This window comes from Streptomyces sp. NPDC002467 (assembly GCF_042889825.1).
GTDB lineage: Bacteria > Actinomycetota > Actinomycetes > Streptomycetales > Streptomycetaceae > Streptomyces.
Map to the genome: position 1 here is coordinate 1 of NZ_JBIARJ010000030.1, position 54217 is coordinate 54217.

General features: G+C 71.3%; 59 protein-coding genes. 33 read left to right on the top strand and 26 right to left on the bottom strand.

Going from position 1 to position 54217, the window contains the following annotated elements; genetic code table 11:
• Window positions 1-170 precede the first annotated feature (170 nt).
• Window positions 171-737 carry a GNAT family N-acetyltransferase gene (locus ACFYYJ_RS38295; protein ID WP_389139197.1) on the top strand — a complete coding sequence of 189 codons (567 nt, stop codon included), beginning with the start codon at window positions 171-173 and terminating at the stop codon, window positions 735-737.
• On the opposite strand, the gene ACFYYJ_RS38300 is transcribed toward ACFYYJ_RS38295, so the two are convergent.
• The 6 genes from ACFYYJ_RS38300 to ACFYYJ_RS38325 all read right to left on the bottom strand — a co-directional run bounded on the left by ACFYYJ_RS38300 (window position 734) and on the right by ACFYYJ_RS38325 (window position 7767).
• Window positions 734-2212, bottom strand: a complete 1479-nt coding sequence (locus ACFYYJ_RS38300) for a type VI secretion protein (RefSeq protein WP_389139199.1) — start codon at window positions 2210-2212, stop codon at window positions 734-736. The two genes, ACFYYJ_RS38295 and ACFYYJ_RS38300, sit on opposite strands and share 4 nt — an antisense overlap.
• Before the next feature lie 2 nt (window positions 2213-2214).
• Window positions 2215-3627 (bottom strand): ATP-binding protein, encoded by a 1413-nt coding sequence (locus tag ACFYYJ_RS38305; protein ID WP_385128375.1) that lies wholly within the window; start codon window positions 3625-3627, stop codon window positions 2215-2217.
• 19 nt (window positions 3628-3646) lie between these two features.
• Window positions 3647-5206: an SCO6880 family protein gene (locus tag ACFYYJ_RS38310; protein ID WP_385128376.1), complete on the bottom strand. Its 1560-nt coding sequence runs from the start codon at window positions 5204-5206 to the stop codon at window positions 3647-3649.
• On the bottom strand, window positions 5203-6531 hold the full coding sequence (locus tag ACFYYJ_RS38315) for a hypothetical protein (protein ID WP_385364662.1): 1329 nt from the start codon (window positions 6529-6531) through the stop codon (window positions 5203-5205). Before ACFYYJ_RS38315 ends, ACFYYJ_RS38310 begins: the two co-directional genes overlap by 4 nt.
• A complete protein-coding gene (locus tag ACFYYJ_RS38320) occupies window positions 6521-7354 on the bottom strand; it encodes a hypothetical protein (protein ID WP_389139202.1) in 834 nt (277 codons plus the stop codon). The genes ACFYYJ_RS38315 and ACFYYJ_RS38320 overlap by 11 nt, the downstream gene beginning before the upstream one ends.
• Before the next feature lie 104 nt (window positions 7355-7458).
• Complete coding sequence (locus ACFYYJ_RS38325; protein ID WP_008742356.1) at window positions 7459-7767, bottom strand: hypothetical protein; 309 nt, start codon at window positions 7765-7767, stop codon at window positions 7459-7461.
• Between the two features lie 404 nt (window positions 7768-8171).
• On the opposite strand from ACFYYJ_RS38325, the gene ACFYYJ_RS38330 reads away from it, so the two are divergent.
• Complete coding sequence (locus ACFYYJ_RS38330; RefSeq protein ID WP_385128379.1) at window positions 8172-8828, top strand: hypothetical protein; 657 nt, start codon at window positions 8172-8174, stop codon at window positions 8826-8828.
• An 86-nt stretch (window positions 8829-8914) separates the two neighbouring features.
• Here ACFYYJ_RS38330 and ACFYYJ_RS38335 read toward each other — a convergent pair whose 3' ends face one another.
• Together ACFYYJ_RS38335 and ACFYYJ_RS38340 are read right to left on the bottom strand one after the other, a co-directional pair.
• On the bottom strand, window positions 8915-9736 hold the full coding sequence (locus ACFYYJ_RS38335; RefSeq protein ID WP_385364667.1) for a pentapeptide repeat-containing protein: 822 nt from the start codon (window positions 9734-9736) through the stop codon (window positions 8915-8917).
• A gap of 4 nt (window positions 9737-9740) precedes the next feature.
• Window positions 9741-10241, bottom strand: coding sequence for a GNAT family N-acetyltransferase (locus ACFYYJ_RS38340; protein WP_385364669.1), 501 nt, complete (start codon window positions 10239-10241; stop codon window positions 9741-9743).
• A gap of 66 nt (window positions 10242-10307) precedes the next feature.
• Here ACFYYJ_RS38340 and ACFYYJ_RS38345 point away from each other — a divergent pair, with 66 nt between their 5' ends.
• The 4 genes from ACFYYJ_RS38345 to ACFYYJ_RS38360 all read left to right on the top strand — a co-directional run bounded on the left by ACFYYJ_RS38345 (window position 10308) and on the right by ACFYYJ_RS38360 (window position 13865).
• Window positions 10308-10916 (top strand): LysE family translocator, encoded by a 609-nt coding sequence (locus ACFYYJ_RS38345; protein ID WP_385128382.1) that lies wholly within the window; start codon window positions 10308-10310, stop codon window positions 10914-10916.
• A 52-nt stretch (window positions 10917-10968) separates the two neighbouring features.
• Complete coding sequence (locus ACFYYJ_RS38350; protein WP_384590800.1) at window positions 10969-11763, top strand: thioesterase family protein; 795 nt, start codon at window positions 10969-10971, stop codon at window positions 11761-11763.
• Window positions 11764-11913: 150 nt separating this feature from the next.
• Window positions 11914-12933 carry an NlpC/P60 family protein gene (locus ACFYYJ_RS38355; RefSeq protein WP_385364673.1) on the top strand — a complete coding sequence of 340 codons (1020 nt, stop codon included), beginning with the start codon at window positions 11914-11916 and terminating at the stop codon, window positions 12931-12933.
• Between the two features lie 191 nt (window positions 12934-13124).
• The gene (locus ACFYYJ_RS38360; RefSeq protein WP_389139208.1) at window positions 13125-13865 is read left to right on the top strand and encodes a phosphatase PAP2 family protein; all 741 of its coding nucleotides are present in this window, start codon (window positions 13125-13127) and stop codon (window positions 13863-13865) included.
• A 131-nt stretch (window positions 13866-13996) separates the two neighbouring features.
• Here the strand turns inward: ACFYYJ_RS38360 and ACFYYJ_RS38365 are convergent, their stop codons facing one another.
• Both ACFYYJ_RS38365 and ACFYYJ_RS38370 read right to left on the bottom strand, forming a co-directional pair.
• A complete protein-coding gene (locus ACFYYJ_RS38365) occupies window positions 13997-14218 on the bottom strand; it encodes a hypothetical protein (RefSeq protein WP_385128384.1) in 222 nt (73 codons plus the stop codon).
• Window positions 14219-14272: 54 nt separating this feature from the next.
• Complete coding sequence (locus ACFYYJ_RS38370) at window positions 14273-14488, bottom strand: hypothetical protein (protein WP_385128385.1); 216 nt, start codon at window positions 14486-14488, stop codon at window positions 14273-14275.
• Window positions 14489-14620: 132 nt separating this feature from the next.
• On the opposite strand from ACFYYJ_RS38370, the gene ACFYYJ_RS38375 reads away from it, so the two are divergent.
• Both ACFYYJ_RS38375 and ACFYYJ_RS38380 read left to right on the top strand, forming a co-directional pair.
• Window positions 14621-15454 (top strand): hypothetical protein, encoded by an 834-nt coding sequence (locus tag ACFYYJ_RS38375; protein WP_385128386.1) that lies wholly within the window; start codon window positions 14621-14623, stop codon window positions 15452-15454.
• A 177-nt stretch (window positions 15455-15631) separates the two neighbouring features.
• The gene (locus ACFYYJ_RS38380; RefSeq protein WP_384590815.1) at window positions 15632-15826 is read left to right on the top strand and encodes a hypothetical protein; all 195 of its coding nucleotides are present in this window, start codon (window positions 15632-15634) and stop codon (window positions 15824-15826) included.
• 204 nt (window positions 15827-16030) lie between these two features.
• Here the strand turns inward: ACFYYJ_RS38380 and ACFYYJ_RS38385 are convergent, their stop codons facing one another.
• On the bottom strand, window positions 16031-16345 hold the full coding sequence (locus ACFYYJ_RS38385) for a metal-sensitive transcriptional regulator (RefSeq protein ID WP_384590818.1): 315 nt from the start codon (window positions 16343-16345) through the stop codon (window positions 16031-16033).
• Window positions 16346-16531: 186 nt separating this feature from the next.
• On the opposite strand from ACFYYJ_RS38385, the gene ACFYYJ_RS38390 reads away from it, so the two are divergent.
• Window positions 16532-17152: a DUF47 domain-containing protein gene (locus ACFYYJ_RS38390; RefSeq protein ID WP_384590821.1), complete on the top strand. Its 621-nt coding sequence runs from the start codon at window positions 16532-16534 to the stop codon at window positions 17150-17152.
• A 5-nt stretch (window positions 17153-17157) separates the two neighbouring features.
• Window positions 17158-18156 carry an anion permease gene (locus tag ACFYYJ_RS38395; protein ID WP_389139212.1) on the top strand — a complete coding sequence of 333 codons (999 nt, stop codon included), beginning with the start codon at window positions 17158-17160 and terminating at the stop codon, window positions 18154-18156.
• 288 nt (window positions 18157-18444) lie between these two features.
• Here ACFYYJ_RS38395 and pstB read toward each other — a convergent pair whose 3' ends face one another.
• The 7 genes from pstB to mshD all read right to left on the bottom strand — a co-directional run bounded on the left by pstB (window position 18445) and on the right by mshD (window position 27306).
• On the bottom strand, window positions 18445-19221 hold the full coding sequence (pstB, locus tag ACFYYJ_RS38400; protein WP_384590827.1) for a phosphate ABC transporter ATP-binding protein PstB: 777 nt from the start codon (window positions 19219-19221) through the stop codon (window positions 18445-18447).
• 30 nt (window positions 19222-19251) lie between these two features.
• Window positions 19252-20334 carry a phosphate ABC transporter permease PstA gene (pstA, locus tag ACFYYJ_RS38405; RefSeq protein WP_385128388.1) on the bottom strand — a complete coding sequence of 361 codons (1083 nt, stop codon included), beginning with the start codon at window positions 20332-20334 and terminating at the stop codon, window positions 19252-19254.
• On the bottom strand, window positions 20334-21320 hold the full coding sequence (gene pstC, locus ACFYYJ_RS38410) for a phosphate ABC transporter permease subunit PstC (protein WP_384590833.1): 987 nt from the start codon (window positions 21318-21320) through the stop codon (window positions 20334-20336). Before pstC ends, pstA begins: the two co-directional genes overlap by 1 nt.
• A gap of 129 nt (window positions 21321-21449) precedes the next feature.
• Entirely contained in the window at window positions 21450-22586 is a 1137-nt protein-coding gene (gene pstS / locus ACFYYJ_RS38415; RefSeq protein ID WP_385128389.1) for a phosphate ABC transporter substrate-binding protein PstS, read from the bottom strand.
• A 246-nt stretch (window positions 22587-22832) separates the two neighbouring features.
• Window positions 22833-23792 carry a CHAD domain-containing protein gene (locus ACFYYJ_RS38420; RefSeq protein ID WP_389139216.1) on the bottom strand — a complete coding sequence of 320 codons (960 nt, stop codon included), beginning with the start codon at window positions 23790-23792 and terminating at the stop codon, window positions 22833-22835.
• Complete coding sequence (locus ACFYYJ_RS38425; protein ID WP_385128391.1) at window positions 23773-26037, bottom strand: RNA degradosome polyphosphate kinase; 2265 nt, start codon at window positions 26035-26037, stop codon at window positions 23773-23775. Before ACFYYJ_RS38425 ends, ACFYYJ_RS38420 begins: the two co-directional genes overlap by 20 nt.
• A 342-nt stretch (window positions 26038-26379) precedes the next feature.
• Complete coding sequence (mshD, locus tag ACFYYJ_RS38430; protein WP_385365883.1) at window positions 26380-27306, bottom strand: mycothiol synthase; 927 nt, start codon at window positions 27304-27306, stop codon at window positions 26380-26382.
• A gap of 192 nt (window positions 27307-27498) precedes the next feature.
• On the opposite strand from mshD, the gene ACFYYJ_RS38435 reads away from it, so the two are divergent.
• Window positions 27499-29316, top strand: a complete 1818-nt coding sequence (locus tag ACFYYJ_RS38435; RefSeq protein WP_385365882.1) for a bifunctional metallophosphatase/5'-nucleotidase — start codon at window positions 27499-27501, stop codon at window positions 29314-29316.
• A gap of 80 nt (window positions 29317-29396) precedes the next feature.
• On the opposite strand, the gene ACFYYJ_RS38440 is transcribed toward ACFYYJ_RS38435, so the two are convergent.
• Together ACFYYJ_RS38440 and ACFYYJ_RS38445 are read right to left on the bottom strand one after the other, a co-directional pair.
• Entirely contained in the window at window positions 29397-30047 is a 651-nt protein-coding gene (locus tag ACFYYJ_RS38440) for a dihydrofolate reductase family protein (RefSeq protein ID WP_385128394.1), read from the bottom strand.
• A 107-nt stretch (window positions 30048-30154) separates the two neighbouring features.
• Window positions 30155-30940 carry an alpha/beta fold hydrolase gene (locus ACFYYJ_RS38445; protein WP_389139219.1) on the bottom strand — a complete coding sequence of 262 codons (786 nt, stop codon included), beginning with the start codon at window positions 30938-30940 and terminating at the stop codon, window positions 30155-30157.
• 127 nt (window positions 30941-31067) lie between these two features.
• On the opposite strand from ACFYYJ_RS38445, the gene ACFYYJ_RS38450 reads away from it, so the two are divergent.
• Both ACFYYJ_RS38450 and ACFYYJ_RS38455 read left to right on the top strand, forming a co-directional pair.
• On the top strand, window positions 31068-31637 hold the full coding sequence (locus ACFYYJ_RS38450) for a TetR/AcrR family transcriptional regulator (RefSeq protein ID WP_389139221.1): 570 nt from the start codon (window positions 31068-31070) through the stop codon (window positions 31635-31637).
• Window positions 31638-31736: 99 nt separating this feature from the next.
• Entirely contained in the window at window positions 31737-32609 is an 873-nt protein-coding gene (locus ACFYYJ_RS38455; protein WP_389139223.1) for a phosphatidylinositol-specific phospholipase C, read from the top strand.
• On the opposite strand, the gene ACFYYJ_RS38460 is transcribed toward ACFYYJ_RS38455, so the two are convergent.
• The 3 genes from ACFYYJ_RS38460 to ACFYYJ_RS38470 all read right to left on the bottom strand — a co-directional run bounded on the left by ACFYYJ_RS38460 (window position 32589) and on the right by ACFYYJ_RS38470 (window position 36081).
• Window positions 32589-34034, bottom strand: a complete 1446-nt coding sequence (locus tag ACFYYJ_RS38460) for a sensor histidine kinase (protein WP_385365921.1) — start codon at window positions 34032-34034, stop codon at window positions 32589-32591. The genes ACFYYJ_RS38455 and ACFYYJ_RS38460 overlap by 21 nt on opposite strands.
• Window positions 34031-34762 (bottom strand): response regulator transcription factor, encoded by a 732-nt coding sequence (locus tag ACFYYJ_RS38465; RefSeq protein ID WP_385128400.1) that lies wholly within the window; start codon window positions 34760-34762, stop codon window positions 34031-34033. The genes ACFYYJ_RS38460 and ACFYYJ_RS38465 overlap by 4 nt, the downstream gene beginning before the upstream one ends.
• A gap of 77 nt (window positions 34763-34839) precedes the next feature.
• Window positions 34840-36081, bottom strand: a complete 1242-nt coding sequence (locus tag ACFYYJ_RS38470) for a S1C family serine protease (RefSeq protein ID WP_389139226.1) — start codon at window positions 36079-36081, stop codon at window positions 34840-34842.
• Window positions 36082-36239: 158 nt separating this feature from the next.
• Here ACFYYJ_RS38470 and ACFYYJ_RS38475 point away from each other — a divergent pair, with 158 nt between their 5' ends.
• On the top strand, window positions 36240-36683 hold the full coding sequence (locus ACFYYJ_RS38475) for a hypothetical protein (RefSeq protein WP_389139228.1): 444 nt from the start codon (window positions 36240-36242) through the stop codon (window positions 36681-36683).
• A gap of 26 nt (window positions 36684-36709) precedes the next feature.
• On the opposite strand, the gene ACFYYJ_RS38480 is transcribed toward ACFYYJ_RS38475, so the two are convergent.
• Window positions 36710-37732: a LacI family DNA-binding transcriptional regulator gene (locus ACFYYJ_RS38480; protein WP_385128403.1), complete on the bottom strand. Its 1023-nt coding sequence runs from the start codon at window positions 37730-37732 to the stop codon at window positions 36710-36712.
• A 91-nt stretch (window positions 37733-37823) separates the two neighbouring features.
• Window positions 37824-38597, bottom strand: a complete 774-nt coding sequence (locus tag ACFYYJ_RS38485) for a response regulator transcription factor (RefSeq protein WP_385128404.1) — start codon at window positions 38595-38597, stop codon at window positions 37824-37826.
• A 472-nt stretch (window positions 38598-39069) separates the two neighbouring features.
• Here ACFYYJ_RS38485 and ACFYYJ_RS38490 point away from each other — a divergent pair, with 472 nt between their 5' ends.
• From ACFYYJ_RS38490 to ACFYYJ_RS38550, 13 genes are all read left to right on the top strand, one after another.
• The gene (locus ACFYYJ_RS38490) at window positions 39070-39324 is read left to right on the top strand and encodes a MoaD/ThiS family protein (protein WP_356881980.1); all 255 of its coding nucleotides are present in this window, start codon (window positions 39070-39072) and stop codon (window positions 39322-39324) included.
• A 10-nt stretch (window positions 39325-39334) separates the two neighbouring features.
• Window positions 39335-41272, top strand: coding sequence for a hypothetical protein (locus ACFYYJ_RS38495; protein WP_389139231.1), 1938 nt, complete (start codon window positions 39335-39337; stop codon window positions 41270-41272).
• Window positions 41273-41336: 64 nt separating this feature from the next.
• Window positions 41337-42053 (top strand): DUF2993 domain-containing protein, encoded by a 717-nt coding sequence (locus ACFYYJ_RS38500; RefSeq protein ID WP_385128406.1) that lies wholly within the window; start codon window positions 41337-41339, stop codon window positions 42051-42053.
• A 161-nt stretch (window positions 42054-42214) separates the two neighbouring features.
• Entirely contained in the window at window positions 42215-42298 is an 84-nt protein-coding gene (locus tag ACFYYJ_RS38505) for a putative leader peptide (protein ID WP_350206375.1), read from the top strand.
• A 184-nt stretch (window positions 42299-42482) separates the two neighbouring features.
• Window positions 42483-43328 (top strand): sulfurtransferase, encoded by an 846-nt coding sequence (locus tag ACFYYJ_RS38510; RefSeq protein WP_384589020.1) that lies wholly within the window; start codon window positions 42483-42485, stop codon window positions 43326-43328.
• Window positions 43329-43397: 69 nt separating this feature from the next.
• Window positions 43398-43688 (top strand): DUF1416 domain-containing protein, encoded by a 291-nt coding sequence (locus ACFYYJ_RS38515; RefSeq protein WP_384745469.1) that lies wholly within the window; start codon window positions 43398-43400, stop codon window positions 43686-43688.
• A gap of 58 nt (window positions 43689-43746) precedes the next feature.
• Window positions 43747-44094 (top strand): DUF3099 domain-containing protein, encoded by a 348-nt coding sequence (locus ACFYYJ_RS38520; RefSeq protein ID WP_385128407.1) that lies wholly within the window; start codon window positions 43747-43749, stop codon window positions 44092-44094.
• 132 nt (window positions 44095-44226) lie between these two features.
• A complete protein-coding gene (locus tag ACFYYJ_RS38525) occupies window positions 44227-45108 on the top strand; it encodes a hypothetical protein (protein WP_389139235.1) in 882 nt (293 codons plus the stop codon).
• Window positions 45105-45947, top strand: coding sequence for a hypothetical protein (locus tag ACFYYJ_RS38530; RefSeq protein WP_389139237.1), 843 nt, complete (start codon window positions 45105-45107; stop codon window positions 45945-45947). Before ACFYYJ_RS38525 ends, ACFYYJ_RS38530 begins: the two co-directional genes overlap by 4 nt.
• Window positions 45944-46855 carry a hypothetical protein gene (locus tag ACFYYJ_RS38535; RefSeq protein WP_389139239.1) on the top strand — a complete coding sequence of 304 codons (912 nt, stop codon included), beginning with the start codon at window positions 45944-45946 and terminating at the stop codon, window positions 46853-46855. Before ACFYYJ_RS38530 ends, ACFYYJ_RS38535 begins: the two co-directional genes overlap by 4 nt.
• A 273-nt stretch (window positions 46856-47128) precedes the next feature.
• Window positions 47129-47701, top strand: coding sequence for an FABP family protein (locus tag ACFYYJ_RS38540; protein WP_385128411.1), 573 nt, complete (start codon window positions 47129-47131; stop codon window positions 47699-47701).
• Between the two features lie 88 nt (window positions 47702-47789).
• Window positions 47790-48245, top strand: coding sequence for a Fur family transcriptional regulator (locus ACFYYJ_RS38545; protein ID WP_384589000.1), 456 nt, complete (start codon window positions 47790-47792; stop codon window positions 48243-48245).
• A gap of 21 nt (window positions 48246-48266) precedes the next feature.
• On the top strand, window positions 48267-49235 hold the full coding sequence (locus ACFYYJ_RS38550) for a YgfZ/GcvT domain-containing protein (protein WP_376659490.1): 969 nt from the start codon (window positions 48267-48269) through the stop codon (window positions 49233-49235).
• Window positions 49236-49242: 7 nt separating this feature from the next.
• Here ACFYYJ_RS38550 and dtd read toward each other — a convergent pair whose 3' ends face one another.
• Window positions 49243-49668 (bottom strand): D-aminoacyl-tRNA deacylase, encoded by a 426-nt coding sequence (gene dtd, locus ACFYYJ_RS38555; RefSeq protein ID WP_376659489.1) that lies wholly within the window; start codon window positions 49666-49668, stop codon window positions 49243-49245.
• A 135-nt stretch (window positions 49669-49803) separates the two neighbouring features.
• Between dtd and ACFYYJ_RS38560 the strand changes: the two genes are divergently transcribed.
• The 6 genes from ACFYYJ_RS38560 to ACFYYJ_RS38585 all read left to right on the top strand — a co-directional run bounded on the left by ACFYYJ_RS38560 (window position 49804) and on the right by ACFYYJ_RS38585 (window position 54117).
• The gene (locus ACFYYJ_RS38560) at window positions 49804-50379 is read left to right on the top strand and encodes an AmfC protein (RefSeq protein WP_384588994.1); all 576 of its coding nucleotides are present in this window, start codon (window positions 49804-49806) and stop codon (window positions 50377-50379) included.
• A gap of 79 nt (window positions 50380-50458) precedes the next feature.
• Window positions 50459-51703, top strand: coding sequence for a GNAT family N-acetyltransferase (locus tag ACFYYJ_RS38565; RefSeq protein ID WP_389139243.1), 1245 nt, complete (start codon window positions 50459-50461; stop codon window positions 51701-51703).
• A 79-nt stretch (window positions 51704-51782) separates the two neighbouring features.
• On the top strand, window positions 51783-52541 hold the full coding sequence (locus tag ACFYYJ_RS38570) for a putative protein N(5)-glutamine methyltransferase (RefSeq protein ID WP_389139270.1): 759 nt from the start codon (window positions 51783-51785) through the stop codon (window positions 52539-52541).
• Between the two features lie 128 nt (window positions 52542-52669).
• Window positions 52670-53017 carry a DoxX family protein gene (locus ACFYYJ_RS38575; protein ID WP_389139245.1) on the top strand — a complete coding sequence of 116 codons (348 nt, stop codon included), beginning with the start codon at window positions 52670-52672 and terminating at the stop codon, window positions 53015-53017.
• Window positions 53018-53133: 116 nt separating this feature from the next.
• Entirely contained in the window at window positions 53134-53541 is a 408-nt protein-coding gene (locus ACFYYJ_RS38580; RefSeq protein WP_385128415.1) for a helix-turn-helix domain-containing protein, read from the top strand.
• An 18-nt stretch (window positions 53542-53559) separates the two neighbouring features.
• Window positions 53560-54117, top strand: coding sequence for a hypothetical protein (locus ACFYYJ_RS38585; RefSeq protein ID WP_385365012.1), 558 nt, complete (start codon window positions 53560-53562; stop codon window positions 54115-54117).
• Window positions 54118-54217: the final 100 nt, after the last annotated feature.

Consider the following 54217-nt stretch of genomic DNA (forward strand, 5'->3'; position numbering starts at 1 on the left):
GGTACTGCAGGGGGGACCCTGTGGGAGAGTAGGACGCCGCCGAACAATCATTGTGGGAAAGCCCCGCACCTTCTGGTGCGGGGCTTTTCTGCGTTTACGGGCAGTTGCGGGCGTTTGCGGGTTCGGAAATGGGAGTGAGTCGGTCGGGTGGGCGTGGTTAGGATCCGGGCATGACCGATGACTGCGTGATCAGGGCCGTACGGGGTGACGAGTGGGAGAAGGTCAAGGAGCTGCGGTTGGCCGCGCTTCGGGATCCGGCTGCGGCCGTGGCCTTTCTGGAGACCGAGGAGAACGCGCTGTCCCAGGAGGACGCGTACTGGCAGCAGCGGGCCGCGGGGGCTGCCGAGGGGCGGGGCGCCAGGCAGTTCATAGCCGAGGCCGGCGACGGGAGTTGGGTCGGGTCGGTGACCGTGCTCATCGAGGCGAAGGGCGGGACCGACTTCTTCGGGGAGGTCATCGAGCAGCAGCAGGGCCACGTGGTCGGCGTGTTCGTACGACCCGAGCAGCGCGGTAGCGGGCTCGTGGAGCGGCTGTTCGACGCCGCACTGGAGTGGTCGTGGTCGCTGGAGGCGCCGGTGACCGAGCGGGTGCGGCTGTTCGTGCACGAGGAGAACGCCCGCGCCGAGGCCTTCTACCGGCGTTACGGGTTCGGGGCGAGCGGTGTGGTGGTACCGCTGGAGACCGGGGCCAAGGACCGGGAGTACGTGGTCGTGAGGCCGGCCGGGGGAGTTGCCTAGCTAAGGGGCGCTTCGGGCCAGTGGGAGCGGGCCTGTTCGCGGCTCCGGCACAGGGCGACGAGGGGGAGTGCGTCGTCCGTCAGGAGTTCCGGGAGCTGGGGGATCGGAGCGACGGCCGCCACGTCCTCCAGGACCAGGGTGAGTGGTGGGTCGAGCCGACCGTGGGATGACCGTGCGGCCATGCGGCGGCCGTGCTCGACCACGTGAGCGGCGAGTGCGGTGAGCAAAGGCATCGCACCCGGGTGGGCGCGGGGGTCTTCCAGGGATTCGCCCACCACGTAGAGGGTGCCCCCCTCGGCCACGAATGAAGCCAGGGTCAGGGAATCGGTTCGGTTCGGGTTGCAGGCCTCGCGGATGTGGATCGAGGTCAGGGAGCTCAGGGCGCGGGCCGTGAGGTTGAGGGCCTGTTCTCGGCGTTCCGGGTGGGCCGTGAGGGCGCTCTCCAGTTCACCGGCCGCACCCGGGGCCGCCTGGGGGTGGGTGCGGAGGATGCGGACCGGGTCCTGGACGCTGCTGCCCTGGCTCCAGCGGTGGAGCTGTTTGAAGGGGCGGTCGTCGAGGGCGGCTGCCTGGAGCCAGCTGCGCAGGAGCGTTTCCGCCGTGTGGGTGAGGGCGGCGTCGATACGGGCCTGCGGGCGGACGGGGGCCAGGAGGGCGATCGCGCGGGCGGCGGCGGTGTCGCGGTCGGCGCAGCCGTCGGCCGGGTTCCAGTGCATGCGGGCCGGGGTGTCGCACAGGTGGGAGGGGTCGTAGAGGAGGACCGGGCCCATCTTGGCGCGGGCGTCCTTGGTCTGCGACCAGAGCGCGGGGGACGAGGTGACGACCAGGGCCGCGCCTTCGGCTGCCGCGATGGCCTGGAGGGCGATGTGCTGCCGCTCGGCGGGGGCGCCGTATGCCAGTCGGGCGTAGGGGGTGGAGCTCTGTGCGTACCCGGGAGTGCCGGGGCCGGGTACCGGTGTCGCGAACGGCTGCGGGGTGGCCTGGTGCGGGGCGACGGGTGCTGCGGTCGTGGGTCGTGGGGTCGGGGAGTGGTGCGGGACGGGTGCGGCGGCCTCGGACCCGCCGGGGGCTCCGGCCTCGTGTGCCGGTGCGGCGGCCGACTGCCTGGCCAGGGTGCGGCGGGCCTTCGTACGGGCGATGACGCCCATCGTGAAGATCGTCAGGACCAGCAGGACCAGGAGCTGGCTGATGAACAGGCCCCAGAAGAGGCCCCAGCCGGACAGGGCCTCCGGGGCGGTGTCCGGCCAGGCGGCCGGGATGTCGTGGGGCTGCGCTATCAGGGCGCGGACGGCTCCCGGGGTGCGCGTGAAGGTGACCGTGGCCGGCCAGCCGCCCTTGGCGAAGAGGGCCGCGAAGCCGGTGGCCGACCAGACCAGGACGGCCAGGCCGAGGAGGAAGGCCAGGAGGCCGACGAGGACCCCGTCGGGGATTCCGCCGGCCCGGGTCGTGGGCTCCGTACCTCTGGCGTTGGACATGGTCAGGCCACCGTGGTCGCCGAGCCGGGGCCGTTGCGGTGGCGTTCCATCGACAGGGCCCTTTCCTCCGCTTCGAGTTCCGCCGCGAGCATGTCGGCGGGGAGCGCGGGGGCCGAGGACTCCGTCATCGCGCGGTCGGTGTAGACGAGGGGGCGTTCGGCCTCGGTGATCAGGTGTTTGACCACCTGGACGTTGCCGTTGACGTCCCAGACGGCGATGCCCGGGGTGAGGGTGGGGATGATCTCGACCGCCCAGCGGGGCAGGCCCAGGACGCGGCCCGTGGCGCGGGCCTCGTCCGCCTTCTGGGCGTAGATGGTGCGGGTCGAGGCCATCTTGAGGATGGCCGCGGCCTCGCGGGCGGCGGCGCCGTCGACCACGTCCGAGAGGTGGTGGACGACGGCGACGAAGGACAGGCCGAGGCGGCGGCCGAACTTGAGGAGGCGCTGGAACAGCTGGGCCACGAAGGGGCTGTTGATGATGTGCCAGGCCTCTTCGACGAGGAAGATGCGCTTCTTGCGGTCGGGGCGGATCCAGGTGTGTTCGAGCCAGACGCCGACGATCGCCATGAGGATGGGCATGGCGATGGAGTTGCGGTCGATGTGGGACAGGTCGAAGACGATGAGGGGTGCGTCGAGGTCGATGCCGACGGTGGTGGGGCCGTCGAACATGCCGCGGAGGTCGCCGTCGACGAGGCGGTCGAGGACGAGCGCGACGTCGAGGCCCCAGGCGCGGACATCGTCTATGTCGACGTTCATCGCGAGGGCCGATTCGGCTTCGGGGTGGCGCAGTTGTTCCACGATGTCGGTGAGGACGGGCTGGCGGTCCCGGATGCTGTCGACGACGTAGGCGTGGGCGACCTTCAGGGCGAAGCCGGAGCGTTCGTCGAGGCCGTGGCCCATGGCGACTTCGATGATGGTGCGGAGCAGGGCGAGCTGGCCGGTCGTGGTGATCGCCGGGTCGAGGGGGTTGAGGCGGATGCCCGAGTCGTTGGCGGCGATCGGGTCCAGGCGGATGGGGGTTATTCCCAGCTGCTGGGCGATCAGGTTCCACTCGCCGACGCCGTCTTCGCCCTGGGCGTCGAGGACGACGACCTGGCGGTCGCGGAAGCGGAGCTGGCGCAGGACGTAGGTCTTCTCCAGCGCGGATTTGCCGTTGCCGGATTCGCCGAGGACGAGCCAGTGGGGGGCGGGCAGTTGTTGGCCGTACAGCTGGAAGGGGTCGTAGATGTAGCCCTTGCCGCTGTAGACCTCGCGGCCGATGATGACGCCGGAGTCGCCGAGTCCGGGGGCGGCGGTGGGCAGGTACACGGCCTGCGCCTGCCCGGTGGAGGTGCGTACGGGCAGGCGCGTGGTTTCGACCTTGCCGAACAGGAAGCTGGTGAAGGCGTCCGTCAGCGCGGACATGGGATCTCGCATGTGCGGAACTTCCCTCCAGCTAGCGTCGGATGCCGGTGGCGAACGGCAAGGTGTTGACGAAGGCGCGGTGGTGCTCGCGGTCGCACCATTCGAGTTTCAGGTAGGACTTGCCGGCGGAGGCGCGGATGGTGCGCTTGTCGCGGGCGAGGGCTTCGGGTGATCGCGAGGACACCGTGATGTACCCGACCAGGTTGACTCCCGCAGCGCCGCTGGCGAGATCTTCACCCCTCTGGTCGAGCCGTCCGTGGGCGGCGATGTCGCGGGGGTCGACGGTGCGGTTCATCTTCGCGGCGCGGCTGGCGTCTGCCTCGTCGTTCGTCTTCTCCGTGAGCATGCGCTCGATGGCGATCTCGGTGGGTTCCAGGTCCATGGTGACGGCCACGGTGCGGATCACGTCGGGGGTGTGGACGAGGAGCGGGGCGAGGAAGTTGACGCCGACCGGGGTCATCGGCCATTCCTTCACCCAGGCGGTGGCGTGGCACCAGGGGGCGCGCGTGGAGGACTCGCGGGTCTTGGCCTGGAGGTAGGTGGGTTCGACCGCGTCGAGTTCGGCTGGCCAGGCGTTGCGCTTGGTCATGGCCTGGATGTGGTCGATGGGGTGGTCCGGGTCGTACATGGAGTGCACGAGGGAGGCGAGGCGGCCCTGGCCGAGCGGCTGGCGGACGCGGATGTCGGCTTCGGCGAGGCGGGCGCAGATGTCGGTGAGTTCGCGTGCCATGACGATGGCGAGGCCGGCGTCGCGGTCGAGCTTGCGGCCCTTGGGGCTGCCGGCGCGGGCGATGGTGTGGGCCTCGGCCGCGAGTTCGCGCGAGTAGTGCATGCAGGCGACGAGGTAGGCGCGGTGCTGCTCGGAGGAGGTGGAGACCATCGACTGGAGCTGGTCGTACGAGTCGCGCAGCCAGCCGGGGGCGTTGGTGTCGCCGCGCTGGAGGACGTCCTTGGCGTGGGCGTCGGGGTCCGCGGGGAGGGTTCGGGCGAGCATCTGGAGGCGGGTGACGAAGCCGTCGCCGTTGGCGACGTGCTTGAGGAGGGTGCCGAAGCGGTCGACGAGGGCTTCCTGGTCCTCGCTGTCGCGCAGGCCGACGCCGGGGCCCTCGATCTCGATGGCGGCGGTGACGGTGCGGCGGTCGGCGTGGAGGAGTACGGCGATCTCGTCGGGGCCGAAGGGGGCGGCGAGCCAGCTGATGCGGCCGATGCCGGGGGGCGGGCCGATCTCGACCTCGCGGCCGTCGGCGGCGCGGGTGCCCGCTTCCATGGCGGTGGAGCGGTAGGTGGTGCCGCGGCGCAGGGTGCGCTTGTAGCTGCGGTTGATCTCGAACCACTTGTAGAAGGTGCGGCCGCGGTAGGGGACGTACACGGCGGCGAGCGCGAGCATGGGGAACCCGGCGAGGCTGACGATGCGCAGGGTGAGGTCGGGGACGAGCAGTCCGCTCATCATGCCGAGGAACGCCCCCGCGATGATCAGGGCGATCTCGCCGGTCTCGCGGTTCTTGCCGACGATCGCGTTCGGCCGGGCGCGGCCGATGAGATACGTGCGGCGGGGCGCGACCGGGTGCAGCTGGTGGGACTGGGTCGTCAACGCCCGTCACCTCCTGTGTTCCTCGTGCTCGAACCTGTGCGGGGCGGGGGTGCGGCGGAGGGGACGGATCCGCCGCCGGCTCCGCTGCCGGTGGGGCGGCTGCTGTGGGCGGCCACGCCTCCGGAGATGGGGTTGGCGGGGCGGGCGGTGTTGCCCGTGCCGCCGTCGCCGCCGCGGTGGGCGCCGCGGCTGCTGTGGGTCTTGATGCCCTGGGAGACGAGGGAGGCCGGGGAGCTGATGACGGCGGCGGCCTGGGCTCCGTCGGTGGCCTTGCTGCGGCCGGCGCGGGCGGAGGCGATCTCGTCGCCGAAGCCGGGGACGAAGCGGTAGATCATCGCGGAGGCGAAGATCGCCAGGAGGATGATGGCGAGGCCGGTGACGACGGCGGAGAAGGCGTTGGGGCCCTTTTCGCCGGTCAGGGCGCCTGCGAGGCCGAGGACGATGACGATGACCGGCTTCACGAGGATGACGGCGATCATGATGCCGGCCCAGCGGCGGACGTGGCCCCAGAGGTTGCGGTCGACGAGGCCGGCGTAGACGACGACGCCGAGGAGGGCGCCCACGTAGAGGAGGGCGGCCCGGATGAAGAGCTCCAGGAACAGGATGCCGGCGGCGAGGACGGTGACGAGGGAGACGACGATCAGCATGATCGGGCCGCCGCCGATGTCGTCGCCCTTCTTGAGGGCTTCGGAGAAGGAGCCGAAGAAGACGTCGGTCTGGCCGCCGGTGGCGGAGGCGATGACCTCGGTGACGCCGTCGGTGGCGGAGACGACGGTGTAGAGGATGAGGGGGGTGAAGGCGGAGGCGAGGACCGTGAGCCAGAGGAAGCCGATGGCTTCGGAGAGGGCGGTGGTCAGGGGGACGCCGCGGACGGCTCGTTTGGCGACGGCGAAGAGCCAGAGGACGAGCGTGAGGATGGAGGAGGCGGCGAAGACGACGGCGTACTGCTTGAGGAAGGCGGGGTTGGTGAAGTCGACGTTGGCGCTGCCCTTTACCGCTTCGCTGAGTTTGGCGACGATCCAGGAGGCGGCGTCGGCGCAGCCCTTGGCGAGGGAGGCGAGGGGGTTGAGGGCGTCTGCGCCGTCGCTGGGGGCCAGACCCGTCTTGGGTGCGCCGCCGGATGCGCCCGCGCCGTTCTGGCAGTACTGCTTGGAGGGTCCGTCGAGCAGGGCGCAGGGGTCGTTGGTCGGCTGCGGGGTGGCCGCAGGGGTGGCTGTCGGGGTCGGTGTCGGGGCCGCGTAGGCGCGGGTGGCCAGGGTGGTGAGGGCCAGGTGGGCAGAGGCGATCACGCCCAGCCGGGCGGGGAGCCGTCGGCTAGCGGGCATAGGTGAATCCTCCGAATTCCTTGATGGCCTTGCTCATGTCGTCGGACGTCGACACGGGGACATCGCCGGGAACCGGGGCGGGCCCGTCCTGTTGGGTGTCGTCGACGACCTTCCAGTCCTCGCCGATCCAGCTCAGTTCGAAGGTCCAGGTCTTCCAGAGGGTGCGGACCGGGTCGGTGGACTTGGTGCCGGACATGCCGATCAGGCCCGTGTACCAGACCGCGATCTTGGCGCCGGTGGGGGTGTAGCTCTCGACGCGGGTGCCGATGGGGACGGTCCGGGTGACGAAGGTGCTGCCCTGCGGGGGGTTCCCGTTCGCGTCGAGTCCGAGCTTGGCGAGGAACTCGGTCGAGTAGGCCTCGTCCTGAGGGGCCTTCAGGCGGGCCGCCGTCTCGGGTGCGTAGATCCCGTCGACGAGGGCGTGCCGGGTGTTCTTCTTGAACATGCCGTCGGAGCCCAGTGCCACCGCGTAGTTGGCGGCTGCGGACTGGGCGCCCTGTTCGTCGTGGGCGAAGCCGCGGGGGATGCCGGCGGTCTTGCCGGTGACGGGGTTGGCGCCCGTGGCCGCGGTGGAGGAGGTGGCCGGGGCGTTGTCCGCGGGTTTGTCCTCGGTGCCGTCCGGGGCCTGGTTCGCGAACGCGATGGCGGCGATCAGGAGGACCACGACACCGACCACCGTGATCAGGCTGCGGGAGGCGCGGGGGGCGCGGCGGGTCGGACCGTACGGGTCGGCGGGGGCGTCCGGGAGGCGGGTGCGGGTCTGGCCCGTGCCGCCGACCTCGCCGTAGCCGCCGCCGCCGCCGTAGTGGTCGTCGTTGCTCATTCCGTGTCGGCCCCCTCCGCGTCGTACGACGGTCGCGCTGGTTCCCGCGTAGGCGCGGTGTGGTGATTCCTCATCAGGTGCTGCCGCCGTGCTTCACGGCGGGGTCAGACGGCCATCCCGTAGACGATCGTGAAGAGCGTCCCGAGGGAGCCGATGATGAAGACTCCGGTCAGGCCGGCCACGATGAGGCCCTTGCCCTGTTCCGCGCTGAACGTGTCGCGCAGCGCGGTCGCGCCGATGCGCTGCTTGGCCGCGCCCCAGATGGCGATGCCGAGGCAGAGGAGGATCGCCACGGCCATGACCACTTCGATCATGACCTTCGCTTCGTTGCCGAGACTGCCGAACGGCCCCCAGTTCGGGGCGATTCCGCCGATGATGGTGGTGATGTCGCCCTTTTCGGCTGCCAGGATCATGTAACTCACCGCCCCTGTATGGGTAGTTCCGGTCGCCCGTGCCCGACGGCAGGGGTCACTCACTATCTTCGCTGATGAAACCGCCGCCGTCGTCGACTTGACGGCTCTCTTTACCCGATGTCCCAGCCTGTGACCCGACCGTGCGCTCTGACCTGGGCACGGGTGGTGGGTATGCGAATGTGCGTGTGGTCACTGTGTGTATCACGGGGGGTGACGTCGGGCAATGATCGCGGTCTCGCCGTGCGGGGGGTGGGGTGAGGGGCCGCCGTTCGGCGGAGTGCGGGGGCGTGTCGTTGGGCCGTCTCGCTGACATATGTCCGACATTCCGTCAGTCATTCCATCCGTACGCGCTGGTGCGGGTGATGCTCCGGTCGTCCGGTAGGGCGAATGCGAGGAGTGGACGGATGGGTTCACGGATGGGTTCGGCGATCGGGGCCGGTCGACGTCGCGCGTGGCTGGCCTGTGGTCTGGCGGTGCCGTTGGCGCTCGGGCTGACGGGTGTTCCGGCGTCGGCGTCGAGTTCCGCCGCTGCCGCGGCGGCGGAGGCCTTCGACGGCTGGGAGTGTGACGACGGCGCGAGAGCGAGCGGGAAGGAGGAGGTGAGGGCCACGCCGGAGGTCGGCGCCGACGGCTGTGCGGGGACGCGGGGGTCACGGGGTCCGAAGGGGCCGCCGGGTCCGAAGGGGCCCAAGGGCGACCGGGGTCCGGCCGGGCCTCCCGGGCGGCCCGGAACGCCCGGTGCGCCGGGGCCGTGCTCGGACATCGACACGGTCCGGGGTACGGCGAACCTGGAGTTCACCGCTGCCCTGGACCGCGGGCGGACCTTCATCGGGCGGCGGACGGTGAACCCCGTCCCGGGGCCCTACTCCTGGAAGAACCTCACCACGCCGGCGAACCCGGGCCACCCGCGCAACGCCTGCAGCGTGTCCATCGCCAGCGAGGGCAACACCGTCCGGATCAAGGTGCTCACGACCGCGGGTGACATCTACGAGAACTTCTGCACGCACACGGCGGGCGTCGTGACGTGTCCTTCGGGGTGGACGGCCATCGTCCGGCCCTGAGACCTCGCCGTACGGGCTCCGCCGGTCGTTCCGCGGGTGCGTGCCGGGGCACCGCATCCGCGGAACGGCGGGGTGGGGTGTGGTACTCAGGCCCAGTGGGCGGGGCGGGTGAGGGTGTCGGGGATGCGGGTCCCGGCGTTGCCGCGGGCGGCGTTCAGCTGGGCCTGGGTGAGGAAGACGGCCCCGCGCAGGTCCGCGTCGCGCAGGTCGGCGTCCCGGAGGTCGGCGCCGATCATGTCCGCGGTGCGGAGGTCGGCGCGGCCGAGGTCGGCGGCGATCAGGTAGGCACCACGCAGGTTCGCGCCGCGCAGGTCGGCGCCGGAGAGGCGGGCTCCCATCAGGTCGGCGCCGCGGTGGTTCTTCCTGCGGCCCGGCACCTTCGCCCGTACGAGTTCGCTGGCCTTGAGCAGCAGGGTGTTCGCGTCCTGGCGGAGGGCGGACACGTCCAGGGCCGCGAGGGCGGCCGCGTCGGCGCGCGTCCACTCCTCGGTGGTGGCGAGGACGCGGCGCACGTCCGGGTGGACCGGGGCGGCGGCGGGGAGGGTGAGGGCCTCGGAGAGGTAGAAGAGCAGCTCGTGCAGCTGCCGCATCACCGGGAAGACCTCGAACATCGGGCGGGCCGTGTCGGGGCCGGTGCGCCAGTCGCGACCGCCGAAGGTGACCTGGGAGACCTGCTGGCCCGCGCCGAAGCAGTCGAAGACCGTGCAGCCCTGGAACCCCTCGTCGCGCAGCCGGGTGTGGATGCCGCAGCGGAAGTCCTGCCGGAGGTTCTTGCAGGGGGTTCCGGCGGCCTTGTTCACGGCGAAGTCGTTCGACTTGGCGAAGGGCAGGGCGACGCAGCAGAGCGCGAAGCACTTCGAGCAGTCGGCTTGCAGGACGGGGAGGGGAGGGAGGGGAGTGTGGGCCACCCGTTCATTGTGACCGGTGGGGGGCGGGCAGCCGCATCTGGACGGCCGACCAGGGGGTGCCGTCGACCCGCTCCACGTCCTCGATCACCTGCTGCGTGCGGAATCCGAGCCTCTCGTAGATCCGCAGCGCCGCCGTGTTGTGGGCCCAGACGCCCAGGGTGATCTCCGGGAGGTCCAGCTCGTCGAAGCAGAGCTCCACGGCCCGGGAGACCAGGGCCGTGCCCAGGCCGTGGGCCCGGGCCCCGGGCGCGATCAGTACCCGGCCGAGGCGGGTCCCGGAGAGGGAGACGTGCCCCACGGGTTCGCCGGTCGGGGACAGGGCGGTCCAGGTGCGGCGGCCGGGCTCGGCGGCGTAGGCGGCGAGCTGGGCCTCGTCCAGGGGCCAGGAGAAGCTGGGGCCGGCCCAGGTCATCAGCTCGGCGCGGGTGGTCACCCACGTGCGGAGCAGGGGGCCGTCGGTGGCGGGACGGTACGGGATGAGGGAGAGCGGCGGCTGCGTGGGCATGGCGTCAAGTATGCGTACGGGAAAAGGGGGTTGAGCGGGAGCGGGGTGGGGGCCGAGCATCGGCGCATGACAGAAGTGATCGCAGTCGCAGTCATCACCCTCCTCGCCGTGATCAGTCCCGGCGCCGATTTCGCCATGGTGGTCCGCAACAGCTACCTCTACGGGCGGCCCACCGGGTTGTTCGCCGCCGCCGGTGTCGCCGCCGGTGTGCTGGTCCACGTCACGTACACGATGCTCGGGGTCGGGCTGCTGATCGCGTCCTCGACCGCGCTGTTCACGGCGATCAAGCTGGCGGGCGCGGCGTATCTGGTGTGGATCGGGATCCGGACCTTCCGCGCGCGGGACGGGGTGACCGTGGACCTGGAGACGAAGCCGGAGCTGACGCGGGCCGGGGCGTTGCGGTCGGGGTTCCTGACCAATGTGCTGAACCCGAAGACGACGCTGTTCGTGGTGTCCACGTTCACGCAGGTGGTGGGGCCTGAGACGCCGGTGTGGCAGCAGGCGGGGTACGGGCTGTTCATGTCGGCGGCGCACCTGATGTGGTTCGGGGCGGTGGCGTTGTTCTTCTCCGACTCCCGGCTGCGCGAGCGGATGCTGAAGGCGCAGAAGACGCTGAACCGGGCCATCGGGTCGGTGCTGGTGGGGCTGGGGGTGGGGCTGGGGTTCGCCCGCTGAGCCCGCCGAGCGGGGCTGGTGCCGGTGGTTACCAGTCGGTAGCGTGAAGCGCATGGGCGCTGTCGAGGGGTTCTACGAACGGGTCGGCACCGGACGGTTCGCCGCAACCGAGTACACGAGGGGCCCCTGGGACCCCGGGTCGCAGCACGCCGGGCCGCCCGCCGCCCTGCTCGGGCGGGCGGTCGAGGAGCGGCCGGGCGCGCGGACGGACATGCGGATCGCGCGGATCACGTACGAGATCCTGCGCCCGGTGCCGATCGGCGCCCTGGAGATCACCACGAGCGTGCTCCGGGCCGGCCGCAGCACCGAGGTGGTCGAGGCGGCCCTCACCCCGGAGGGTGCCCCGGCTCCGGTGATGCTCGCGCGGGCCCTGCGGATCAGGGTCGCCGAGGAGGTCGTGCCGGCGGTGGTTCCGGGGCCGGTGCTGCCTTCGCCGGGGGAGGTGGCGCGGACCCCGTTCTTCCCGGTGCCGTGGGACGTCGGCTACCACACGGCGATGGAGAGCCGGTTCGCCGAGGGCGCGTTCGTCGAGCCGGGGCCGGGCACCTGCTGGATGCGGATGAGGGTGCCGCTGCTGGCGGGGGAGGAGCCCAGGGCGCTGGACCGGGTGCTGGTCGCCGCCGATTCGGGCAGCGGCATCAGCTCGGTGATGGACTTCCGTCGGTTCGTCTTCGTCAACGGCGATCTGACCGTCCACCTGCACCGGCATCCGGTGGGCGAGTGGGTCTGCGTGGAGGCCGCCACCAGCGTCGACGGCGCGGGGATCGGGCTGGCCGACGCGCGGCTGCACGACGAGAAGGGGCCGGTCGGGCGGAGCGCGCAGAGCCTCTTCGTCGCCCCCAGGTAGCCGTGCGCCCCGTCCGTGCCCCGAGAGGGACTGGACGACCGTCCGCTGTCCGTCAAAGATGGCAAGTGGGGTAGTAGGACAGGCGACACGGTCGAATCGCGTCCGAAAGGGGCGGCGATGGGGGAGGGTTGACGGGTGCGCAGATTCTGGATGGCCGGTGGGATCGGGATCGGGCTGTGCCTGGGCTTCCTCGTGCTGATCGTCGTCGGCACCTACTCCGCCGCGGCGGGACTGGGGCGCGCGGGCGCGGCCGGCGGCACCGTGGGCCTGGCCAAGGGGGCCGTGCCCGCGAAGTACCAGGCGCTGGTGGAGAAGTGGGGCAACCTCTGCCCGGCGGTCAACCCGGCGCTGCTCGCGGCGCAGCTGTACTCGGAGAGCGGCTGGAACCCCAGTGCGGTCAGCCCGGCGGACGCGCGGGGCATCGCGCAGTTCATCCCCGGCACCTGGGCGGGTCACGGCATCGACGGGGACGGCGACGGGGACCGGGACATCTGGGACCCGAACGACGCGATCCCGTCGGCGGCCTCGTACGACTGCGAGCTGGCCAAGGACGTGGCGAGCGTGCCCGGTGACCCGGCCTCGAACATGCTCGCCGCCTACAACGCCGGGGCGTACGCGGTCATCAAGTACGGCGGGGTGCCCCCGTACAAGGAGACCCAGGGGTACGTGAAGGCGATCACCAGCCTGGCGAAGAGCTTCGCCCGGCCCGTCGGCCGGGTCGCGCCCTCGCAACAGGCCGCCGGGGCGATCTACTTCGCGCAGAAGCAGCTCGGCACCCCGTACCTGTGGGGTGGCAACGGAACGCCCGACCAGAACGGGCGGTTCGACTGCTCGGGGCTGACCAAGGCCGCGTACGAGACGGTGGGGATCCAGCTGCCGCGCGTGGCGAACGACCAGTACAACGCCGGTGCGCACCCTTCGCGGGATCAACTGCTTCCCGGGGACCTCGTGTTCTTCTCCGATGATCTGACGAATTCTCGGGACATTCGGCACGTCGGCATCTACGTGGGTGGCGGCTATATGATCAACGCCCCTTATACGGGCGCCGTCATCCGCTTCGACAAGATCGACACACCCGACTACTTCGGCGCCACCCGCGTGACGAAGGACGGCGCGGAGGCGCTTCCGGAGCGGGTCGGGGCGAGCGCGGCCCCTGGCAACTCTCCGTGAACCAAAGGCCCTGAGCTGCGACGATGAGTCACTCTTCGATAACGTTGGAGTGATCATTCGGTGGAGAGTGGAACGTACTCGCCAGAACGGGCGTTCCATGGTCACGGGGCTTGATCAAAACGGGGGCGAAGGGGCGCACACCGGCGTGCGTCCGCAGGGGAACCACGGCAAGAGCAAGGGGCCGCATCACCATGGCTGGACTCACGAGCAGTGGGCCGAACGTGGATGTCAGCCTGCTGTACCGGATCAACGGCGCGGCCCGGCACGCCCCGAGCTGGCTGGACCGGATCGTCGCCGTCGTCGGTGAGTACGGGATCCTGCTGGCCCTCGTGCTCCTGGTCCTGTGGTGCTGGCGCGGTGCCCGCCGCCAGGACGAGGCCACGGCCGTCGAGTCCTTCACCGCGCTGGTCTGGGCGCCGCTGGCCGCGGGGCTGGCCCTGCTCGTGAACGTGCCGCTGCGCGAATTCGTCGGGCGGCCGCGGCCGTTCGCCCAGCACGAGGGGCTCCAGGTGCTCGACCCCGGTCTCGGGGCGCGCCTCGGCGCCGAGTTCGGAGACGCCCGGTTCTCCTTCGTCAGCGATCACGCCGCCCTCGCGATGGCCCTGGGCATCGGCCTGTTCGTGGCCAACCGGCGGCTCGGCCTGATCGGGATCGCGCTGGCCCTCGCCGAGGGCGCGTGCCGCGTGTACATGGGCGTCCACTATCCGACGGACGTCATCGGCGGGTTCGCGCTCGGCGCCGCCGTCGTCCTCGTCCTCGCTCCGCTCGCGATGGCGCTGCTGAACCCGGTCGTGCGGGCCGTCGCCCGCTCCCCGCGCCTGGGACGGCTCGTACGGGCCAAGGAGCGGATGCTGCCGAAGCCGGTCGGGCTGGCGCAGCCGCAGAACCCCGCGGCGGGGCGGCGCACGCAGGAGAAGGACCTCGCGGCCTGAGCGGAGGCCGGCCGCGGTGCCGGCGGTGTACTAGGCGTACAGCTTCCATACGCCCAGCAGTACGGCCGCCAGCAGGCACAGTCCCGCCGCGCCGAAGCACATCCGTACCGCCGTCGGGCGGGGGCGTGGGGTCATGGGTCGCCGCCGCCCTCGGCATCGCCGTCGCGGCGGTAGCGGGAGCGCAGCCACAGCCCGGTCGCCACGGCCGCCAGGACGGTGAGCCCCACGGCCAGGGCCACGTCGCCCGGCCCCTCCGCCGAGCCGACGGGTCTGGCCCGGGCCGGGGCTGCCGGGCCGTACACGATGAGCAGGGCCCAGAGGAGGGCGGCGAGGCGGGCTGCGGGTCCTGGCATGAGTCCAGGGCATCGGCTGCGGTGCGACCCGGCCAGCCGAGTCGTCCGAACGGGTTACTCCTCGCTGTGTCGGGAGGCGTCCTTGCGGGCCAGGTCGCGGGAGCGGCGGGCCGGGCCGGTCCAGCCGCAGCTGCACACCGCGAGACAGAACGAGCCCCGCTCGGCGGTGGAGGTGGTGTGCCGGGCCGGCGGCTGCGACCGCAACTGCGGGCGCTGGGGCGGCAGGGAGACAAGCGGAGGGACCAACGGCGCGTCTATATGCGGTTCCACACTCCAACGGTACCCGGGCGGGGCGCGGTTCCGGGAGGGCGCGGGGCCGTGACGGGAAACCCCGGACCTCGTTAACCGGAGCGGGTGGGGGCCTCGGGCAGACAGCGGTCACGCGTTGGGGGTTGGCAGGCGATGGTGGTGCACCAGCACAGGCGGCTGCGCGGGCGTGCGGGTGAGGCGGTGCTCGCGGCCGGCGTCACCCTGGCCGTCACGGCGCTGGCCGGATGCGCGGGCGACGGCGGCGGTGACGACAGGCCCCACGGGGACCCGGCCGCGGTGGTCCGCGGGGCGGCGGACGCGTTGACGAGGACGGGCAGCGCGCGGGCCCGTACGGCCATGGAGATGGCCACGGGCGGGACCCGGGTCACGATCCGCGGCGAGGGCGGGGTCGACTTCAAGAACCGGATGGGGCAGCTGCTGGTCATGCTCCCGGCGGACGTGAAGGGGCAGGCCGAACACCGGCCCATCACCGAGCTGCTCGTGCCCGGGGCGCTGTACATGAAGAACCGGGGCGCGGGTGTCCCCGACGACAAGTGGGTCCGCGTCGACACGACGACCCTGGCCGACGGGAACCTGGTCACGGGCGGGGCGACCGATCCGCTGGTCGCGGCGGAGCTGTTGCGGGGCGCGCAGGAAGTGACGTACGTCGGGGAGACCGAGGTCGCGGGCACCAAGGTGCGGCACTACCGGGGGACGACGGACATCGGGCGGGCCGCGCGGATCGCCTCCCCGGAGGTGCGGGGGGCGCTGGAGGCGGCGGCGAAAGGGTTCAGCAAGGACACCGTGCCGTTCGACGCGTACCTGGACGAGGAGGGGCGGCTGCGGAAGGTTCGGCACCGGTTCACGTACGTCAACGATGGCGTGATCGATGTCTCGTCCACGACGTTGCTGTACGGCTTCGGGACGCCGGTGACCGTCGTACTGCCGGCCGGTGGGGACATCTACGCGGGGAAGATCGCCGAGTAGTGGGCACGGGTCGGGTTTGGCGGGCGGGTCGGGGTGGGTGGGCCGAGCGGGTCGGGCGGGTCGGGCGGTTCGGGCCATGGGGTGGTGCCCGGAAATGGTCCTTCCGTGCCATGGGCGTCGCCGGGCGCTCTCCCTACGCTGAGAAACCGGGCGCCGGCGAGTGATGCGGCATGACCGATGACGGCCGGTGGCCGGTGGCAGATTGAGGTGACACGCGTGACTCCCGCAGGCGGTACGACGGTGCAGGACCACGTGGCGCTGGCCGAGATCGAACTGTGCGGCGAGCTGATCATCGCGGCGTCGGCGGCGGCCGAGGAGCGGCTGAGCCAGGACCGGATCGACGAGGTCCTGATGGGGATCTGGTCCGGCTGACGCGCCGCGTCCCGGGGCTCCGCCCCAGACCCCGCGCCTCAAACGCCGGCGGGGCTGGGTGGGTGCGCCTCGAACCTCGGTGGGGCTGGGTGGGTGCGCCTCATGCGGAGGCGGGGCCGGGGGTGCGGCTCAAGCGCCGGTGGGGCTCGGTGGGATGCGGCTCGGGTGCCGGTGGGCCGGCCCGGTGGGTCGGGCGGGGCTTTCTTAAGTGCGGAGCAGGCGGGCGATGGCCTTGGTGGCCTCTTCCACCTTGGCGTCGATCTCGGTGCCCCCCTTGACCGCCGCGTCCGCCACGCAGTGGCGCAGGTGCTCCTCCAGGAGCTGGAGCGCGAAGGACTGGAGGGCCTTCGTGCTCGCGGAGACCTGGGTGAGTATGTCGATGCAGTACACGTCCTCGTCGACGAGCCGCTGGAGGCCGCGGATCTGGCCCTCGATCCGGCGCAGCCGCTTGAGGTGCTCGGCCTTCTGGTGGTGGTAGCCGTGGACGGCTCCGGAACCCTCGGCCTCGATGGTCGTCATGACTTCTCCCGTGTGGTCCGCGGATACCCCTCGTGGGTATAGGATACCGGGCTCCCGTCCAAGGGACAGGGGTCCGTGGTCCTCACTCTGCCTGATGGAGGACACTGGGGAACCGCCGGTTAGCCGTGGCAGGGTGATGCGCCTAGCATCAGCCTGACCGAATCCAATGCAGCCCGAGGACCTCACGTGCGATTTCGTCTGACCCCCAGGGAGACGAGCTTCTACGACATGTTCGCCGCATCCGCGGACAACATCGTCACGGGCTCCAAGCTCCTGATGGAACTGCTCGGAGCGGACTCTTCCGCCCGGGCCGAGATCGCGGAGCGGATGCGGGCAGCGGAACACGCGGGGGACGACGCGACCCACGCGATCTTCCACCAGCTGAACTCCTCCTTCATCACGCCGTTCGACCGCGAGGACATCTACAGCCTGGCCTCGTCGCTCGACGACATCATGGACTTCATGGAGGAGGCGGTCGACCTGGTCGTCCTCTACAACGTGGAGGAGCTCCCCAAGGGCGTCGAGCAGCAGATCGAGGTGCTGGCGCGGGCGGCGGAGCTGACCGCGGAGGCGATGCCGCACCTGCGGACGATGGACAACCTCACCGAGTACTGGATCGAGGTCAACCGCCTTGAGAACCAGGCCGACCAGATCCACCGCAAGCTGCTCGCCCAGCTCTTCAACGGCAAGTACGACGCCATCGAGGTGCTGAAGCTCAAGCAGATCGTCGACGTGCTCGAAGAGGCGGCCGACGCGTTCGAGCACGTCGCGAACACGGTGGAGACCATCGCGGTCAAGGAGTCCTGAACCTCGTGGACACCTTTGCTCTGGTCGTGACCATCGGTGTCGCGCTCGGTTTCACGTATACGAACGGCTTCCACGACTCCGCGAACGCCATCGCGACGTCGGTCTCCACGCGGGCGCTGACCCCGCGCGCGGCCCTGGCCATGGCCGCGGTGATGAACCTCGCCGGCGCCTTCCTGGGCAGCGGGGTGGCCAAGACGGTCAGCGAGGGCCTGATCGAGACGCCCACCGGCGCCAGAGGCATGTGGATCCTCTTCGCGGCCTTGGCCGGGGCGATCGTCTGGAACCTGATCACCTGGTACTTCGGACTGCCTTCCTCCTCCTCGCACGCGCTGTTCGGCGGCATGGTGGGTGCGGCCCTGGCCGGCGGCACCGGGGTGATCTGGTCTGGTGTGATCGACAAGGTCATCATCCCGATGTTCGTCTCGCCGGTCGTCGGTCTGGCCGCCGGTTACCTGGTGATGGTGGTCATCCTGTGGATGTTCCGCCGCTCCAACCCGCACAAGGCCAAGCACGGCTTCCGTATCGCGCAGACCGTGTCCGCGGCCGCGATGGCGCTGGGCCACGGTCTCCAGGACGCGCAGAAGACGATGGGCATCGTGGTGATGGCCCTGGTCATCGCCGACGTGCAGACGGCCGACGACCCCATCCCGGTGTGGGTCAAGATCGTGTGCGCGGTGATGCTGTCGCTGGGTACGTACGCGGGCGGCTGGCGCATCATGCGCACGCTCGGCCGGAAGATCATCGAGCTGGACCCGCCGCAGGGCTTCGCGGCGGAGACCACGGGTGCCTCGATCATGTTCGGTTCGGCGTACCTCTTCCACGCGCCGATCTCCACCACGCACGTGATCACCTCGGCGATCATGGGCGTGGGCGCGACGAAGCGCGTGAACGCGGTCCGCTGGGGCGTCGCCAAGAACATCGTCATGGGCTGGTTCATCACGATGCCGGCGGCGGCACTCGTGGCCGCGCTGTGCTTCTGGGTCGTCGATCTCGCGTTCGTCTAGTCGAACGGCCCCCTGCCGGGGGGCCGGGGGTTGTCCCCCGGGGGATGCGGTATCACGATGCCGGCGGCGGCGCTCGTGGCCGCGCTGTGCTTCTGGGTCGTCGATCCCGCGTTCGTCCAGGCGGCGCCCCCCGTCAGGGGTCGTCCCCCGGGGGCTACCGGCCTTCGGCGGGCCCCGTGAACGAGAGCGGGCCGGCTCCCCCCACCCAGGGGGAGCCGGCCCTTTTCTTTCTTTCGCCTTGCGGTGGCACCGCCATGCAGCACCGCAGGACGTCTGTGACCTCGGGGTTTAGCCGAAGCGGCCCGAGATGTAGTCCTCGGTGGCCTGGACGGAGGGGTTCGAGAAGATCCGGTCCGTGTCGTCGAGCTCGATGAGCTTGCCCGGCTGGCCGACGGCGGCGAGGTTGAAGAAGGCGGTGCGGTCAGAGACGCGGGCCGCCTGCTGCATGTTGTGCGTCACGATGACGATCGTGAAGCGCTCCTTGAGCTCGCCGATCAGGTCCTCGATCGCGAGGGTGGAGATCGGGTCGAGGGCCGAGCAGGGCTCGTCCATCAGCAGGACCTGCGGCTCGACCGCGATCGCGCGGGCGATGCACAGGCGCTGCTGCTGACCGCCGGAGAGGCCGGAGCCCGGCTTGTTCAGGCGGTCCTTGACCTCGTTCCAGAGGTTGGCGCCCTTGAGGGACCGCTCCACGATGTCCGTGAGCTCGGACTTCTTGTACTTGCCGTTCAGGCGCAGGCCCGCCGCCACGTTGTCGAAGATCGACATGGTGGGGAAGGGGTTCGGGCGCTGGAAGACCATGCCGACGGTGCGGCGGACGGCCACCGGGTCCACGCCCGTGCCGTACAGGTTCTCGTCGTCCAGGAGGACCTTGCCCTCGACGCGGCCGCCGGGGGTGACCTCGTGCATGCGGTTGAGGGTGCGCAGGAAGGTGGACTTGCCGCAGCCGGACGGGCCGATGAAGGCGGTCACGGAGCGGGGCTCCACGGTCATCGAGATGTCGTCGATGGCCTTGTGGGCGCCGTAGAAGGCGGACAGTCCGCTGACGTCGATTCGCTTAGCCATGAGGGGTCACTTCGCTTTCAAGGAGTCGCGTCAGCGACCGGTCTTCGGGGCCTTCCAGCGGGCGATGCCGCGGGCCACCAGATTGAGGATCATGACGAAGGCGATCAGGACGAGCGCTCCGGCCCATGCCCGGTCGTAGGAGGCGTCACTGCCGACCTTGTACTGCTCCCAGATGTAGAGGGGGAGCGAGGACTGGGCGCCTTCGAAGGGGTTGCCGTTGATCAGCTGGGTACCGAAGACCAGCAGCATGATCGGGGCGGTCTCGCCCGCGATGCGTGCCACTGCCAGCATGACGCCGGTGGCGATGCCGCCGATGGCGGTGGGGAGCACGACCTTGAGGATCACGCGCCACTTCGGCACACCGAGGGCCAGGGCGGCCTCGCGCAGCTCGTTCGGGACGAGCTTGAGCATCTCCTCGGTGGAGCGGACCACGACGGGCATCATCAGGATCGACAGGGCCATGGCGCCGGCGAAGCCGGACGGGCCGAAGCCGAGCATCAGGTTCCATGTCGTCAGGATGAACAGGCCCGCGACGATGGAGGGGATGCCGGTCATGACGTCGACGAAGAAGGTCACGGCCTTGGCGAGCGAGCCCTTGCCGTACTCGACCAGGTAGACGGCGGTCAGCAGGCCGATCGGCGCCGCGATCAGGGTGGCCAGGGCGACCTGCTCGATGGTGCCGAGCAGCGCGTGGTAGACGCCGCCGCCCTCGTCGAAGCTGGTCACGCCGTTCATGGAGTGCGTGAGGAAGTTCGCGCTGAGCAGTTCGAGGCCGCGGCTGACGGTGGTCCACATCAGCGAGAGCAGCGGGATCACCGCGAGGACGAAGCAGACCCACATCAGGGAGGTCGCGACGCGGTCCTTGGCCTGGCGGCGGTTCTCGATGACCGCGCTCGCGGTGTACGTGATGACGACGAAGAGCAGGGCCGCGAGCAGGCCCCACTGGATCTTGCTGCTGAGGTCGAAGGCGATGCCGATGCCGCAGCCGAGCGCGATCGAGAGGGCCGTGATGCCGGCCGGGGCCCAGCGGGGCAGGCCGCCGCGGGTGAGGCTGGTTGCGGGGGCGGACCGGGGGGCCCGGGCGGGGCGCTGGTCCTGGATTGCGTGGCTCATCAGGCGTTCGCCCCCGAGAAGTCCTTGCGGCGAGCGATGATCAGGCGAGCTGCACCGTTGACCAGCAGGGTGAGCAGGAAGAGGACCAGACCCGAGGCGATCAGCGCGTCACGGCCGAACTCGTTGGCCTCGTCGAACTTCGCGGCGATGTTCTGCGCGAAGGTGCCGCCGCCGGGGTTCAGGACGTGGAACGAGATGAGGAAGCTCGGGGAGAGGACGGTCGCGACGGCCATGGTCTCGCCGAGGGCGCGGCCGAGGCCGAGCATCGAGGCGGAGATGACACCGGAGCGGCCGAAGGGCAGCACCGACATGCGGATGACCTCCCAGCGGGTCGCGCCGAGGGCCAGGGCGGCCTCCTCGTTCATGCGCGGGACCTGGAGGAAGACTTCGCGGCTGACGCTGGTCACGATCGGCAGGATCATGATCGCGAGCAGGATGCCGACGGTGAAGAGGGAGCGGGCGACGCCGACCTGGGTCTTGTCGAAGACGTAGGTCCAGCCGAAGAACTCGTCGAGCCAGAGGTTCAGGCCGTTCAGCTGCGGCACCAGGAAGAGGGCGCCCCAGATGCCGTAGATGATCGACGGCACGGCGGCCAGCAGGTCGACCACGTACGCGAGGGGCGCGGCCAGCTTGCGCGGCGCGTAGTGCGAGATGAACAGGGCGATGCCGACGGCGACCGGGACCGCGATGGCCATCGCGATGATCGAGCTGACGACGGTGCCGAAGAGCAGGACGGCGATGCCGAAGACGGGCGGGTTGGCCGACGCGTTCCAGTCGAAGGTGGTGAGGAAGTTCCCCTCGTTCTTCGACAGTGCGATCGAGGCGCGGTAGGTGAGGAAGGCGGCGATCGACGCCATGATCACCAGGAGCAGGATGCCGGAGCCCTTGGAGAGTCCGGCGAAGATCTTGTCACCGGCGCGGCCGGTGGACTTGCTCTTGGAGATGACGGGCGGAGCCGTGTCTATCTGCGTGGGTGTGAAAGCCATGGTCTTTCCGGTCTGTGTGGGGGGCGGGCCCCCTGGCGGCGGTGCACCGGATTTCCCCTGGGTGAAGGGGAGGGTCCCGAGGTCCGGCCCGCCCCGGACGGGGGGTGGGCCGGACCTCGGGGTCAGGAATTAGCCGAGGCTGTTGATGACTTCGCGGACCTTGGCGTTGATCTCGGCCGGGATCGGCGCGTAGCCGTTCTCGAGGAGGACCTTCTGGCCCGCGTCCGAGGCGGTGTAGTTGAGGAAGGACTTCACGGTCGGCAGGGTCTCCGCCTTGTTGCCCTTGTCGCAGACGACCTCGTAGGTGACCAGGGTCAGCGGGTAGGCGCCCTCGGCCTTGGTGGTGTAGTCGAGCTTCAGGGCCAGGTCGGAACCGGTGCCGGCGATCTTGGCGGCGGCGATGGCCTTGGAGGCGTTCTCACCGGAGGCCTTGACCGGGGCGGAGGCGCCGGTGTTCAGGTCGACGGTCTTGATGCTCTGGGCGCTGGCGAAGGAGAGCTCGAAGTAGCCGATCGCACCGTCGACCTGCTTGACCTGGGCGGCGACACCGGCGGAGCCGGAGGCGGCCTGGCCGCCAGGGGCGGCCCACTTCTTCGCCGGCTCGGTGGTCCACGCGTCGGGGGCGGCGGCCTTCAGGTACTTGGTGAGGTTCTCGGTGGTGCCCGAGTCGTCGGAGCGGTGGAAGGCCTGGATGGCCGTGGAGGGAAGCGTGACGCCGGGGTTCAGCTTCTTGATCGCCTCGTCGTCCCACTTCTTGATCTTGTCGTTGAAGATGTTGGCGATCGTGGCGGCGTCGAGGTTCAGCTTGTCCACGCCGGCGACGTTGAAGCCGAGGGCGATCGGACCGCCGACCATCGGGAGGTCGATGCCCTGACCACCGGTGCAGACCTTCTTGGACTCCTCGACCTGCTCCGGCTTCAGCGCCGAGTCGGAGCCGGCGAAGCCGACGGTGCCCTGGTTGAACGCGACGATGCCCTCACCGGAGGAGGAGGACTTGTAGTTCACCTCGACGCCCGAGCAGGCGGCCATGTAGTTCTTGATCCACAGCTCGACCGCGTTCTTCTGGGCGGAGGAACCGGAGGCCAGGAGCTTGCCCTTGGCGTCGGCGCACTTGATGTCGCCGGCGGCGGGGGCGGAGGCCTTCGGGCTGCCCTCGGCGGTCTTGGTGTTGTCGTCCGAGCCGCACGCCGTGAGGACCAGGGCGCCGGACACGACGAGCGCTCCGAGGGCAGAGGCACGAAGCATGTTCTTGCGCTGAAGCTTCACTTTCGGGTGTTCCTTCCAGAAGCCGCCGGCCGCTTTCTGTGTCGGGGCGGCGTGCGAAGAGGACTACGTCGGTTTGCCCGGGGGGAGCCACTGGTCCGACCTGCGACTCGCTCCTTGCACCACCGAAATTAGGCAGAACAGGTGAAGCAGCCGACCGAGGAGAGTGAACGGACGGTGAACCATGGCGGACGGCCCGGTGCGTGCCGAGCGGTATGTACACGGACGTAATCATCCGTTATCCCCCCGTTACCGTGGCGTGATTGTGACGGGTTCCGGGAGCCAGATGGCCTGAAAGGCCGCCCGGGCCGCCTCGACCTCGTGGCGCTGGTCCGCGTGCAGCACGCCCAGGGCGTACGCCGTCGCCGGGGCGATGCGCGGGGTGCGGGCCGCCGTCGCCGAGGCCGCCGCGGCCTCGGCCGCGTCGCGGTGCCGGTCCAGGGCCTCGCCGGCGGCGGACAGCCGGGCCACGTCGCCGCCGAGCGCCTCGCGTGCGTACCGGTGGGTGCGCAGCAGTCGGCGCACCTCGTGCCAGAGCCCGTCGTGGTCGCAGTCGTACGGGTGCGTGTGGTCGGCCGGGGGGAGCGCCTCGACCGCCGTGGCCAGGCGGATTTCGGCCACCTCCGCCAGGGGGGCGAGGACCTCGGACACCCGGCCGCGGGCCGCGACGAGGTTCAGCGGGACTTCCGAGGCCAGCACCGCCACCGCGTCGGCCACCGCGTGGAAGCGGGCCGAGCCGAGGGCCTGGAGGGTGGCCGAGTGGGCGCGCGTACGGGCCAGGGTGAGCTGCCGCTCCAGCAGTGCGCCCGCCCGGGCCGAGCCCACCGTGAGGGCGCCCCCGCCGGTGCGGGGGGCCGGTACGTCCGCGGAGGAGGACCCCGAGAGCCGGTGCAGCGCGTCCATCAGCCGGGCCAGCCGGGCCGCGTACGCGTGCTCGTCGGCCAGCGTCGTGGACAGCCACACCAGCTCGGTGCGCAGCCCGTCCGCCCAGGAGGACTCCGTCACCCCCCGGAAAGTGGCCAGTGAACCGCTGATCCGGCGCGCGGCCCCCCGCAGGCCGCGCGCCGCCTCACCGCTCTCGGCGGCGTCCGACATCCCCGCCGCGCCCGCGTCGTGCAGGCGCAGCGCGCGCAGGAACGCGGTCGCTTGGGATGTCAGATAGACGCCGAGGACGTCACCTGCGGTCGGGTCATGGTTTGGCTGAGCCACGCCGGCGCCTCCGGGCGTCTATGAGCATCTCCTGTACGTGCCGCAGCGGCTGGCCCTCGGAGTCCGTGCTGTGCCGGGTCCATTCGCCGTCCGGGCCCAGGTGCCAGGAGGAGGTCAGGTCGGACATGCCGGTCTCCAGCATCCGGTCCAGTGCCGCGCGGTGGGCCGGGTCGGCGACCCTGACCAGTGCCTCGATTCGGCGGTCGAGATTGCGGTGCATCATGTCGGCGCTGCCGATCCACACCTCGGGCTCGCCGCCGTTGCCGAAGGCGAAGACCCGGGAGTGCTCAAGGAAGCGGCCGAGGATCGAGCGGACCCGGATGTTCTCCGAGAGCCCGGGGACCCCGGGGCGCACGGCACAGATGCCGCGGACCCAGATGTCGACGGGCACGCCCGCCTGCGAGGCCCGGTAGAGCGAGTCGATGAGAGCCTCGTCGACGATCGAGTTCATCTTCATGCGCACGTAGGCGGGGCGGCCGAGCCGGTGGTGGGCCGCCTCCTTGTCGATGCGCGCTATCAGCCCGTCGCGCAGCGAGCGCGGGGCCACCATCAGACGGCGGTAGGTTTCGCGCCGCGAGTAGCCCGACAGCCGGTTGAACAGGTCGGAGAGGTCCGCGCCGACCTGCGGGTCGGCGGTGAGCAGGCCGAGGTCCTCGTAGAGCCGGGCGGTCTTGGGGTGGTAGTTGCCGGTGCCCACGTGCGAGTAGCGGCGCAGCGTCTCGCCCTCCTGACGGACGACGAGCGAGAGCTTGCAGTGGGTCTTGAGGCCGACCAGCCCGTAGACGACGTGGCAGCCGGACTCCTCCAGCTTGCGGGCCCACTTGATGTTGGCCTGCTCGTCGAAGCGAGCCTTGATCTCGACGAGCACGAGGACCTGCTTGCCGGCGTCCGCGGCGTCGATCAGGGCGTCCACGATCGGCGAGTCGCCGGAGGTGCGGTAGAGCGTCTGCTTGATCGCGAGGACGTCGGGGTCGGCGGCGGCCTGCTCCAGGAAGGCCTGCACCGAGGTGGAGAACGAGTCGTACGGGTGGTGCAGCAGCACGTCCCGCTCGCGCAGCGCGGCGAAGATGTCGGGCGCGGACGCGGACTCGACCTCGGCGAGGTCCCGGTGGGTGCCGGCGACGAACTTGGGGAACTTCAGCTCCGGGATGTCCAGCGAGGCGATCCCGAAGAGGGCGGTCAGGTCCAGCGGCCCGGGCAGCGGGTACACCTCGGAGGCGTTGACCTTCAGCTCCTGCACCAGGAGGTCCAGGACGCCCGGGTCGATGGACTCCTCGACCTCCAGGCGCACGGGCGGGCCGAAGCGGCGCCGCATGAGCTCCTTCTCCAGGGCCTGGAGCAGGTTCTCCGCGTCGTCCTCCTCGACTTCGAGGTCCTCGTTGCGGGTCACCCGGAACATGTGGTGCGCGAGCACCTCCATGCCGGGGAACAGCTCCTCCAGGTGCGCGGCGATGACGTCCTCCAGCGGGACGTAGCGCTGCGGGGAGGCCTCCAGGAAGCGGGAGAGGATCGGCGGGACCTTGACCCGGGCGAAGTGGCGGTGGCCGCTGACCGGGTTGCGTACGACGACGGCCAGGTTCAGGGAGAGGCCGGAGATGTACGGGAACGGGTGCGCGGGGTCCACGGCCAGCGGGGTGAGCACCGGGAAGATCTGGTTCCGGAACAGCGTGAAGAGGCGCGCCTGCTCCTTCTCCGTGAGGTCGGGCCAGCGGATGAGGTGCACGCCCTCCTCGGCGAGGGCCGGGGCGATGTCCTGCTGGAAGCAGGCGGCGTGCCGGGCCATGAGCTCGCGCGAGCGCGTCCAGATCTGGTCCAGCACCTCGCGGGGCTGCAGACCGGAGGCCGAACGGGTGGCGACGCCGGTCGCGATGCGCCGTTTGAGGCCGGCGACGCGGACCATGAAGAACTCGTCGAGGTTGCTCGCGAAGATCGCCAGGAAGTTCGCCCGCTCCAGGAGCGGCGTCGTGGGGTCTTCCGCGAGTTCGAGCACGCGCTCGTTGAAGGCGAGCCAGCTGCGCTCCCGGTCGAGGAACCGGCCGGCGGGGAGCTCGTTGCCGTCCTTGTCCTCGTACGCGTCCAGATCGGCGTCGAGGTCCGGATCGAGGCCCAGGTGGGGCCGGTGCGCGGCTATGGACCCCAGTCGCGGCGGCGTGCCGAACTGCGCCGCGGCGGTGGTGGGAGTGGCGGTCTGAGACGGGTGCTGGGCGGGGACCTCGGTGGGGCCTGCGCTGGGCTTGTGGCTCATGACTCCATTCTTCCGCGCACGCGGTAGGACAGGCGCGTCGGAAGTGTCGGCCGTCAGTCGGAGTCGGGGCTGCCGGGGCTGCATTCACGGAGCGTCGCAAGCGTGTCTGAATGCGCGGTTAATGGCGTGTGGCTTCCCGGGTCCGTCCGGCTGACGCACGGACGGGTGTGTGGCGGGCCCCGGGCCCCGGCGGGGTCGGACCGTTGCCGTGCCGGTGCGGCGCCGTCGCGCGAGCGGCCCCGGGCCGCGCCCGGGGCTTTCGGGGCTCTGCCCCGGACCCCGCGCCTCAAACGCCGGCGGGGCTGGATTCGGCGGGGCCGGTCTGGCCCCGCCGGGGAGGCGTCAGCTTTCCGTGCGGTACATCAGGTCGACCTCGTGGGTGGTGAAGCCCATGCCCTCGTAGACGCGGAGGGCCGCCGGGTTGTCGGCGTCCACGTAGAGCATCGCCGTCGGAAGGCCCTGGGCGGCCAGGTGGCGCAGGCCGATCGCGGTCAGGGCCTTGCCGAGGCCGCCGCCCTGGGCGCCCGGGCGGACGCCGAGTACGTAGACCTCGCCGAGCTTGTCCGCCGCGTGGACCTTCGTCCAGTGGAAGCCGATGAGCTCGCCCTCGCGCTCGGCGAGGAAGAAGCCGTCCGCGTCGAACCACGGCTGGGCGATCCGGTCGTTCAGGTCGCGCTGGGTCAGCGCGCCCTGCTCGGGGTGGTGGGCGAAGGCGGCCGCGTTCACCGCGAGCCAGGCGGCGTCGTCGGCGCCGGGTACGAAGGACCGCACCGTCACCCCGGCCGGCAGGACCGGCTCGGGCAGCGGGTCGCCCTCGGCCAGCGGTCGGCGCAGCTGACGCAGCTCGCGGAAGAGGGTCAGCCCGAGCACCTGCGCCAGGTGCCGGGCGGCGGACTTGCCGCCGTGGGCCCATACCCGGATCCGCTTGCCGGAGGCGGCCAGCAGGGCCGAGCCCAGCGCCCGACCGTGGCCGCGGCCGCGTAGCGCGGGGTGGACGACGAGCTCGGCGGCCGGGGCCTCCACCGGGTCGGTGTCCTCCAGTTGCCCGTATCCGGCGAGCCGCCCGCCATCGGTGAGGAGGAAGTGCCGGATCCCCTCGCGCGGCCCGCCGCGCAGCTGGAGCCGACCCTGCTCGGACACGGCGGTGGTGCCGTCCGACCGGGCCGCGTCCTCGATCAGGGCGAGGACGGATTCGGCCTGTTCCTCCGTCAGTTCGTCGAGGGTCTCGATCTGCCGTCCCGGCTCCAGGGCCGCTGTTGCGTCAGTCATGGCACGAGCCTAGGCCGTCTCGTTCGAGTCGGGGAGGATCAGCCCGCGTTGTCCGGCTCCGTACCGTCGGGGGGCCGTCCTTCTTCTGCATGTAACCAGCTCGATACCGGTTACCCCCTGTTGTGCTACGCGCGTTGACAATAGGCTGCGGCGGACCTCCCAAGCAGTATCGCTGTCCACAAAGGGGATTAGATGTCAGCGACACCACAACGGCACCGCCGAGCCCGCCGGTTGACCTTCGCCGCCCTGGCCGTGACCGCCGGCGCCGGGGCCATGGTTGCCGCCGCCCTTCCGGCCGGAGCCGCGAGTGGTGGCGGTAAGTCCGCCCAGGCCCGCACCGTCGACGTGCAGCTGCTGTCGTTCAACGACTTCCACGGCACGCTGGAGCCCCCGCAGGGCTCCTCCGGCAACGTGACCGAGCGTCAGGCCGACGGCACCACCAAGGCCATACCCGCGGGCGGGGTCGAGTACCTCGCGACCAGCCTGCGCGAGGCCCGCAAGGGCCACGAGTACTCCGTCACGGCCGCGGCCGGTGACATGATCGGCGGCAGCCCGATGCTGTCGGGCATCTTCCACGACGAGCCGACCGTCGAGGCGCTCAACAAGCTCGACCTGGACGTCACCAGCGTCGGCAACCACGAGTTCGACGAGGGCAAGACCGAGCTGCGCCGCATGGTGTACGGCGGCTGCCACCCGGTCGAGGGCTGCTTCGAGTACGGCAAGGAGTTCACGGGCTCCGAGTTCAAGTACCTCGCCGCGAACGTCACGGACGAGAAGACCAAGCGTCCGCTGCTGTCGCCCACCTTCATCTGGAAGAAGGGGGACGTGAAGATCGGCTTCATCGGCGTCACCCTGGAGGGCACTCCGGACGTCGTCACCGCCGACGGCGTGAAGGGCCTGAAGTTCGGCGACGAGGTCGAGACGATCAACAAGTACGCCGCCGAGCTGAACAAGCAGGGCGTGAAGTCGATCGTCGCGCTGATCCACGAGGGCGGTCTGCCCGCGAGCGGCGCGTACAACTACGACTGTGACTCCCCGGGCGCCGGCGCCGGCATCTCGGGCGCGATCGTGGACATCGCCAAGAACGTGGACCCGAAGGTCGACGCCCTGGTGACGGGCCACACGCACCAGGCCTACAGCTGCAACATCCCCGACCCGGCGGGCAACCCGCGCACGGTGACCTCGGCGGCCTCCTACGGCCGGCTGTTCACCGACACCACCCTCACCTACGACCGGGCGACCAAGGACATCGTCCGCACCCCGGTCAAGGCGCCCAAGCCGGTCAACAAGATCGTCTCCCGGGACCAGCCCAAGGCCCCGGACATGACCGAGCTGGTCGACCGCTGGAAGGCCCTGGCGGCCCCGATCGCCAACCGTCCGCAGGGCTTCATCTCCGCCGACATCCCGGGCCGCGGCTCGGAGGCGCCGGAGAAGCCGCTGGGCGACCTGATCGCCGACGCGCAGCTGGAGGCCCTGGCCCCGGCCGACAAGGGCGGCGCGCAGCTGGCCATCATGAACCCGGGCGGAATCCGCGCCGACCTCGCCTACAAGGCGGCGGGCGCCGAGGGCGACGGCGTGGTGACGTACGGCGAGTCGTACACGGTCCAGCCGTTCAACAACATGATGAACATCGTCGACCTGACCGGCGCGCAGCTGATCACCGCGCTCCAGCAGCAGGTCACCGGCCCGGTCAACGGCGCCAACCCGAAGATCCTCCAGGTGTCGAAGGGCTTCACGTACACCCTCGACATGACGAAGGCCGGCGCGGACCGGATCGTCGTCGACTCGGTCAAGCTGAACGGCGCGGCGATCGACCCCGCCAAGACCTACCGCGTCGCGATGAACGAGTTCCTCGCGGGCGGCGGTGACGGCTTCACCGTCCTGAAGGAGCACAAGAACAAGCTGAACGGTCCGTCCGACCTGGACTGCTTCAACGCCTACCTGATGAAGTCGACGGCCGCGACCCCGATCGCGCCGCCGGCCGCCGACCGGATCACGGTCGTCAAGTAGTACGAACGGCAGGACGTCCCGAGGGGCGGTGGGCTTCGGCCCGCCGCCCCTCGGGCGTTCTCACCTGCGCCGGAACAGTCTCACCGGCGCCAGAACAGGTGGTGCGTCACGGTGCCGCCCGGGCTGGGCACGACGTCGAGGTGGTAGCGGTCCAGCAGTTCCTCGGGGGACTCCCACAGCCGTACCCCGGAGCCGAGCCGCACCCCGTCGCAGACCGCGACGTGCAGGGTGTCGACGAGCCCGGCGTCGAGGAACTCGCGGACGGTGGTGGCCCCGCCGCCGAGCCGGACGTCCTTGCCCTCCGCGGCCTCGCGCGCCCGCTCCAGGACGGTGGCCGGGTCGGCGTCGACGAAGTGGAACGTGGTGTCGGAGAGGGAGAACGAGGGGCGCGGGTGGTGGGTCATGACGAACACCGGGGTGTGGAAGGGGGGCTCGTCGCCCCACCAGCCCTGCCAGTCGAGGTCCTCCCAGGGGCCGCGCTGCGGACCGAACTTGTTGCGGCCCATGATCTCGGCGCCGATGTTGTTCCGGAAGTCCCGCGTGAAGTAGTCGTCGAGGCCGCGGCTGCCGCCGGGGTCGGTGCGGTTCGGCCAGCTCGCGGTGGCGCCCGCCCACGAGAACATCTTCCCGGGATCGGCGTGGCCGAACGGCCTCTCCAGGCTCTGGCCCTCACCGGTGCCGAATCCGTCGGCGGAGACCATGAAGTTCTGGACCCTCAGCAGTTGGCTCATGCGCTTCCTCCATCGTTGTCGACGTCGACAACGATGGAGACTGCCCGGAGCGACGGAACTCATCGGTCGGGACGCGCCCGGTTGACAACCCGGTCGGCACAGACGGCCTACAGGCCGGCCAGGAACTTGCGCACGGCCTCGTAGAAGCCCTCCGGGTCCTGGAAGGGCACGAAGTGGTCGCCCTCCAGGGGTGCGTACGAGGTCCTCGGCCGGCGGGTGACCATCGCGGTGGCCACTTCCTGGGGGAGGGCCGCGCTGCGGGTGCCGTGGACGAGCAGCGCGGGGCAGTCGCTGCCGAGCCAGGCGTCCCAGTGGTCGCCGCGGCAGCCCTCGATGGAGTCGAGCTGGTCCTGCGGGTGGAACGGGAGCCGCCAGCCCGAGCCGTCGGGGAGCGGGCGCAGCGCCTGCCCGACGATCTGGGCGCCGATCGGTCCCGCGGCCTCCAGCAGCTCCTCGCGGGTGGGGGCGGTGTAGAGCAGCCCGCGGAGGAAGCCGAACCAGTCGGACGACCCGTCGGGGTGGATCTGCACCGTGGCGTCCACGTCGATCAGCGCGCCGACCCGGTCGGGGTGGGCGGCGGCCAGGTGGACGGCGTTGAGCCCGCCCAGGCTGTAGCCGAGGACGGTCACCGGCTCCCGGAGGCCGAGGTGGTCGAGCAGGGCGACGGCGTCGGCGACGTATCCCTCCCGGCGGTAGTCGGGGGCCCGGTCGGAGTCGCCGTGGCCGCGCTGGTCGGGGGCGATGACCCGCCACTCCTCGCCGAGGGCGGCGGCCATGCCGGTGAAGGCGGCGCCTTCGGACATTCCGCCGTGCAGGGCGAGCAGCGGGCGGCCGGTGCCGCCGAAGTCGGTGTAGGCGAGGGTGCGGCCGTCGATCTTCAGCTCGTTGCGCATGGTTCTTGCCTCCCGTTGACCGGTGATCTTTCCGATGCCTGAAGCCTGCCAGGATTTGGGCAAGCGCGCAATACGCTCGTATTGCGCGCTTGCCCAAGTCCGGTGGGGGCGCGGATACGATCCGGGTATGGGAAATCGCGAGGACCTGCTGGCCGGAGCCCGCCGCTGCCTGGAGGAGAAGGGGTACCTGCGCACGACCGTGCGCGACATCGCCACGGCCTCGAACGTGAGCATGGCCGCGATCGGCTACCACTTCGGATCGCGTGACGCCCTGCTCAACCAGGCGCTCTTCGACGCCATGGAGGAGTGGGCCGCCGGGTCCGGACGGCTCACCGGGCAGGGCGACACGGCCGAGGAGCGCTACGCCGACACCTGGGACCGCAAGATCCGGGACTTCGGCGAGATGCGCTGGCTGTGGACCGCCTCCGTCGAGGCCTTCGTGCACGCGCAGGCCCATCCGGAGCTGCTCGCGATCCTGGCCGAGGGGCAGCGCCGCAATCGGCGCATGGTGGCCGCCGTGCTGGCGGGCGTCTCCGAGGCGGAGGTCGCCGAGGAGGACGTGCGCTCCCTCGGCTCGCTGCACATCGCGCTGCTCAGCGGGGTCATGGTGCAGTGCCTGACCGACCCGGGGCAGGCCCCGAACGGCCATGAGCTCGCCCAGGGGCTGCGCCGCATGGTGGAGTTGCTGGAGGGCTAGCCGCTCGCCGGTGGTGCGCGAGTTCCGTACTCATGGGTAGTGGAATTGACGTGCGCACGCCATACTCTGCCCCACCACTGGGTCGGCGAAGGGGCGGGCATGGGCAGGGGACTGGACCGGCGGGCGTTTCTGGCCGGAGCACTGGCGACCGGCGCCGCCATCGGACTCGGCGCACCACCCGCCGCCGCGGCGGCCCTCGGCACCCAGGACTGGATGGCGGGCCTGGCCGACTCCACCGCCCTCCAGCGGATGACCATCCCCGGGACGCACGACTCCGGCGCCACCAAGGGCGGCCTCTACGTCGCCTGCCAGAACACCTCGATCGGCGGGCAGCTCGACTCGGGCATCCGCTTCCTCGACGTCCGCTGCCGGGTCACGGGCGGCTCCTTCGCCATCCACCACGCGGCCTTCTTCCAGGACCTGATGTTCGGGGACGTCCTCGTCGCCTGCGCGAACTTCCTCGCCGCGCACCCGTCCGAGACCGTCCTGATGCGCCTCAAGCAGGAGTACTCGACGGACAGCGACGCGACGTTCCGGGCGGTCTTCGACGACTACCTCGACCACCGCGGCTGGCGTCCCCTGTTCCGCATCGCCGACACCCTGCCCACCCTCGGACAGGCCCGCGGGAAGGTCGTCCTGCTCGCCGACAACGCCGGCCTGCCCGGCCTGCGCTACGGCGACGGCAACGTCTTCGACATCCAGGACGACTACAACACCGAGCCCTTCGCCAAACGCGGCCGGATCGAGGACCACTTCCGCAAGGCCGTCCGGCAGCCCGGCAAGCTCTTCGTGAACTACGTCAGCACCGCGGCCTACATGCCGCCGCGCTGGAACTCCGACCGGCTCAACCCCCAGGTGCACGCCTTCGTCGACGGCGGTGAGATGGCCGGCCGCACCGGGCTCGGGATCGTCCCGATGGACTTCCCGAACACCCGGTCCGGCCTGGTCGCCTCACTGATCCGGCACAACTGACGGCTCGGAGGGCGGCGGTGTCGGCGCCCCCGGGATGCGGAGCACCGCCTCCGTGCCCGGGCCGCCGTCCGCCGGCGCCCGCAGCTCGGCGCTGCCGCCCGCACGGGCCGCCGTACGGGCCACGATCGACAGGCCGAGCCCGCTGCCGGGCAGGGCGCGGGCCGACTCGGAACGCCAGAACCGCTCGAAGACGTACGGGAGGTCTTCGGCCGGGATGCCCGGCCCGTGGTCCCGTACGGTCAGCTCGCCCGCCCGCAGCGTCACCTCGACCGCGCCGCCGTGCGGGCTGAACTTCACCGCGTTGTCCAGCAGGTTGACCACCGCCCGCTCCAGCGCGGCCGCCTCGCCCCGCACGTACCAGGGGTCCAGCGCGGAGGTGAACTCCAGCTCCGGACCGCGCAGCCGGGCCCGGGACAGCGCCGCCCCCGCGATCTCGTGCAGCGGCACCACCTGGAGCGGGCCGGGGGAGACCGCGTCCGGCCGGGACAGCTCCTGGAGGTCGCCGATCAGCGAGGCGAGCTCCGTCATCTGCGCCTTGACCGAGGCGAGCAGCTCCTTGCGGTCCTCGGGCGGGATCGCCCGGCCGGTCTCCTCGCTGCGCGCGAGGAGCTCGATGTTGGTGCGCAGCGAGGTGAGCGGGGTGCGCAGCTCGTGCCCGGCGTCCGCGATCAGCTGGGCCTGCCGCTCCTGGGAGGAGGCGAGGGCCGCCGTCATGGAGTTGAAGGACCGCGACAGGCGGGCGATCTCGTCGTCGCCCTCGTCGGGGATGCGGACCGTGAGGTCCTCGGTACGGGCGATGTGCTCGACGGCGCCGGTCAGTTCGTCGACGGGCCGCAGGCCGGTACGGGCCACCCACAGGCCGGCGGCGCCCGCGCCGACGACTCCGACGCCGGCGACCAGGACCAGCACCCAGGCCAGGGTGGAGAGCGGCTTGTCGATGTCGGAGAGCGGTTTGGCGATGGAGACGCCGCCGAAGACCTGACCGGTGTTGGGGACCACGACCGGGATCGTGAAGACGCGCATGTCGACGCCGTCGGAGGTGGTCACGGTCTGCAGGGTCCTGCCCCGCCGGCCCGCCGCGATCTCCTTGTCGGCCTGGGTCACCGGCAGGGCGGTCGGCCCGGCGACCCAGCAGTGGCTGCCGTTGGGCAGGACGATCTGGACGGTCGCGCCCAGGTTTCCGGCGATCTGCTGCCGGGGCTGCTGCGGCGGCGGCAGGCAGTCGTTCCGTATCAGGGTCTGGCTCACCTCGGTGGTGACGTTCGTGGCCATCAGGGAGCGGTCGAGCTGGTCGCGCAGCTGGGTGCGGACCATCACCCAGGACACGGCGGCGACCGCCGCGACGGCCAGTGCCACCGCGACCGCCACCAGCAGGGCCAGCCGCGAGCGCAGCGGCAGCCCGCGGAATCTCGCGGCCGGACTCACTCGGGCCCGCTCTCGCCGGCGCGCAGTACGTACCCCACCCCGCGCACGGTGTGGACCAGGCGGGGCTCGCCGCCGGCCTCGGTCTTGCGGCGCAGGTACATCACGTACACGTCCAGGGAGTTGGAGCTGGGCTCGAAGTCGAAGCCCCACACGGTCTTGAGGATCTGCTCGCGGGTCAGGACCTGGCGCGGGTGTGCCAGGAACATCTCCAGCAGGGTGAACTCGGTGCGCGTCAGCTCCACCGGCCGCCCGGCCCGGGTGACCTCCCGGGTCGCGAGGTCCATGCGCAGGTCGCCGAAGGTCAGGGCGTCCTCGTGGGTCTCGGCGTCGGGGCGCGGGGTGGCGTAGGAGCTGCGGCGCAGCAGGGCGCGGACGCGGGCGAAGAGCTCGTCGAGCTCGAACGGCTTGACGAGGTAGTCGTCTGCGCCCGCGTCGAGTCCGGTGACGCGGTCGCCGACGGTGTCGCGGGCGGTGAGCATCAGGATCGGGGTGACGCTGCCCGCAGAGCGCAGTCGGCGGGCGGCCGTCAGGCCGTCCATGCGGGGCATCTGGATGTCCAGGACGATCAGGCCGGGGTCGTACGAGGCCGCCTTGTCGAGGGCGTCGAGCCCGTCGACCGCGGTCTGTACGTCGTACCCCTCGAAGGCGAGGCTGCGGCGCAGGGCCTCGCGTACGGCCGGTTCGTCGTCGACGACGAGGATCCGGGCTTCGCCTTCGGCGGGATTCATCTGGCGGTCCCCCTGGGTGGTGGTGTCCGGGTGGTGTCCGGTGGGTGTGCGGGCGCCTCCCAGCCTCGCACGACGGGCTAATAGGAGGTGCCGAAGCCGTTGGAGGGGGAGTTCCCGGTGTCGGAGGTGCCGTTGCCGCCCGGGCCGCCCTTGCGCAGCGAGTCCAGGTCGGCCTTGATCGTGTTGACCGGGATGGCGAAGCCGAGGCCGACGCTGCCCGCACTGGACTTGCTGTTGGTGGGGGAGTAGATCGCGGAGGGCATGCCCACGATCCGGCCGTTCATGTCGACGAGGGCGCCGCCGGAGTTGCCGGGGTTGAGGGAGGCGTCGGTCTGGATGGCCTTGTAGGTGGCGGTGTCCGAGCCGGTCCGGCCGTTGAACTGCTGCCCGCCGAAGGAGAAGGGCCAGCCGTCGTCGCCCTGCTGGGGCGACTGCTGCTGCTCGGACTTGTCCACGGTGACCTCGCGGTTCAGGGCCGAGACGATGCCGCTGGTGACCGTGCCGGTGAGGCGGTCGGGGGAGCCGATGGCGACGACCTGGTCGCCGACCTTCACGTTGTCGGAGTTGCCGAGGGAGGCGGCCTTGAGGCCGCTCGCGCCCTGGAGCTTGACGAGGGCCAGGTCCTTGTCGGGGTCGGTGCCGACGACCTGGGCCTTGTACTTCTTGCCGTCGCTCATCGTCACCTGGATCTCGGAGGCCCCGGCGACGACGTGGTTGTTGGTGACGATCTCGCCGTCGGAGGTGATGACGATGCCGGAGCCGGTGCCCTGCCCGGAGCCCGTGCGGGTGTCGATGCGGACCACGGAGGGGCTGACCTGCTCGGCGACGCCGGCGACGGTGCCGTTGCTGGACTGCGAGACGTTGGTGCCGTTGACGCCGCCGCCGGAGGAGCCCTTGACGAGCATCAGCTGCTGGACGGCGGCGGCGGTGCCACCGCCGACCACGGCCGCGGCGAGCGCGACGGCGGCCAGCAGTGCGACGGGCTTCTTGGCGCGGGGGGCGGGAGCGGCCGCGTGGGCGGGGCCGTGCGGGGCGGAGCCCCAGGTGCCCCAGCCGCCGGAGCCGCCGGAGCCGCCGGAGCCCTCCGAGGCGTGGGCGGCCGGGGGGACGGTCTCGCCCTGGACCACGGGGGGCTGGGTCTGGTGCGCCTCGTGCCAACCGGGCGCGGCGGGCGGGTAGGCGGGCGGCGGCGGGTAGGACCCGGCCGCCTCCTGCGTCTGCCGGTCCTGTCCGCGCTGCCAGTCCTCGCCGAAGGGGGCGTGCTGGGTCGGGCGGTGTTCCTGGGGGTACTCGCCTTCGCGGCGGAAGTTCTCGGTCATGGTGACGACTCTGTCCGCCGTTGATGAGAGCTTCCTGAGTCTGGGCTGAGAAGCCCGACAGAACCGCGTATGCCCGAAATAAGTGCGCTTCCCCGGGGTGGCGCACTCCGCTATGTTGAACGTGTTCAGATGAACGTGTTCAAAACCAGGGGGCGAGCATGGACGCGAACGAGAACGGGACGACGACGGAGACCGGAACCGGGAGGGTGATCGGGGCCGGGGCCGGGGCCGGGGACGCACGTCGGACGGTGGCCGCTCTGCCGTGGGGCGCGGCCGTGGCCGCCGTCGCGGTGGCGGTCACGATGTCGCTCGTCCTCGGTGGCCGGGACTTCCTCGGGCTCCTGCCCTTCCAGTCCCCGATCGTCCTGCCGCTCCTGATGCGCTGGGCACCGAAGGCCTTCGCGGCGGCCTGCTTCGCCGTGGGCGCGCCCATGCTGTTCCTGGGCATGCTCATCGCCCTCTTCGGGATCCCCGCGTTCCTCGTGGCGCCCGCACTGCTGATCGTCGCGGCCCTCGCGGACCGCGCCGACCGGCACACCGGGACGAGAGCCCGCGGCTTCCGGACGGCCTGGCGGCAACCGCAGGAGCGGCGATGCGCCTAGCGGCAGCCGCAGGAGCGGCGATACGCCTAGCGGCAGCCGCAGGAGCGGCGGACCACCAGGGCCGACGGGAACTGCTTCAGCCGCTCCCGGCGGGAGCCCGACACGCGCACGGCGTCGTCGAGGACGAGGTCCACGGCCGCGCGGGCCATCGCCGTGCGGTCCGAGGCGATCGTGGTCAGGGGCGGGTCCGTGAGGGCCGCCTCCTTCACGTCGTCGAAGCCCGCCACGGCCAGCTCCCCGGGCACGTCGATGCGCAGCTCGCGGGCGGCCCGGAGCACACCGATGGCCTGGTCGTCGGTGGCGCAGAAGATCGCCGTCGGGCGGTCCGGCCGGGCCAGCACCTCCAGGGCGACCTGGTACGCGTCGTAGCGGTTGTACGGGGCCTCGATGAGCCGGCCTTCCGTCGAGCGGCCCGACTCCAGCATGGCCCGGCGCCAGCCCTCGACGTGGTCGGCCACCGGGTCGCCGACCGAAGGGGTGTTCTCGATCCCGCCGATGCAGGCGACGTACTCGTGGCCGTGCTCCAGCAGGTGCCGGGTCGCCATCTGGGCGCCGCCGATGTCGTCCGTGATGACCGCGACGTCGTCTATGGCCTCCGGGCGCTCGTGCAGCAGCACCACCCGCGCGTCCCAGGCCTCGATCTCGCTCGCGGCCTGCTCGCTCATGCCCTGGCTGACCAGGATCAGCCCCGAGACCCGCATGCCGAGGAAGGCCCGCAGGTAGTGGACCTCGCGCTCGGTGCGATAGTCGGAGTTGCCGACCAGCACCATCTTTCCGCGCTCGGCGGCGGCCTGCTCGACCGCGTGCGCCATCTCCGCGAAGAACGGCTGACGGGCGTCCGGGACGATCATGCCTATGAGGTCGGTGCGCCGCGAGGCCATCGCCTGGGCGACCCGGTCCGGGCGGTAGCCCAGGTCCTTGATCGCGGCGAGGACACGCTCGCGCGTGGCCGGGGCGACCGGCCGGGGTCCGTTGTTGATGACGTAGCTCACGACGGCGGTAGACGTACCCGCAAGTCGTGCAACGTCATCCCGCGTCACCTTGGCCACGTGCGGGAGTCTACGCGGGGTGACCTACCTCTGGGCAGGGCGTCCTGCCGAGTGGCCGGTCACACCGTCTTCGGCCGACCGGGTGAAGGCCTCACCCGGAGTGTACGGAAGCCTGAGAGGACGCCTGCGCGGCCGCCTGTGCCGTGGCCTTCGCGGCGGCCTGCGCGGCCGCCTCCGCCGCCGCCCGTTCCACCTTCTCCGGGGTCACGAAGCGGTACCCGACATTGCGCACCGTACCGATCAGCGACTCGTGCTCGGGGCCGAGTTTCGCGCGCAGCCGCCGTACGTGCACGTCGACCGTGCGGGTGCCGCCGAAGTAGTCGTAGCCCCAGACCTCCTGGAGCAGCTGCGCACGGGTGAAGACCCGGCCCGGATGCTGCGCGAGGTACTTCAGCAGCTCGAACTCCTTGAAGGTCAGGTCCAGGACCCGGCCCTTCAGCTTCGCGGAGTACGTCGCCTCGTCGACCGACAGGTCACCGTTGCGGATCTCCATCGGGGAGTCGTCCGAGCCCATCTGCTGCCGGCCGGTGGCCAGCCGCAGCCGCGCCTCCACCTCGGCGGGACCCGCGGTGTCCAGCAGTACGTCGTCGATGCCCCAGTCCGCGGTGACCGCGGCCAGACCGCCCTCGGTCACGACCAGGATCAGCGGACAGCCGGGCCCGGTGGAACGGAGCAGCTGACACAGCGACCGGACCTGCGGCAGGTCACGGCGGCCGTCCACGAGGATCACGTCGGCGCCCGGGGTGTCCACGAGCGCGGGCCCCTCGGCCGGGGCCACGCGGACGTTGTGGAGCAGCAGGCCGAGGGCGGGCAGCACCTCGGTCGAAGGCTGCAGGGCGTTGGTGAGCAGCAGGAGGGAGCTCATGCCCGACCACCCGCCCGGCTCGGACGGTGGTGCACGGATCGCTGGTCCATCACGTCGGTTCCTCCTCGGTCCCGTCGAGGACATGCGTGGTTCTGCTTCGTACGGTGTCGTGCGCGGTCCCGCCGGCGTCCTCGCGGCCCCGCGCCCTGAGGCCTGCGGGGACGGCCGATGTTCCCGTGTCGTTCAACGTGCTGAAAGCACAAAAGGACCCGGGGGCAACGTTGCCCGGATCCTCTCGCCACGAGAATAGCCCACCGGCCCTTTCGGGGCCGAGGCCTCTTCCGCTTCCGATTCTGTGGTTCCTGCCACGCCCGCGCCCCTCGTATGCCCTGGTTTCACCGGATCGGCGGCCCGCCGAGCGGTGCGGTGGGGCCGACCGGGCGCACCCGGGGCGCGCGGAAGCACGCCGGGGTCGGGCGCGCGAGGGGTCATCATGGAGGCCGACGGTAGAGAGCCGACGATGGGAGCAGCAGTGGCAACCGGAACCATCCGCTACTGGGCGGCGGCCAAGGCCGCGGCCGGGACGGCGGAGGAGCCGTACTCGGCGCGCACACTGGCCGAGGCGCTCGACGCCGTGCGGGAACGCCACCCCGGGGAGCTGACCCGGGTCCTGCTGCGCTGCTCCTTCCTGGTGAACGACGAGCCGGTGGGCAAGCGCCCGCACGATGCCGTCCTGCTGACCGAGGGGGGCACCGTCGAGGTGCTCCCGCCGTTCGCGGGCGGGTGAGCGGAAGCCGATGAGCACGCCCGAAGAACAGCAGCAGCCGCAGCAGCAGCATCCCCATCCGCAGCAGGAGGACCCGGCTCCGGACCCGTACGGGACCCAGACCTGGCAGGCCGACACCTGGGACACCGGCTACCAGCCCGTGCAGCCGGTGCAGCCTCCGCTGGGCGCCGTCCCCGGCCCGCCGGTGGCCCCGGAGGGCTGGTTCCGCGACGAGCCCCAGGCCGCCGTCCCGTGGCCGGAGGGCTCGGGCGCGGTCCCGGCGGCCGAGGCGTACCCGTCGTATCCGGCCCCGCGGGCGCAGGAGCCGCAGGCCGGCGGCCCGTGGCCGGACGGCTCGGGCACGGGCTACCAGCAGGCTCAGCAGGTTCAGGCGGGGCAGCCCGCCGCCCCCGAGGGCTGGTTCCGGGACGAGGTCCCGGCCCCGGCACCCGCCCAGGACTGGTCCCAGGGCGCGGCTCCGGCCGCCCCGGCTCCCTACCTCGCGCAGGACGCCGCCCCGGCCGCCTCGGCCGCGGAGACGGCGTACCTGCCGCCCTACCCGGGCCCCGAGTCGCAGTCCGCGGTCCCGCAGGCCGCCGCGCCGGCTTCGGCCGCGGAGACGGCGTACCTGCCGCCCTACCCGGGCCCCGAGTCGCAGGCCGCGGTCCCGCAGGCCGCCGCGCCGGCTTCGGCCGCGGAGACGGCGTACCTGCCTCCGTACCCGGGCCCCGAGTCGCAGGCCGCGGTCCCGCAGGCCGCTTCGGCCGCCGAGACCGCGTACCTGCCGCCCTACCCCGGCCCGCAGGCCGTGGCCGCGCAGCCCGCCGAGGCGGGTGCCGCCGAGCAGACCGCCTACCTCCCGCCCTACCAGGCCGGCCCCGGGGCGGAGGCGCAGTCCGCCGTGCCCGAGGGGTGGTTCCGGGACGAGGTCGCGGCGCCGGCTCCCGCCCACGACTGGTCCCAGGGCGCCGGGACGGCCGTCTCGGCTGCCGAGACGGCGTACCTGCCGCCCTACCCGGGTCCGGCGGGCGCGGCGGAGCCGGAGGCGGCCGCCGAGCAGACGGCTTACCTGCCGCCGCAGGCAGCAGCACCCGCACCCGCAGCAGCAACAGCGGCATCCGCGTCCGCCCCCACCGCCGAGCCCGCCGCAGGCGAAGGGGCGGAGGAGGACAGCGCCTGGTCGCCCCCCACCCTCGGCGGGAACACCCTCCGTGCCGTGGATCCCGCGCAGGCCCGCGCCGAGGGCCGGTCGCCGATCATCGACCCCGGTCCGCAGTCGGCCATACTGACCGCCGCCCTCGGCGTGCTGATGGCCCTCGCCGCCTTCCTCGGCCAGTACGCCGTGCTCGTCCCGCTGGTCGCCCTCCAGGCGCTCACCGCGGCCGGTTGGTTCCGGCTCAACGGCATGTGGCCGGCCCGCCAGGGCATCGCCCTCGCCTTCGCGGGAGCCCTCGTCGCCGACGCCGCCGTCCTCGCCGTGGACGACTCGTACGCCCCCGGCGCGATCATCGGCACCCTCGGCGCGTGGGTGCTCATCACCCTCGTCCTCCAGCTCCGCAGCCACGCCGACCCGGACGAGCGCATGTACGGCCTGATGGCCTCGGTGGCCTCCGCCGCCCTCGCCATCGTCTGCGCGGGCTGGCTCGCGGCCGACACCGCCGCGGTCTCCGTCGGCGCGGTGGCCGTCGCGGTGGCCGCGTTCACGCGCGCCCTGCCGCTGCCCACGGCCCCCTCCGTCGGCGTCGCGCTCGCCTCGGCGGCCGGCTCCGGCCTCGTCGTGGGCGGACTCACCGACGTCGGTGTGGGCGGGGCCCTGGTCGGGCTCGCGGCGGGCGTCTGCGCCCTGATCGGGCTGCGCGTGGCCGCGTACGACTACCCGTCGAAGTTCGTGCACATGACGGCCGGTGTCGCACTGCCGCTCGCGGTGGCCGCTCCCGCCGTGTACCTCATCGGCCGGGTGGTGAGCTGATCTGTCCCTGACATCGGACGTGGTCAACTAGAACGCACGTACCGGACTGACGGGGGAGGGGCGCGTGCGGGTTCTGCGTGTCGTCGTGATCATCGGAGTGGTGCTGGGTGCCCTGTTCACGGGGGTGGACCGGTGGGCGGTCGGCTATGCCGAGAGCAGGCTCGCCGACCGGATCCAGGCCCGGCAGGGCCTGGCCGGCAGCGCGGAGGTGGACATCCACGGGTTCCCCTTCCTCACGCAGGCGCTCAGCCATGACCTGGACCAGGTGGACCTGAAGCTCCGGGGCGTCGAGGTGACGGCGGACGGCCGCAAGACGCGCCTCTCGCAGCTCGACGCGAGCTTCCGCGGGGTGAAGCTGGCCGGGGACTACGCCGGCGGGACCGCGAAGCGGGCCGAGGGCTCCGGGCTCATCACCTACGCCGACCTCACGGCTGCCTCCCAGACCGGCGCGACCCTCTCCTACGGCGGGGCGCCCGGCAAGGTGAAGGTCTCCGTGGGGGTGGACGTGCTCGGCAAGACCCTCACCCGCAGCGTCGTGTCGACCGTCACCCTGGTGGACGCGGAGGGCGGCAAGGGCGGAAAGATCGTCCGGGTGCACGCCGACGAGGTGCCGGGCGAGGGCATACCCGGTCTCGAACGGCTCGTCCGCAAGCGGACCGACTTCGACCGGAGCCTCGACGCCGGCCTGCCGGCCGGGCTCCAGCTCACCGCCCTGACCTCGGACGAAGCGGGCGTACACCTCGAACTGGGGGGTACGGACGTCGTGCTGGCCGGATCGTGAGACGAAGCGGTCCGATCCGCAGAAGGACGGGCCGCAGAACGGCTCGGGAGCGCGTCGCGGCGGCCGCGCACCGAGCCCGCATCCCAGTATCCGGACGATCCCGTCTCGGGATATGACACACCGGTGACAGGGCGGCTGATTCGTCCCTACGATCCATGGCTATGAAGCATCAGCAGGCGGACCTCACGAAGCGGCGGGCAGTAGACCTGTGTCGCGTCGCCGCCATGCTCTGTCGATCCATGTGACTTGTGAGCGATTCCGCTCCATACGACCGGACGACGGCCGCACGACCGGCCCTTCCCGCGTGACCGCACCCGCCTCCTGATCCCTGACGCCTCCCCGCGCAGGTCCGGAAGCGCACCCGTACGCACGCAACAGCACCGCAGCACCCGTACCGCCCCGCCGCACACTGCCCCGGAGGAGAACACCATGAGCCGCAGCGACGTCCTCGTAGACGCCGACTGGGTCGAGGCCCACCTGAACGACGCCAACGTCGTCATCGTCGAGGTGGACGAGGACACGTCCGCCTACGACAAGAACCACATCACCAACGCCGTCCGGATCGACTGGAAGACCGACCTCCAGGACCCGGTCCGCCGCGACTTCGTGGACCAGGAGGGCTTCGAGAAGCTCCTCTCCGCCAAGGGCATCTCCAACGACGACACCGTCGTCCTCTACGGCGGCAACAACAACTGGTTCGCGTCCTACGCCTACTGGTACTTCAAGCTCTACGGTCACCAGGACGTCCGCCTCCTCGACGGCGGCCGCAAGAAGTGGGAGCTCGACTCCCGCGACCTGGTCGACGGCAAGGACGTCCCGAACCGCCCGGCCACCGAGTACAAGGCCAAGGCCCAGGACACCTCCATCCGTGCCTTCCGCGACGACGTCGTGGCCGCGATCGGCGCCCAGAACCTGGTCGACGTCCGCTCGCCCGACGAGTTCTCCGGCAAGCTGCTCGCCCCGGCGCACCTGCCGCAGGAGCAGTCGCAGCGTCCCGGCCACGTGCCGAGCGCCCGCAACATCCCGTGGTCGAAGAACGCCAACGACGACGGCACCTTCAAGTCCGACGAAGAGCTGACCGCCCTCTACGAGGCCGAGCAGGTCGACCTGGCGAAGGACACCATCGCCTACTGCCGCATCGGTGAGCGCTCCGCGCTCACGTGGTTCGTGCTGCACGAGCTCCTGGGTCAGGAGAACGTCAAGAACTACGACGGCTCCTGGACCGAGTACGGCTCGCTCGTCGGCGTGCCGATCGAGCTCGGCGCCAACAAGTAACCACCGGCGGAGGGGCACGCGACGCCCTCCCGGCAAGACGTACGACCTCTCTAGGACAGGACAGAGAACATGTGTGGAGCACAGATCGGCGGGCCCTCCCTCGACACGCTGAAGCCCGGTGAGACCGCGATCCAGGGTCAGATCACCCAGGGCGGCGAGCCGGTGTCCGGCTACGTCCGCCTGCTGGACTCGACCGGCGAGTTCACCGCCGAGGTCCCGACCTCGGCCACCGGCCAGTTCCGTTTCTACGCGGCCCCCGGCTCGTGGACGCTGCGCGCGCTCGTCCCGGGTGCCAAGGCCGACCGCGCCGTCGTGGTCGCCGAGGCCGGCGGCGTGACGGACGTGGCGATCGCGGTCTGACGAACCGTGCCCGCGCACCGCGGCACTGATTGACCGGCCGAAGGGCCGCACCCAGGGGTTGGACGCCACGGGTGCGGCCCTTCGTGCCGTCCGAGCCCGCCGTCGCCCTTGTGCACGGCGGGCACGGTTCTACCCTGGAGCTATGTACGCCAGGCGTAGGCGCACCTACTTCCTGCTCATGGGCGGATGTCTGTTCCTCTTCGTCTCCGCCTGGTCCTTCGTGCGCCTGCTCTCGGTGCCGGCGGCGGTGGCCATGTGCGTGGTCGCCATGGTCATTCCGCCGGTCGCGGCGGTGATCGCGAACCGGCGCGGCCCGGACGACCGCTGGTGGGACGACCCCTCGGGTGACCCGAAGTCCGACGAGTGGTGGGACGAGCTGGACGGGAAGCGGCGCCACGAGGACTGAGCCGGTCGAGCCGGATCCCATACGGGCGAGATAAGAATGTAATAAGCATTCATACAACCGCTCCCCCCTTGATCAGGTCATGGATGCGCACGGGTAATCAACCTGTGCCTCATGTCCTGTGGGGGACCTCCTTTGGAACACGAACAGACCATCCCCGAGCAGCGAAAAGAGGCGGAGACCAGCCCGGATTCGGACACTCGGGACCAGCTCTCCACCCCCGCGGCCGCCGAACCCGCCGCCGACGGCGTTGCCGTTGCCGTTGCCGTTGCCGTTGCCGCTGCCGAAGCCGACGCCGTCGTCCCGCGCCGCGGGCGCCGCCGTACGACGCTCCTGATCGCCGGCGCCGCCGCCCTCGGCGTCCTCGCGGGCGTGGTCACCGGCTACGCGATCCAGTACGACCGCGAACCGACCCCGCTGCCGCCGCTGGCCCAGCAGGAGCTGGTGACGCCGAAGGCGCTGGCCCCGGACGACGCGACGACGAACAAGACGATCAACGCCAACCGCTGGCACAAGACGGACGACGACCTCCGCAAACTGCTGGTCGAGGCGCCGAGCGGGACCACGATGGTGGCCAGCGGCTACGACACCCTCGACTCCTTCTCGACGACCTTCGAGCGGCCGGACGGAGCCCTCCGCGGGTTCGCGAACGACGGCTTCCGGCGGCTCGCGACGAACGTGTGGCAGAACGACCGGGTCTTCGTCGAGGTCCGGCTGATCCAGTTCGACGACTTCTCCGGCGCCGACGCCTATCAGAGGGAACAGTCCGGCTACATGCCGAAGAAGGACTACGCGGGCAACGACGGTGTCGCCATCCCCGGGATCCCCGCGGACCTCGGGCACGTGTGGGTCAACTCCGAGACGAGCGAGAAGCCGGGGTACTACCCGGTCCGCGAAGCCCGGGCCATCGCGCGCCGGGGCGACGTGGTCGTGGACATCTTCTACGCCGACAACCGAGGCAAGATCGACGAAGGCGACGTCATCGACCTGGCCAAGCGACAGCTGGAGCGACTGTGACCGAGCCGCAGAACGACAACGCCCCGGCTCCGGACGCGCCCGAGGCGCCCGAGGTGTCCGAGACCCCCGAGGCCGCGGTCGAGCCCGCGCCCGTGAAGCCGGCGCGCACGGTCAATCGCAAGAAGGCCGTCGTGATCGCCGCCGGCGCGGCCGTCGCCGTCCTGGTGGGCGGCGGTGTCTGGGGGGCCACGGCGATCGCGGCTGCCGACCGGACCGCGCCGACGGCCTACTGGAAGCCCATCGGCGGGAAGTCGCCGAAGGCCGAAAAGCCGGCAACCGTCCCCGGGAACGCCCTCTCCGGCAAACTGCTCCCGCTCCCGTTCGGCTACACGCCGGGTCCCGACCTCGGCGGTGACGGCAACAACTTCTTCGTTTCAGGCGAGAACGCCGTCGAGGGCTTCAAGGAGGCCCGCAAGGGCCTGTCCAGCTCGGAGCGCAAGAAGCGCGACGACATGCTGGCCGACCTCAAGCTCAAGGGACTGGCAGGACGCAGCTACGTCAAGGGCGACGGCGAGATGATCGCAGAGGTCCGCATCATGCAGGCCGACCCGAAGGCCCTGGGGCCCTTCTCCGAGGTCTCCAAGAAGCTGGTCGACCTCATCGGCGGCGACCGCGACGCCCCGAAGGTGGACGGCTTCCCGGATGCCAAGTGCTCGGTGCTGTCGGTGGGCGAGAAGAAGGAGGAGAAGATCGACTCCCTCTACTGCGTCGCGGTCGAGGGTGACGTGATGGTCAACTTCCGTGCCTACGGACCCAAGCAGGGCTTCTCGACGACCGACGCCACCTCCTTCCTCAAGAACCAGCTGAGCCACCTGAAGTCCCCCGGGGAGTCCGCGTGACCGAGCAGAACACCACCGGAGCCGTCCCCGAGGCCGTCGCGACCCCCGAGGCCGTCGCGACCCCGGATGCCGCAGGGACCGTCGAGCCGGCCCCGGCCCCGGGCCCGCAGGACGCCGTCCCCGCCGAAGCCCCGCAGGCCCCCGCGCCCAAGGACCGCCGCAGGCTGTTCGCCCTCCTGCGCTGGACGGCCGCCGTGGCCGTCTTCGGAGCCGTCGGTTCGGGCGTCGCCTACGGGATCGCCCAGCCCGAGCGCACCGACGTCCCCGGCCTGTCCACCAAGGACGACGGCCGCTGGGTCTACCCGGACCTGGCCAAGCCCACCCTGCCGCCCGGCGCCGCCCTGCCCTTCGCCGAGGACAACCGGGACGGCATCCACTACGCCGGCCTGACCGAACTGCTCCTCCCGGCCCCGCGGGGATCGAAGCCGGACTCCACGCTGAAGCTGGAGAAGGACTCGGTGGTCTCCGTGGACACGTTCCTGGAGGAGTACGACCCCACCGCGCGCGAAAAGATGAAGCAGGGATTCACGGACGACGGCCTGCGCCAGATCGTGGCCCGCGGCTGGACGATGCCCGACGGCACCCGCACCCGGATCTACCTGCTGCGTTTCCACGCGTCGGGATTCGTCGACGCCTTCAAGGGCTGCGGCGGGGCCATGAACCTGAACGGCGTCAAGCGGATCGTGGCGGACACCGAGTGGGCCAAGGCCAAGCGTGCCCAGTCCGGCGCGAGCAACGGAGAAGTCACCGTCCACGAGGAGTCCGCCCCGTTCGGCGACGAACAGATCAGGGCCGGATGCGTCCAGTCCGGTGACATCCAGGCCGTGATCCTCCAGACCCGCAAGGGCCAGGTGGCCGCCCTCCCCTTGCACCAGGCGGTGATCCTCCAGCACCAGCTGCTCGGCTGATCGGCGGTACGGCCCACCTCACACGGTGCGCCGGTCCCCGGCCCAGTAGGCTTGGGGACCGGCCCCGTACAGCCCCAGAAACGAATTCCGAGGAGCACCCCGTGCTTGAGGCAGTCTTCACCTCCCTGCTGGTCCTGGTCTGCGTCGGCGTCTTGGCCTTCACCGGCCTGGCGGTCAAGAAGCTGTACCAGGGTCAGCGCTGAGCCCCGGCTCCACAGCCGGCCCAGCAGACCGCCCCGGAACCCCTCCCACAGATCGCCTGAGCAGCCATTCATGATCCAGATCCCGTCCGACCTGAACCCCGGCCTCGTCCCCCTGGCCTTCCTCCTCGGCACCTGGGAAGGCGCGGGAGTCTTCGACTTCCCCGGTGAGGAGAAGTGCAACTTCGGCCAGGAAGTCGTCTTCAGCCACGACGGCCGGGACTTCCTGGAGTACACCTCCCACACCTGGGCCCTCGACGCCGAAGGCAACAAGGTGCGGCCGCTGGAGTCCGAGTCCGGTTACTGGCGCATCGACAAGGACCGCAAGGTCGAGGTCGTCATGGTCCGCGACCAGGGCGTCGTCGAGGTCTGGTACGGCGATCTCGCCGACCAGAAGCCGCAGATCGACCTGGTCACGGACGCCGTCGCGCGCACCGCGGCCTCCGGCCCGTACAGCGGCGGCAAGCGGCTCTACGGCTACGTCAAGAGCGACCTGATGTGGGTCGGCGAGAAGGCCACGCCCGACGTCGAGCTGCGTCCGTACATGTCGGCCCAGCTGAAGAAGGTCGTCACGCCCGAGGAGGTCGCCGAGATGGCGCGCAACCTCCCGGACATGCCGGACGACGGCATCGCGTTCTTCCGCTGACGCGGCTGAGCCGCCCAGCGGTCCACAGGCTGTGTGAAGGGCACCGGGGGCTCGCCCCCGGTCCCCTTCGCGCGCTTACACTGGCGGGGTGGTCAGCACCGAGAACCCCGAGGGCACCGACTGGAAGAGCGACCTGCGGCAGCGCGGTTACCGGCTGACACCGCAGCGCCAGCTCGTGCTGGAAGCCGTCGACGCCCTGGAGCACGCCACCCCGGACGAGATCCTCGCCCAGGTGCGCAAGACCGCCTCCGGGGTCAACATCTCCACCGTCTACCGCACGCTGGAGCTCTTGGAGGAACTGGGCCTCGTCTCGCACGCCCACCTCGGGCACGGCGCCCCCACCTACCACCTCGCCGACCGGCACCACCACATCCACCTGGTCTGCCGCGACTGCGCGGACGTCATCGAGGCCGACGTGGACATCGCCGCCGAATTCACCGCGAAGCTGCGCGCCACCTTCGGCTTCGAGACCGACATGAAGCACTTCGCGATCTTCGGGCTGTGCAAGAAGTGTTCCGCCAAACACCGTGACGGCCACGCGTAGCGGAGTCGTACGCTTGGTCCCATGACCAGCAGCCCCTTGCTCCACCTCCCCGGCGCCGTGCAGGCCGAAGGCCGCGACGAGGGCGTCGCCGCCCACTACGGCGAGCTGTACGGCGAACAGCGCGCCCTCGCCGACGGCCGCGGCTTCGTCGACCTCTCCCACCGCGGGGTCGTCACCGTCAGCGGGCCGGAGCGGCTGAGCTGGCTGCACCTGTTGCTCACCCAGCACCTCACCGAACTGCCCGCGGGCCAGGCCACCGAGGCACTGATCCTCTCGGCCAACGGCCACATCGAGCACGCGCTCTACCTCGTCGACGACGGCGAGACCACGTGGGCGCACGTCGAACCCGGCACCCAGGGGGAGCTGCTCGCCTACCTGGAGGCGATGAAGTTCTTCTACCGCGTCGAAATCGCCGACCGCACCGACGAGTTCGCCGTCGTGCACCTGCCGGCCGGGTCCATCGCCGAGGTGCCCAAGGAGTTCACCGTCCGCGAGACCGCGCACGGCCGTGACGTCTTCCTGCCCCGCGCCGAGCTGGAGGCCTTCGCCGCCGCGCACGGGCCGGCCGCCGGCCTCCTCGCGTACGAGGCGCTGCGCGTCGAGGCGCACCGGCCGAGGCTCGGCCTGGAGACCGACCACCGGACCATCCCGCACGAGCTGGGCTGGATCGGCACCGCCGTCCACCTCCAGAAGGGCTGCTACCGCGGCCAGGAGACGGTGGCCCGCGTCCACAACCTGGGGAAGCCGCCGCGCCGCCTGGTCTTCCTGCACCTGGACGGCTCCGAGGTGGTCCTCCCGGCGCACGGCGCGCCCGTCCGGCTCGCCGCCGACGGGGAGGAGGGCCGGCAACTGGGCTTCGTGACCACCGCCGTACGCCACCACGAGCTCGGCCCGATCGCGCTCGCGCTGGTCAAGCGGAACGTGCCGGTGGACGCGCCGCTGCTGGTCGGTGGGACGGCCGCCGCGCAGGAGGTCGTCGTAGCGCCGTGATCGCGGCCTAGATGTCGATGACGATGGTGAACGGGCCGTGGTTGGTCAGCGAGACCCGCATGTCCGCGCCGAACCGGCCCGTCTCCACCGTCGCGCCCAGCGCCCGCAGCTGCGCCACGACCTCGTCCACCAGCGGCTCGGCCACCGGGCCGGGCGCCGCCGCGTTCCAGGTGGGGCGGCGGCCCTTGCGGGCGTCGCCGTAGAGCGTGAACTGGGAGATCACCAGCAGCGGGGCGTTCACGTCGCTGCAGGACTTCTCGGCCTCCAGGATCCGCACCGACCACAGCTTGCGCGCCAGCAGCGCCGCCTTTTCCGGCGTGTCGTCGTGGGTCACCCCCACCAGCACGCACAACCCCTCGCCGACGATCTCGCCCACGGTCTCGCCGCCCACGACGACGCTCGCGCCGTCCACCCTCTGCACCACAGCTCGCATACCACCTGTGTACCAGCCTTGCACCCGTCCGGGGCCGATCGGGTGGAGTACGACTGCGTCGGGACCACGGAGAGTGGCACGATGCACGCAGGCGGTGCGGGTGGCCGCACCGGTCGAGGGGACGGACCCGTTCGTATGAATACTTCTGGTACCTCCGTACCTGCATCACCCGCCTCCGTCGCAGCTGCCGCGGTACGACCGCCCGCGCAGCGCACCGGCGAACAGCCGGGGCCGGAGGACCCCACCACCGAGCTCGGGCTGCCGGAACTGCGCGCGCTGCGCCGGGACGCGCAGCGCGACGAGGCCGATCTGAGCTACGTACGGCGGCTGCTCCAGGGCCGCATCGACATCCTGCGGGCCGAACTCGCCCGGCGTGCCGACCCCGAGGCGCCCGTGGTGGACCGGCTCTCGGAGATCCTCGCCGACGCCCCCTCCAGCCGCAGCGCCTCCGCCCGGCACGTCACGCTCGGCACCCCGCACGGCGAGGAGTACCGGCTGTTGGCGGCGGAGATGCTGGCCGACGTGGAGCTGTCGGACCTCGGCGCCCGCACGGACGGCGAACTGTACGAGGGCATGGGCAAGCTGGTGCGCTACGAGCAGCAGGTCTCGCGGCGCCGGCAGCAGCTGCAGCGCACGGTGGACGACTGCAGTGCGGAGATCACCCGGCGCTACCGGGAGGGAGAAGCGCAGGTGGACGACCTGCTGGCGTAGGCGCCAGGGGGCGGGAGGGCGCTCGGCCGGGCGGAAAACCGGGCGACCGGGCGTCGGACCGGCGATTAGCGTGGCGGCCATGAGTGCAGACGTCCGGCCGATCGCCGAATCCGAACTCCCCGAGTGGCTGCGAACCCTGAACGCAGGTTTCCTGGCCGCCACCCGTGTCACCGACTCCGATGTGGCCCAGCGGGCCAAGGGCAACGACTTCACCCGAACGCTGGGCGCGTTCGACTCCGAAACCGGCCGCTGCGTCGCCGCCTTCCGCTCCTTCGCGCAGCAACTGACCGTGCCCGGCGGGGCGTCCGTCTCCGCCAGCGCCGTCTCCAACGTCGCCGTGCTGCCCACGCACCGCCGCCAGGGGCTGCTGTCCCGGATGATGGCCGGCGAGCTCGCCGCCGCCAAGGCGCGCGGCGACGTGCTGTCGACGCTGATCGCCGCCGAGTACCCGATCTACGGGCGGTACGGGTACGGCCCCGCGGCCTCCGTCTCGGAATGGGAGATCGACGTACCGCGCAGCGGACTGGACCCGCGCCTCGCCGCCCCCGCGGACGGCGGCCGGATCGACCTGGTCGACGCGGCCGAGGTCCGGCGGGTCGGCCCGGAGCTGCACGAACGGCTGCGGGCGCGCACCCACGGCGCCGTGAACCGCAACGAGCGCTGGTGGAACCTGGCGACCGGCCTGCAGGAGATGTCGTACCTCCCGTACAAGGAGAAGTTCTTCGCGGTGTACCGCACGGCGGCCGGTGAGGTGGCGGGGCTGGCCGCCTACGGGGCCGACGACCACTGGACGGACGCGAAGGTCCCGCAGAACACCGTGCAGGTCAAGGACCTTCTGGCGGTCACCCCGCAGGCGGAGCGGGCGCTGTGGCAGTTCCTGTGCTCCATCGACTGGGTGACGAAGGTCCGCACCGGCTACCGGGCCCCCGACGACCTGGTCGCCGACCTGCTGCCCGATCCGCGCTCGGCCCGGATCGTGACGGCCGCGGACTGCCTGTGGGTGCGGCTGCTGGACGTCGTACGGGCCCTGGGTGCGCGGACGTACGCCGTACCGGGGATCCTCGTACTGGAGGTCACGGACGCGGCGGGCCTGTCGGACGGCCGGTACCGACTGGACGCGGGCACCGGCGCGTGCGAGCGGACGGAGGAGCCGGCGGACCTGGTCCTGGACGTGGCCGCGCTCGGCTCGCTCTACCTGGGCGACGGGTCGGCGGTACGACTGGCCGCGCTCGGCCGGGTGACGGAGCGGCGGCCGGGGGCGGTGGAGCTGGCGGACGCCGTGTTCCGCACGGCCCGCCGACCGTGGTGCCCGGACGTCTTCTGAGACCGACGACGGACAACCGGCGCTCGACAACCGACGATCGACAACCGACGACTTAGGACAGATCTACTTGACGCACTCGATGTCACTGGTGGAAGCGCTGCGCGCGGCAGGCTGCGTCTTCGCGGAGGAAGAGGCGCAGTTGCTGGGCGGGGCCGCCCGGGACGACGCCCACCTGGCGGAGCTGCTGGCCCGCCGGGTCGGCGGCGAACCGCTGGAACACGTCGTGGGATGGGCGGAGTTCTGCGGGCTGCGCATGGAGGTGGGCGAGGGGGCCTTCGTGCCGCGCCGGCGCACCGAGTTCCTCGTGGAGGAGGCCGTGGCGCTCGCCCGGCCCGGCGCGGTGGTGCTCGACCTGTGCTGCGGGGTCGGCGCCCTGGGTGCGGCGGTGGCGGCGCGGACCCCGGGCGGGGCGGAGCTGCACGTGGCGGACGTGGACCCGGTGGCGCTGGCGTACGCGCGGCGCAACGTGGCCCCGTACGGCGGCACGGTGTGGGAGGGCGACCTGTACGAGCCGCTCCCCGCCGCCCTGCTCGGCCGGGTGGACGTACTGGTGGTCAACGCCCCGTATGTGCCCACGGAGGACATCGGGCTCATGCCGCCGGAGGCGAGGGACCACGAACCGCGGGTCTCTCTGGACGGGGGCGCGGACGGCCTGGACATCCATCGCCGGGTCGCGGCGGGCGCCCCGCGCTGGCTGGCGCCGGGCGGCCGGCTGCTGATCGAGACGAGCACCCGGCAGTCGCCGTCGACGGCGGCGGCCTTCACCGCGGCGGGCCTCACGACGAAGGTGGTCGCCTCGGAGGAGTTCTACGCGACGGTGGTCATCGCCGGGGCTTGAGCACGGGTTTCCGAAAAAACTTCGGCCCGCTTGTCACACTCCCGTCCGCCGGCGGGTCAGTGGAGTGAAGCAGGCGGGAAACACGACCGGGCGGGTGTCGCTCCGGGGCCCGCCCGAGGGGAGCTCGGATGTCCACCACCGCTGTCGTTTTCGCTCTGGTCGGTGCGCTGATGGTCGGTTTCTCGGCGTACTCGGTGTTCGCGAAGGCCGAGTTCGTGGTCGGTCCGCTGGCGCAGTACGGGGTTCCGGAGTCGATCTGGACGTTCCTGGGCGTGGCGAAGGCGGCGGGCGCGCTGGGGCTGGTGGTCGGGATCTTCGTTCCGCTGATCGGCATCGCGGCGGCGGTCGGGATCGCCCTGTACTTCGCTGGGGCCGTGATCACGACCTTCCGGGCCAAGGCGTACGCGCACGCGGTCTTCCCGATCATGTACGCGGCCCCCGCGGTGGTGGCCCTGACGCTCGGCTTCAACGGCTGAGGGTCCGGAACGACGAGGAGTGACACTTCCGCGCCGCCCGATCGGCTCAGAGCAGGGGTGGGAGATGTTGCAAGCAGCTGCTTGCAAAAGTTAGCAGGGTGGGGCAGGGTGGGGGCATGGCATCGCTCAACGTCGGAAACCTCGGCGAGTACCTCCGTGAGCAGCGTCGACAGGCCCAGCTTTCGCTGCGGCAGCTGGCCGACGCGGCGGGGGTGTCGAATCCGTACCTGAGTCAGATCGAGCGCGGGCTGCGCAAGCCGAGCGCGGAGATCCTGCAGCAGCTGGCCAAGGCGCTGCGGATTTCCGCGGAGACGCTGTACGTGCAAGCCGGGATCCTGGATGAACGGGACCGGGACGAGGTGGAGACGCGGGCCGTCATCCTCGCCGACCCGTCCATCAACGAGCGGCAGAAGCAGGTGCTGCTCCAGATCTACGAGTCGTTCCGCAAGGAGAACGCGCTCGACGCGCCGGCGCCGGCCGAGGCGCCGACCGACGAGATGCCGCCGAAGACGAACTGGAATTGATCCGGGAGGACCAGCCACATGGCCATCGCCGATGACCTGAAGAAGACCCTCACCGACCCCACCCCGCTCTACTTCGCCGCCGGCACCGCGGACCTCGCGGTGCAGCAGGCCAAGAAGGTGCCGGGGCTTATCGAGCAGCTGCGCGCCGAGGCCCCGTCGCGCATCGAGGCCGTGAAGAACACCGACCCGAAGGTCGTGCAGGAGAAGGCGAAGGAAGCGGCCAAGGAGGCGCAGGAGGCGGTCACCGCCAAGGTCGCCGAGGTGCTCGGCGCGATCGACCCCAAGAAGCTCGGGGAGACCGCCCAGGACCTGGCGCTGCGCGGGGTCGGCGTGGCCGCGGAGTACGCCGTGCGCGCCAAGGAGACCTACGACAAGGTCGCCGAGCACGGTGAGCAGGCCGTGCGCGCCTGGCGCGGCGAGGTCTCCGAGGAGATCGTCGACATCGCCGTGGCCGTGGAGCCGGCGCCCGAGGCGGAGCCCGCCGCGGAGCCGACCGCGGAGCCGGCGGCGGAGGCCGCCCCCAAGAAGGCCTCCGCGCGCAAGACCGCGGCGAAGAAGGCCACCGCCGAAGCGTGAGAGTGCGACGGGCCGGGCACCTGGAGGGTGTCCGGCCCGTTGTGGTTCGTGAGGGCACCTGTGCCGGTAGCGTGGAATGCGCAGGTATGTGCAGTTATGT

Bases quoted from the DNA above. Each gene is read 5' to 3' on its own strand.
- ACFYYJ_RS38295 (WP_389139197.1), top strand. From the start codon at position 171: ATGACCGATGACTGCGTGATCAGGGCCGTACGGGGTGACGAGTGGGAG.
- ACFYYJ_RS38300 (WP_389139199.1), bottom strand. From the start codon at position 2,212: ATGTCCAACGCCAGAGGTACGGAGCCCACGACCCGGGCCGGCGGAATC.
- ACFYYJ_RS38305 (WP_385128375.1), bottom strand. From the start codon at position 3,627: ATGCGAGATCCCATGTCCGCGCTGACGGACGCCTTCACCAGCTTCCTG.
- ACFYYJ_RS38315 (WP_385364662.1), bottom strand. From the start codon at position 6,531: ATGCCCGCTAGCCGACGGCTCCCCGCCCGGCTGGGCGTGATCGCCTCT.
- ACFYYJ_RS38320 (WP_389139202.1), bottom strand. From the start codon at position 7,354: ATGAGCAACGACGACCACTACGGCGGCGGCGGCGGCTACGGCGAGGTC.
- ACFYYJ_RS38325 (WP_008742356.1), bottom strand. From the start codon at position 7,767: ATGATCCTGGCAGCCGAAAAGGGCGACATCACCACCATCATCGGCGGA.
- ACFYYJ_RS38330 (WP_385128379.1), top strand. From the start codon at position 8,172: ATGGGTTCACGGATGGGTTCGGCGATCGGGGCCGGTCGACGTCGCGCG.
- ACFYYJ_RS38340 (WP_385364669.1), bottom strand. From the start codon at position 10,241: ATGCCCACGCAGCCGCCGCTCTCCCTCATCCCGTACCGTCCCGCCACC.
- ACFYYJ_RS38345 (WP_385128382.1), top strand. From the start codon at position 10,308: ATGACAGAAGTGATCGCAGTCGCAGTCATCACCCTCCTCGCCGTGATC.
- ACFYYJ_RS38350 (WP_384590800.1), top strand. From the start codon at position 10,969: ATGGGCGCTGTCGAGGGGTTCTACGAACGGGTCGGCACCGGACGGTTC.
- ACFYYJ_RS38355 (WP_385364673.1), top strand. From the start codon at position 11,914: ATGGCCGGTGGGATCGGGATCGGGCTGTGCCTGGGCTTCCTCGTGCTG.
- ACFYYJ_RS38360 (WP_389139208.1), top strand. From the start codon at position 13,125: ATGGCTGGACTCACGAGCAGTGGGCCGAACGTGGATGTCAGCCTGCTG.
- ACFYYJ_RS38365 (WP_385128384.1), bottom strand. From the start codon at position 14,218: ATGCCAGGACCCGCAGCCCGCCTCGCCGCCCTCCTCTGGGCCCTGCTC.
- ACFYYJ_RS38375 (WP_385128386.1), top strand. From the start codon at position 14,621: ATGGTGGTGCACCAGCACAGGCGGCTGCGCGGGCGTGCGGGTGAGGCG.
- ACFYYJ_RS38380 (WP_384590815.1), top strand. From the start codon at position 15,632: ATGACGGCCGGTGGCCGGTGGCAGATTGAGGTGACACGCGTGACTCCC.
- ACFYYJ_RS38385 (WP_384590818.1), bottom strand. From the start codon at position 16,345: ATGACGACCATCGAGGCCGAGGGTTCCGGAGCCGTCCACGGCTACCAC.
- pstB (WP_384590827.1), bottom strand. From the start codon at position 19,221: ATGGCTAAGCGAATCGACGTCAGCGGACTGTCCGCCTTCTACGGCGCC.
- pstA (WP_385128388.1), bottom strand. From the start codon at position 20,334: ATGAGCCACGCAATCCAGGACCAGCGCCCCGCCCGGGCCCCCCGGTCC.
- pstC (WP_384590833.1), bottom strand. From the start codon at position 21,320: ATGGCTTTCACACCCACGCAGATAGACACGGCTCCGCCCGTCATCTCC.
- ACFYYJ_RS38425 (WP_385128391.1), bottom strand. From the start codon at position 26,037: ATGAGCCACAAGCCCAGCGCAGGCCCCACCGAGGTCCCCGCCCAGCAC.
- mshD (WP_385365883.1), bottom strand. From the start codon at position 27,306: ATGACTGACGCAACAGCGGCCCTGGAGCCGGGACGGCAGATCGAGACC.
- ACFYYJ_RS38435 (WP_385365882.1), top strand. From the start codon at position 27,499: ATGTCAGCGACACCACAACGGCACCGCCGAGCCCGCCGGTTGACCTTC.
- ACFYYJ_RS38440 (WP_385128394.1), bottom strand. From the start codon at position 30,047: ATGAGCCAACTGCTGAGGGTCCAGAACTTCATGGTCTCCGCCGACGGA.
- ACFYYJ_RS38445 (WP_389139219.1), bottom strand. From the start codon at position 30,940: ATGCGCAACGAGCTGAAGATCGACGGCCGCACCCTCGCCTACACCGAC.
- ACFYYJ_RS38450 (WP_389139221.1), top strand. From the start codon at position 31,068: ATGGGAAATCGCGAGGACCTGCTGGCCGGAGCCCGCCGCTGCCTGGAG.
- ACFYYJ_RS38455 (WP_389139223.1), top strand. From the start codon at position 31,737: ATGGGCAGGGGACTGGACCGGCGGGCGTTTCTGGCCGGAGCACTGGCG.
- ACFYYJ_RS38465 (WP_385128400.1), bottom strand. From the start codon at position 34,762: ATGAATCCCGCCGAAGGCGAAGCCCGGATCCTCGTCGTCGACGACGAA.
- ACFYYJ_RS38470 (WP_389139226.1), bottom strand. From the start codon at position 36,081: ATGACCGAGAACTTCCGCCGCGAAGGCGAGTACCCCCAGGAACACCGC.
- ACFYYJ_RS38475 (WP_389139228.1), top strand. From the start codon at position 36,240: ATGGACGCGAACGAGAACGGGACGACGACGGAGACCGGAACCGGGAGG.
- ACFYYJ_RS38485 (WP_385128404.1), bottom strand. From the start codon at position 38,597: ATGAGCTCCCTCCTGCTGCTCACCAACGCCCTGCAGCCTTCGACCGAG.
- ACFYYJ_RS38495 (WP_389139231.1), top strand. From the start codon at position 39,335: ATGAGCACGCCCGAAGAACAGCAGCAGCCGCAGCAGCAGCATCCCCAT.
- ACFYYJ_RS38505 (WP_350206375.1), top strand. From the start codon at position 42,215: ATGAAGCATCAGCAGGCGGACCTCACGAAGCGGCGGGCAGTAGACCTG.
- ACFYYJ_RS38510 (WP_384589020.1), top strand. From the start codon at position 42,483: ATGAGCCGCAGCGACGTCCTCGTAGACGCCGACTGGGTCGAGGCCCAC.
- ACFYYJ_RS38515 (WP_384745469.1), top strand. From the start codon at position 43,398: ATGTGTGGAGCACAGATCGGCGGGCCCTCCCTCGACACGCTGAAGCCC.
- ACFYYJ_RS38540 (WP_385128411.1), top strand. From the start codon at position 47,129: ATGATCCAGATCCCGTCCGACCTGAACCCCGGCCTCGTCCCCCTGGCC.
- ACFYYJ_RS38550 (WP_376659490.1), top strand. From the start codon at position 48,267: ATGACCAGCAGCCCCTTGCTCCACCTCCCCGGCGCCGTGCAGGCCGAA.
- dtd (WP_376659489.1), bottom strand. From the start codon at position 49,668: ATGCGAGCTGTGGTGCAGAGGGTGGACGGCGCGAGCGTCGTCGTGGGC.
- ACFYYJ_RS38560 (WP_384588994.1), top strand. From the start codon at position 49,804: ATGAATACTTCTGGTACCTCCGTACCTGCATCACCCGCCTCCGTCGCA.
- ACFYYJ_RS38565 (WP_389139243.1), top strand. From the start codon at position 50,459: ATGAGTGCAGACGTCCGGCCGATCGCCGAATCCGAACTCCCCGAGTGG.
- ACFYYJ_RS38570 (WP_389139270.1), top strand. From the start codon at position 51,783: ATGTCACTGGTGGAAGCGCTGCGCGCGGCAGGCTGCGTCTTCGCGGAG.
- ACFYYJ_RS38575 (WP_389139245.1), top strand. From the start codon at position 52,670: ATGTCCACCACCGCTGTCGTTTTCGCTCTGGTCGGTGCGCTGATGGTC.
- ACFYYJ_RS38580 (WP_385128415.1), top strand. From the start codon at position 53,134: ATGGCATCGCTCAACGTCGGAAACCTCGGCGAGTACCTCCGTGAGCAG.
- ACFYYJ_RS38585 (WP_385365012.1), top strand. From the start codon at position 53,560: ATGGCCATCGCCGATGACCTGAAGAAGACCCTCACCGACCCCACCCCG.